This window comes from Pseudonocardia halophobica (assembly GCF_027922425.1).
GTDB classification, from domain to species: Bacteria; Actinomycetota; Actinomycetes; order Mycobacteriales; family Pseudonocardiaceae; genus Pseudonocardia; species Pseudonocardia halophobica.
The window spans coordinates 283004-339359 of record NZ_BSFQ01000001.1; the positions used below are offsets into that span (position 1 = coordinate 283004).

Here is a 56356-nt window from a genome sequence, read left to right on the forward strand (position 1 = left end):
CCTTTCTGCATGCCGACGTTGACGCGAACTTGTTCGCTAGCACGACAACCAATGCGGGTTTCGCAACACATTGGGACGACCACGACGTTTTCGTGTTGCAAGTACAAGGGTCGAAGTTGTGGCGGATTTACGAGCCGACGCGACGATCGCCCCTCGACCGAGATGTAGAAGTAAATCGTCCCCCGGCCGCCACGGCGAGGTTCAGCGAGCTACTCCTCCGCCAAGGCGACTTGTTGTACCTGCCACGGGGATATTGGCACAATGTGCAGTGCCCCGAAGGGGAGCAGAGCTTGCATCTAACCCTTAGTGCCCGTTTCGCGAATGGATTAGACTTCCTGCAGTGGCTAATCGACCGGTTGCGGGCCTTCGAAGAGCTCCGAGCCGACATCACTACCTCTTTCGGCGACACAGTTTACCTAGCTAGGGTCTGGGAGATTGTTTCGGACGCCCTCGCCGACAAGAAGCTGCTGCAGGATTTCCGGGAATTCAAAGACAACCAGAGTCCCCCATTCTCGCTTGCTCGACAGCCTGAAGACGGTCTAGATACTCCGATTCGAGCGCTGACTTCGAGACGTCAGTCCTTCACATGGCTTGCACCGCGGGCTCGGATTGTCCCGACCGTGACCTCAGTGAAGGTCATCACCAACATGCAAATGCTGACGTTCTCAGTGCGGGCCCTGCCTATCCTTTTAGGGTTGACAGGTAGACAGTGGTGGCGACTGGATAGCTTGCTCGATCTCGGAAAGAATGCGGGAGCCAGCGAAGAAGACGTTGTGCAGATGCTCCGTGCGTTGCTTGAAGTTGGGGTCGTAGGCATGCTAGCCTCCGACGAGGTGGGGTTCGCCCACTAATGATCCCATTCAAAAAGGAAGGGCGACGCGAGCATGAGAGCGGATCCCCAGCCTGCGGGCCAGAATGTTGACCAGGAACAGGCAGACGGGCTGGCAGCACCGCTGCTGATCGCGGTAAGTGCGATCCGATTGCCTGTTGTCGACGAACAGGGAGAAACCATCGGGAACGGTAAGAACCGCTCAGCGCATAGGTAGGCGGCTTTCCGTCCTCCTCGAATCGGGTTGTCAGCTCTGGCTACAGCGTCCGCGCTCGGAAGAAACGCGAATATGGAGAAGTCGGTCGGTATGGCCGGGCGATCAGTGCAGCTCCTCAGAGATTCTTCCCGGGTAGACTGCGTCCGGCAAGATCGGTCGTGAAGTCCTCGATCCGGTCGGCGAGGTCAATCCCATCTCGTGAGCGGCGGTACCGTGCATTCGCTAGCTGCCCGCGAACAATCTGCAGTCGGGGTCTTAGCCAGTCTACCCTCCTGCTGTTAGATAGAGATAGAATCGGTTCCAACGCGCTTGCGGCTCCGGATAGGTCGCCGAGCGCCAATCGTGCTGTCGACACGTCAACTCGCGCTACGGCTTCATTTCCATAAGCACGCTCCTCTATCGGCCCTTGTTCATATAGGGCTATTGCGCGCATTGCATGCGATTCTGCATTAAGCGGCTCTCGAATCAAGTTGAGCGCAGTCGCCGCATAGTACTCTTGTTTGGCCTCGGTACAGCTGAACATACCTCTGACACGCTCGGACAAGCCGTCTGAGCCGTCGGCACGCTCTCGCTCGGCCGCACCGAGCCGGAGCGCGTGAAGGGTGCCTTCGCGATCTCCATCGGCGGCTAAAGCGAGCCCGCGAAGGCTGTGCAACCGCAGCCGCGCACCAGGATTCGCTGCGATCGAGAGGCCTGACTCAGCCAGTCTGGCCGACTCACGTGGTCGGTCTGCAGTAAAGGCAGCGAAGGATTGGGCTCCCCTCACCCACGCTTGCAAGCTTGAGTCTCCGATAATCTGACCGTACGCCCACGCAGCGCGAAATTGCTCGCTCGCCGCTTCCTTGAATCCAAAGTTGTTGCTGGCGTCGCCCAGTAGGCAGCTCAACTTGCCGACCGCGAAATATAGATCATTCGTTTGGCGCGGGTACTGCCTTCTCTCCAGTAACCGATAGGCTCTGTCTCGGAGTCGTATCATTTCACCGAAGGCCGGGACCGGATCTGCGTGGAGGAAGACGCGAGCAATTCTGTCGACCTCGTCGTTCAATTCAGTGATAGTAAGATCTTCCACGTGACTTACCTCGGCCTTCTCCACGTGCCTGCTCGAGTCCTCTGCCGCTGCCATAACGAGGTTGCGCAGGGTTTTGTCGCCACTTCTATTCACCGGTCGAGCCTCGTCTAGTCCGGATTCAGTTCGGCGAGCTTGAGGAGCGCCTGCACCCGGCGCCTTCTCACCGAGTATGGTTCTCTCGATCCCCTGTATTAAGGATAGATCATCAGCTGAAAAGTGCTGTCGGTCCTGTGTATCGACCAAATCGCTGATCTCGGCCTTGAGGACGCTTGCGATTATGAGAAGGGTAGACACGGTTGGCTTGCTTCCACCCGAAGGCCAATTCTCGTAGTCACTGATCCGTTTGCCAGAGATTCTCGCGGCGGGATCCGCCAGCGCGTCGTTGCAGCGGTCAGCTAGTTCATCTTGCGAGAATCCGTTAGCGTGACGGAACGCTGCGCGAGGACGCAGGTACCATCGCCGGCTCATCTCGATCGAGATATCACGTACTGAGAATCCTTGGTTGAGCATCTGACGGCGGAGCTCTTCGCGTTCGCGCTTGGATCCAAGATTTCGAAGCTTCGGACTCATATCGAACTCCGTCCCAAGTCTAGTCGCCTTGCCGCCTAGTAGCTCACTGTAGAGACTCGACGAGGCATCCGAGGGACATGATCTCCCCTGATGCCGGAGAAACTATCCGGAACAGAGACATCGCTGCAGGTCAACGGCGTGCGAGCACTCGGAGAGTTGGGCACATAGAAGGACGGGCGTCAGCCGGGCCATTGCCGCAAGACTGTGGTGGTTTGGTGAACCCGGTCGCAGCGGGTGGCTTGAAGGAGCGTGCCAGGATGGACTCGTCACGTAAGGCTTCCCAGCGGTGCATGGATCTGGCAGGCCTCGGCATAGCCGCAGGCGCGGCGGTTGTGGGGGCATGGACTGGCCTCGACTTTGCAGCCCTCATGGGGCTTGGAGGAGCATTGGCGACGATCCTCGGTGGCTGGATTCGGGTTACGAGGAGAGGACGAGTCTGACGGCCGTCCAGAAGATCTCCGGTTCCGGTCCTCACGGGCCAAGGTGCCGGTCGAGGAACGCGCTGATCGTCGGCTTCAGCTCCTCCGCCCCGGTGAGCGGCGCCCACTGCCCGGCGCCCGGCAGCTCCACCCGTTCCCAGTCCGGCCGGGCCTCGCCGAGCACGTCGACCAGCGCGCGCACCGGCTCGAGCGGGTCCGGCGAGTGGATCAGCAGCGTGGGGGCCTCGGCCGTCGCGACCTCGGCCAGCGTGAGCCCGGGGTCGGTCACCGCGTCGAACTCGGCGAGCCGGTGCCGGAGCCCCTTCACCACGGAGGCCTGGCGCTCGGCCGGGAGCGCGTCCCAGTGGCCCGGCCCGAGCCAGTGGTCGGTGAGCTCGCGCGCCGCCTCGTCCGGCCGCCCGGCCGCGATGCCCTCCGCCAGCCGGTCCCGGGAGGCGCACACGGCGTCGAACAGGTCGTCGTGGCCCGCGCGGGCGAGCAGCGCGAACGGCGTCGGCTCGACGAGGACCAGGGCCCGGACCCGCTCGCCCAGCTCGACGGCGGCCCGCATCGCGACGGCCCCGCCGAAGGAGTGCCCGACCAGCCCCAGCCGTTCCGTGCTGCCCGCGGTCACCGCGTGCACGAGCCGGACCTGGTCGGTCAGCGTCTGCGGCCGGAAGCCCGGCCAGGGCGGGGTGGCGCCGTGCCCGTGCAGGTCCAGCGTGAGCACCCGGTAGCGGTCCAGCAGCGCGTCCGCGAGCGGGTCCCACACCCGGCGTCCGCCGGCGATCGAGCCGAGCAGCACCACGGGCGGGCCCGCCCCCACCCGGTCCACGTCCACGTCGACGACGCCGCGTCGCACCAGCACCATCCGATTCGTCCCCCCGGGCCGGAGAGTCGGCGCGGGGGGAGCCGGCGTTAGCCCCGGGAGGACGAGATCAACAACTCACGGAGCCGCGCGACGAGCGCGTCGACGCCGACGTCGCCGGTCAGCGGGGCGCCGGTGAGCGTGCGCAGGTACAGCCCGTCGCCGACGAGCTGGATGAGCCAGGACAGCACCGGGTCCGGGACCTCGGTGCGCAGCGCGGCGAGGCCGTGCGCGTCGACGTCCGCGAGGGCGCGGCGGGTCGCCTCGCCGGTGGCACTGCCGTCGGCGATGCGCAGGGCGGCGAGGTAGGTGCGGGTCAGCCCGACCGGCGAGGCCGCGCCGGGCACGGAGGTCTGCAGGTAGTAGGCCACGGCGCCGTCGGGGTCCGCGCGCATGTGCGCGACGTCGGCGGCGCTGCGTTCGCGCAGCCGCTCCAGCAGGCCCTCGGCGAGCGCCTCCTTGGACCCGAAGTGGTAGAGCAGGCCGCCCTTGGAGACCTCGGCCGCCGAGGCGACGGCATCGAGCGTGGCGCTCGCCGGACCCTGCTCGATGAGCAGCGTCTCGTAGGCGTCCAGGACGCGGTCGCGGGCGCTCGGCACATCCGGACCCTACCGACCTGCTCGCCCGGTGAGGCCGCTCACCAGCGGAATGTGCGGCTGGACCCGCCCGTTGGAGCTACTGTACCGTCCGGACGGTAAAGCTGTACCGTCCGGACGGTACAGCTGCGTCCCCGCCCCCGATACGCGCCCCCGGGCGCCGCCGGCCCATGCAAGGACCCCGTACGCCATGACCGCCACCCGGCTCTCCCCGCCGACCTCCACCCGTTCCCCGCTGCAGATCCCGGCCCGCGCCGGTGTGCGCGAGTGGCTCGCGCTCGCCGTGCTCTTCCTCCCGACGCTGCTGGTCGCCGTCGACAACACCGTGCTCGGCTTCGCCCTGCCGGCGATCAGTCGCACGCTCCGCCCGGACGCGACGACCCTGCTGTGGATCGTCGACGTCTACCCGCTCGTCCTGGCCGGGCTGCTGATCGCGATGGGCGGGCTCGGTGACCGCATCGGGCGTCGCCGGCTGCTGCTCGTCGGGATCGCCGGCTTCGGCGCGGTGTCCCTGCTGGCCGCCTTCGCGACGGACGGGGCGCACCTCGTGGCCGCGCGCGCCGCTTTGGGCTTCTTCGGCGCGATGCTGATGCCCTCGGTGCTGGCGATCCTGCGCACGATCTTCGCCGACCGCACCCAGCGGCGGCTCGCGCTCGCGATCTGGGCGACCGGCTTCGCCGCCGGCGCGGCGCTCGGCCCGATCGTCGGCGGGCTGCTGCTCGAACACTTCTGGTGGGGCGCGGTCTTCCTGGTCAACGTGCCGGTCGCGGTGCTGGTGCTGGTCGCCGCCCCGCTGGTGCTGCCCGAGTCCCGGATGGCGAACCCCGGCCGTCCGGACCTCGGCGGGGTCGTGCTGTCGATGCTGGCCGCGGCGCCCGCCGTGCTCGCGATCCACACGATCGGCGAGCACGGCTTCAGCGTCGCGTCGGTGATCGAGCTGGCCGTCGCGGGCGCGGCCGGCGCGCTGTTCGTCAGGCGCTGCCGGGACCTGCCCGGTCGCGGCCGCCGGCCGCTGATCGACCTGGACCTGTTCGCGTCGCCGGTCGTGCGGGTGTCGGTGCTGGCCAACGCGACCACGATGTTCGCCCTCACCGGGCTGCTGTTCTTCGCCGCGCAGTACCTGCAGCTGGTGCTGGGCCGCTCGCCGCTGGAGGCCGGCCTCGTGCTGGTCCCGGGGATGGTCGCGACGATCCTCGCCGGGCTCGGGGCCGCGGCCCTGGCCCGGCGCTTCCCGCTGCGGGCGCTGGTGCCGGCGGGCCTCGGGCTCGCGGCCGCGGGCTACGTGCTCTGCACGCGCCTCGGCGTCGGCTCCGCCGGGACACTGCTGCTGGTCGCCGCGGTGCTCATCGGCGCGGGCATCGGTCTGTCCGAGACGATCACGAACGACGCGATCCTCGCCGCCGCCCCCGCCGACCGGGCCGGGTCGGCCTCGGCGGTCAGCGAGACCGCGTACGAGCTCGGTGCGGTGCTGGGCACCGCGGTCCTGGGCAGCGTGCTGAGCGCGGTCTACCGGGCGGCGGTCGAGGTGCCGGCCGACGCGGCGCCGGGTGTGGCGCTCGGCGCCGCGGCGTCCGACACCGCGCGGCAGACGCTGGGTGGTGCCGTCGACGTCGCCGCCGGCCTGCCCGCTCCGGCCGCGGACGCGCTGCTCGGCTCGGCGCGGGAGGCCTTCGCCCTCGGCGTCGACGTCACCGCCGGGGTCGGCACGGCCGCGCTGCTGCTCGTCGCGCTCACCGTGGTGCTGGGCCTCCGCCGTCGCTGACCGCGTCCTCGGCGAGGCGGGCGGCGAGCCGCGCCACCGCCTCCCGGACCTCGTCGGGACGCAGCACGGTGAACCGCCGGGCGAGGCCGGCGAGGGCGCGCGCCATCCCGTCCGCGTCCTCGGCCCGGGTCCGGAGGAGCGTGCCGTCGGGGTGGGCCTCGACGGAGCCGAGCCAGGCCGGCCACCGTCGGGCAACCTCCGCGGGCGGACCGTGCACCAGGACCTCCACCTCGAGCCGGTAGGGCACCTCCGCCAGCCCGGCGACGACGTGGGCCACCGGGTCGAACCCCTCCGGCGCGGCGAACCCGGCCCCGGTCGGTGCCACCCGCGCGACCCGGTCCAGCCGGAAGGTCCGCACTGCCCCGCGACGATGGTCGTGACCCGTCACGTACCACCGTCCGGAGTGGAAGACGAGGCCGTAGGGGTCCAGCTCGCGGGTGCTCTCCTCGCCGCGCCAGGAGCGGTAGTCCAGCCGCACCCGGCGCCGGTCCCGCACCGCCTCGCCGAGGCCGAGCAGGACATCGGCCGCGGGGGCGGCCCCGTCGCGGGCGGCAATGGTGAAGCCGAGCGCCCCGGCGACGGCGGCGACCCGGTCGCGCAGCTCGGCGGGCAGCACCCGCTCCACCTTCGCCCGCGCGCTCGCCACCGCCGGGGCCGCGGCGTGCATCCCGGTGCGTTCGGCCGCGAGCAGCCCGAGCACCACGGCGACGGCCTCGTCGCCGGACAGCATGAGCGGCGGCAGCTTGTAGCCGGGCAGGAGGCGGTAGCCGCCGTACCGCCCGCGCTCCGCCACCACCGGCACGCCGAGCCCCTCCAGGGCGGCGACGTACCGGCGGACCGTGCGGACGTCGACCTCCAGGCGGTCCGCCAGCTCCGGGCCGGTCAGCCCCGGCCGGGCCTGGAGGAGCTCCAGCAGGGCGAGCACGCGACCGGCCGACATCCCGTCAGTAAACAGGACCGGATCAGCCCTGATTCGCCCTTACCGTTCTTCCCATGACGACATACGTACTGGTTCCGGGGTTCTGGTTGGGGGCGTGGGCGTGGGACGCGGTGGCCGCGGAGCTGCGCGTCGCGGGCCACGAGGTGCATCCGGTGGATCTCGGGCACGAGCCGGACGCGACCGCGGAGAGCCACGTCGACGACGTGCTGCAGGTCCTGGAGAAGGTCGGCCCGGCGGTGCTCGTGGGGCACAGCGGCGGCGGCCCGGTCTGCGCGGCCGCGGCCGAGCGGGCCCGGGACCGGGTCACGCGGCTCGTGTTCGTCGACACCGGCCCGCTCCCGGACGACGTGCCGCAGGTCGACTTCAACCCGCCGGAGGCGCAGGAGTGGATCCGTGCCCGCATCGCCGATCACGGCGGGGTGCAGCCGATGCCCACCTGCGCCGAGTTCGCGCAGCTGGGCACGAGCACCGCGGGGCTCGACGACGAGACCTTCGCCGAGCTGCACGCCCGCGCGCTCGCCGAGCCCGCCGGGGTGGTCCTCACCGGCGCCCGGCGCGGCACACCGGACCCGACGCTGCCGAAGACGGTCGTGGCGTGCAGCTTCACGCAGGCCCAGGCCCGTGAGCTGATCGCGGCCGGGGTGCCGGCCTTCGCGGAGATGGCCGGGCCGGAGTGGTCCTTCGCCGAGCTCCCGACGGGGCACTGGCCGATGCTCAGCGAGCCGGCGGCGCTGGCCCGGCTGCTGGCCGGGCTCGGCGACCCGGCCTGACCGGGCTCGGTCGGTACGCGGCCCGAGCGGGCCCCGCCGGTACCCCGCTCGTCCCGCGGGCAAACGCCGTTCGGCGCATTCCCTCGTCGTACCCGGAGGCCCGTCCGGCGCGTCGCGCCGCCGCGGGCGTACCCGGTCCGCACCATGTCCGTTGAGCCTCGGGTCGGGTGAAGTCAACGAGCTGTTCCGCGCCACCGACGCCGCGGCCGGCGAGTGCGAGGAGGTCGGACCGTGTCCCTGGACGCCGTGAGCGCGTACACCCTGGTCGTGGGCGACGAGGACGGGCCGGCCGACGTGCAGGTCTTCTCGACGGCCGAGGCCGCCTGGCGCGCGCTCGACGCGGAGATCCGCCTGCGGTGCGGCATGCGGCCGCGCCCGCGGCGGGTCACCGACCCCGAGGCGGCGGCCCGGCTGGCCGACGCCTGGCGCGCGGGCGAGCCCGAGACCCGCTTCTGGCAGGTGCAGGCGCACCGGCTCCCGATCCTGCTCCCGGCGATCGCCGGCACCCCGTCCCGGCCGTCGGGTCGCCCGTCGCGCGCGGGTGCGTTGCGCAGCGCCTGAAGAGGACGGGAATTGCTGTTCCGTCGGGCATGGTTGCGCATTTCGAATTCGTAAGCCCTGAGCCCGATTTCACACGTGCGTCATGACGGCGTCGCACCGCTGAACCACGGCGCCGGCGGCCGGCCGCCGCGCGCACGTCCCGGACGTGCCCGGATCCTCCGCGAATGCGGTGGTGAGCGCATTTGTCAGCACAAACTGTATCGATTCCATGATCGGTGTTGTGAGTCAATCGACAGTTCGCATCGATGTGTGGAACAGGGTCTGCCCGGTAACCTCTGTAGTCATCTTTCCCCGTTACGAGCCTCGTCCCGACCAGGCGAGGCTCTGCCAGCATTCCCCGGCCGGGGAACGGGGGCCGGCCAGGCTAGGAGACTCACATGACCGCAGCGACCGTCCCAGGGATCGACGATGCGCCCACGACCAATGCGCGCCTGCTGTCATGGGTGCGTGAGATCGCGGAGCTGACCGCGCCGGAGGCCGTCGTCTGGTGCGACGGGTCCGAGGCCGAGTGGGACCGCATGACGAGCCGCCTCGTCGAGGCCGGCACCTTCGTCAAGCTGAACGAGGAGAAGAAGCCCAACAGCTTCTACGCCGCCTCCGACCCGGACGACGTCGCGCGGGTCGAGGAGCGCACCTTCATCTGTTCGGCCACGGAGGAGGGCGCGGGTCCCACCAACAACTGGGCCGACCCCACGGAGATGCGCGAGACGCTGCGGGGGCTCTTCCGCGGTTGCATGCGCGGCCGCACGATGTACGTCATCCCGTTCTGCATGGGCCCGCTCGACGCCGAGGAGCCGATGCTGGGCGTCGAGATCACCGACTCCGAGTACGTCGTGGTCTCGATGAAGATCATGACCCGGATGGGCGCCTCGGTGCTGCCGCTGCTGGACGGCCCCGCAGGCGAGAAGTTCGTCCCGGCGGTGCACTCGGTCGGTGCGCCCCTCGAGCCGGGGCAGAAGGACGTGCCCTGGCCCTGCAACGACACGAAGTACATCACCCACTTCCCGGAGACCCGGGAGATCTGGTCCTTCGGCTCCGGCTACGGCGGCAACGCGCTGCTGGGCAAGAAGTGCTACGCGCTGCGGATCGCCTCCGCGATCGCGCACGACGAGGGCTGGCTCGCCGAGCACATGCTGATCCTCAAGCTGATCAGCCCGGAGGAGAAGTCCTACTACGTCGCGGCGGCCTTCCCGTCGGCCTGCGGCAAGACCAACCTGGCGATGCTGCAGCCGACCGTCCCGGGCTGGCGCGCCGAGACCGTCGGGGACGACATCGCCTGGATGCGCTTCGGCGAGAACGGCCGGCTGTACGCGGTCAACCCCGAGTTCGGCTTCTTCGGCGTCGCGCCGGGCACGAACTGGAAGACCAACCCGAACGCGATGCGCACCATCGAGGCCGGGAACGCGATCTTCACCAACGTCGCGCTCACGGACGACGGCGACGTCTGGTGGGAGGGCCTGGAGGGCGACCCCCAGCACCTCAAGGACTGGAAGGGCAACGACTGGACGCCCGGGTCCGAGTCGGACGCCGCGCACCCGAACTCCCGCTACACCGTGCCGATCTCGCAGTGCCCGGTCGTGGCGCCGGAGTGGCAGGACCCGCAGGGCGTGCCGATCTCGGCGATCCTGTTCGGCGGCCGGCGCAAGACCACGGTCCCGCTGGTGACCGAGGCCCGCGACTGGCAGCACGGCACCTTCATGGGCGCCACGATGTCGTCGGAGAAGACCGCGGCCGCGACGGGCGGGCTCGGTCAGGTGCGCCGTGACCCGATGGCCATGCTGCCGTTCCTCGGCTACAACGTCGGCGACTACTTCCAGCACTGGGTGAACGTCGGCAAGGACGCGGACGCGAGCAAGCTGCCGCGGATCTTCTACGTCAACTGGTTCCGCCGCGGCGAGGACGGCCGCTTCCTGTGGCCGGGCTTCGGCGAGAACAGCCGCGTGCTGAAGTGGGTCATCGAGCGGATCGAGGGCAAGGCCGCGGCGGCCGAGACCCCGATCGGCTACGTGCCCACGCCGGACCAGATGGACCTCGAGGGCGTCGACGCCACCGCCGAGGACGTCGCGGCCGCGCTCGCCGTCGACCCCGAGGAGTGGAAGCAGGAGATCCCGCTCATCGAGGAGTGGTTCGCCAAGGTCGGCCACAAGCTGCCGACGTCGATGCGCGACGAGCTCGAGAACCTCAAGCAGCGCCTCGGCCTCTGACCCGAGCCGTACGGACGGCCCGCCCCGGATCTCCGGGGCGGGCCGTTCCGCGTTCCGCGGCGGTCCCGTCCGGGTGCCGTGATCGCCGCCCCCGGCGCGTGATCCGGCGATCTCCGCAGGACCGACCTAGGATGCGCGCGTCCGAGGCCGGTTCCTGGCGCAAGGCCGAGGCGCAGGCTGATCGTCGTCGATCGAATCGGGGAGTCATGGCCGCACACGAAGGCCGGTCCGGGTTCCGCTGGAGCCCGTGGAACCTGCTGCTCCTGGTCCCGCTGCTGATGCTCGTCACGCCGTGGTTCAACAGCACGGACCCGGTGGTGTTCGGGATGCCGTTCTTCTACTGGTCGCAGTTCCTGTGGGTGCCGGTGGGCGTCGTCTGCGTGCTCGTCGTCTACCTGCGGACGAAGGGCGACGGTGAGTACGCACCCGACGTCGACGATCGGGTGGACGACCTCGACGAGGGGGCGCGGCGATGATCCAGTGGGTGGAGCTGTCCGTCTTCGTCGTCCTCTTCCTCGTGGTGACGGTGATGGGCTTCATCGCCTCGCGCTGGCAGCGGGGCGGCGGGCTCGACCATCTCGACGAGTGGGGCCTGGGCGGCCGCAAGTTCGGCTCGTGGATCACCTGGTTCCTCGTCGGCGGTGACCTCTACACGGCCTACACCTTCGTCGCGGTGCCCGCGCTGATGTTCGGGGCCGGGGCGATGGGCTTCTTCGCGCTGCCCTACACCGTGATCCTGTACCCGATCGTCTTCCTGCCGGTGCTGCGGCTGTGGTCGGTCTCCCGGGTGCACGGCTACGTCACCCCGGCGGACTTCGTGCGCGGCCGTTACGGCAGCTCGCTACTGGCCTTCCTCGTGGCGGTCACCGGCATCGTCGCCACGATGCCCTACATCGCGCTGCAGCTCGTGGGCCTCGAGGCGGTGCTGCGGACGATGGGGCTCAACGGCACCGGCATCGCCGGGCACCTGCCGCTGCTGGTCGCGTTCGTGATCCTGGCGGTCTACACGTACCAGTCCGGGCTGCGGGCGCCGGCGCTGATCGCGTTCGTCAAGGACATCCTGATCTACCTGGTCATCCTCGTGGCCGTGATCTACCTGCCCGCCAAGTTCGGCGGCTGGTCGGACATCTTCGGCGCGGCCTCGGACAAGCTGGCCCAGCCGAGCCCGGCGACCGGCAAGCCGGCGGGCTCGATCCTGCTGACCGGCAACAACCAGCTGCAGTACATCACCCTGGCGCTGGGGTCGGCGCTCGCGCTGTTCCTCTACCCGCACTCGCTCACCGGCGTGCTCGCCTCGCGCGGGCGGGACGTGCTCAAGCGGAACATGGTGGCGCTGCCGGCGTACTCGCTGCTGCTCGGGCTGCTGGCGCTGCTCGGCTACGTCGCGATCGCCGCGGGCTCCAAGCCGATCACGAACAACGCGACCGGGCGCCCGGACACCAACACGATCATCCCCGTGCTGTTCGACGGCCAGTTCCCGGACTGGTTCGCGGGCGTCGCCTTCGCGGCCATCGGAATCGGGGCGCTGGTGCCGGCGGCGATCATGTCGATCGCGGCCGCCAACCTGTGGACGCGCAACATCTACAAGGAGTACATCCACCGCTCCGCGACGCCCTCCCAGGAGGCGCGGCAGGCCAAGCTGGCCTCGCTCGTCGTCAAGTTCGGGGCCGTGGCGTTCGTGCTGTTCGTCGACCCGCAGTTCTCGATCGACCTGCAGCTGATCGGCGGGGTGATCATCCTGCAGACGCTGCCGGCCGTGGCGATCGCGCTCTACACCCGCTGGCTGCACCGCTGGGCGCTGGTGGCGGGCTGGCTCGTCGGCATGGCGTACGGGATGTACCTGCTCTACCTCATCCCGAACCCGGCGACGGGCAGGGCGCACTTCGGCGGCTCCGCGCTGACCCTGGACAAGCTGACCGTCTTCGGCTGGCACCCGTTCGCCGGCTCCCAGGTGCAGATCTACGTGGGCTTCGTGGCGCTGATCCTCAACCTGGTGGTGGCCGTCGTCGTGTCCGCGGTGCTGCACGCGATGAAGGTCGGCAACGGCGCCGACGCCACACAGGGCCCGGACTACCACGCCGACGAGCACTCGAAGCGGCTCAAGCCGGTCGCGGACGTGCTGACGCACTGACGCCGACCGTGAGGTGAACGCCCGACGCCCGGTCGGGCGAGCGCGGTGTGCTCGTGCGGCCGAACGAGCGCACCGCGTGACCGGGTCGTCCCGTACGTGTTGCAGCACCACGCCACCGGGGTGGAACATCGGGGCCGCCTGAGCGATACCCCCGGTGACCGCCGGGAACGGCGGTGGCGGGAGGTGAGTGATGGCGGAGATCCGACGTGTGGTCCGCCACCTGCACACGGCGGGTACCGGGCGGGACGGTGAGCCGGAGGAGGAGCCCGTGGCGGAGGGTGCCGACGACGCCGATCCGCGCGCGGGCGCGCCGCGGGAGGGCGGCGGGCTGGGCGACCTCGTCGAGCGGTTGGCCGAACGCGCCGCCGACGAGGCGGAGTCCGTCGCTCCCGCAGGTGGCCCGGCCGGGCCGCCCCCGGCCGACGCGGCCACGCTCGCCGCGGCCGAGCAGGTCCGGGCCCGGATGCAGGCGGGCGCCGCCCCGGCCGGGCTGCGCCGGCTCGCCGAGGCCCTCGCCGGGGCCGAGGCCGCGACGGTGACGGACGCCGTCGCGCCGGTCGTGCCGCGGCAGCGCACCGCGTCCGAGAGCCCGGCACCGCTCACGGACGTCGTCGCGGCCGTCCGCACCGAGTCCTTCCTGGTCCTCGAGGGTCACCGCCCGACCGAGATCGCGGCGGCCGTCGACGGTCTCGCGCGGGCCGGTCTGCGGGTCGCCGTGACCGCGGCCGACCTGGCCAGGCTCGACGCGGTCGCCCCGACCGTCGACCGGCTGCCGGCCCTCACCGGACCCGAGCAGCGCGAGCTGCGGCTGCTCCTCGCCACGGCCACCCCGGCCCGGCGGGACCACGCCGCACGCGAGATCCCGCCGCCGCCCGCGTTCCCACCGGTCGACGAGATCCGGGCCCTCTGCGCCAACGCCGCCGGGGCTGCGCGGGCGCGCACCGGCGCACCGGACCTGCTGCGGGACGTCCTCACCACGCTCGACGAGCCGCGGCTCGCGGCCGTCGCCGGCGTCGCCCGTGCGGTGCGTGCCGCCCTCGACGCCCTCGGCCCGCGCGAGGACTCCTGGGTGTGGCCGCTGCTCCCCGACCTCGTGCACTCGCGCCACCGGCCGGTGTTCGACGCGTTGCGGTCGGCCTCCGCCGCAGCCCTCACCCTCGCCGACCGCTCGCGGGACCTCCCGCTCGTCACGCTCGCGGGCGCGCTGCCCCCGCACGCCCACGAGCTGCTCGTCGACTACCGCGAGTACCTCGACTCGGGCGGCCGCGCGCGGCGGCGCTTCCGCAACGGCGTGCAGCGGGAGGTGCAGCCGGTCCTCGACCTGATCCGGGTGGGCGGGCAGGTCCCCGCCGACGCCCGGTCGGTGCACGCCGCCGTGCTGCACGTCGAGCTCGCGGGCCGGCTCACCGCCGTCGACGAGGGGTGCCGCGCGCTGGGCCTCCCGACCCCCGACGACGTCGGCGACCTGCGCGCGCTCGTCACCGGGCTGGACCTGGTCGACGAGGCGGCGCGGGCGGTCGGCCAGCTGCGTCACGACGTCCTGTTCCTGCACCCCACCTCGCCCGTCGCCGTGCCGGACCTCGCCGCCGCCGAGCGCGTGGCCGCCGGCATCCTCGACGTCGCCGAGCACGGGTCCGCCCCCGAGGCGGCCGCCCGGCTCGACGCGATCGCGGACGGGCTCGCCGGCGACGCCCCGCTCGCGGAGCTGGTCGAAGGGCACCGCGCGGCCGTGGAGGCCCTGCGCGCGCGCGACGATCAGGCCTACGAGGTCGCCCTCGCCGCCCTCGCACCGGCCCGGCGGGCGGCCGCCGACCAGGCCCGCTGCGACGAGCTGCTGGCCCGGCTCCGCGCCGAGGACCCGGAGGCGGCGCGGGCCTACGCCGACGGGCGCGGGTTCGTGTGGAGCGTGCCGTTGGAGTCGCTGCTGTCCCGGCTGCCGGCCGACGACGTGCTCGACGCCGTCGTGGTGCTCGACGCCGCCGAGCTCTCCGTCGAGCGGTTGCTGGTGGCCGCGGCGGCCCCGCGGCTGCTCGCGGTCGCCGACGCGCACCCCGCCGACGCCGGGCCGACCGTCCTCGGGGCGCTGCAGCGGGCCGAGGCCCCGGTCGTCGCCCCGCCGCGCCCGCCGGACCCCGGGGGTCGGGTGGTGCGCCTCCCCACGGCCCGCCGCCCCGAGGCGCCGCGGCGGGAGCAGGCGGGGGCCTGAGGGCCGCCGGCTCTTCCTCGGACGCGCGCGTGCCGGCTTTCGGCGCACGGGGGCGGACGTCGCGGTGGCCGGCTCGGAGAGTGCTCGGCCGCAGATCGGCGTGGCCCGTGCGCGACGGGATCCGAGCGGTCCTCAGCCCGCGGCGCGGACGGCCGAGCGGATGCGGTCGAGCAGCACGAACGGGTCGTCGGCCGAGGGTTCCTGGCGCTCCCAGCGCTCGCCCGAGACCGTCGGGATGTAGAGCACCCACCGGCCGCTGTCGCGCTCGTTGCGCAGCTGCGCGAGCGGGGTCGACGACCACACCGCACCCAGCTCGGGGAACGCCGGCGGGCGGCGGTCGAGGATCGTGACGTGGTCGCCCACGGTCGTGTACGCGATCCGGCGGTGCTCGCGCTCCTCGGCGGACAGGCAGTCCGCACACCAGTCGGACAACCGGGTACGGATCTCCTCGGGCACCCCCATGCCCGCAGATGATGACGTTTGCCGGCCCGCCGGGGAAGGACCACGCCCCGGATGTTCTCCGCCGGTTACCAGCCCGGCCCGCAGGCGGCCCCGCCGGAGGCACTGCGGCACGCCCGCTCGGCCGTCCCAGACCCGCCAGTGCACCGCGCACACCCGGTCGGCCGCCGCACACCCGTCACAGCACCGCGGCACACCCGCCGGTTGCCCCCGCCACGCACTCCCCGCCACGCACTCCCCGCCACGCACTCCCCGCCACGCACTCCCCGCCGGGTACGCCGGGTCGGAGAGGGTGGGGCCTCCGGGGCGTGTCCGGGAGGCACCTGCGGAGGTACGGTCGCGGCCATGGGAGATCACGCGGTGAGCCGCTTCGGGCACGTGGAGCTGGAGGACATGCCCGAGGACCTGCGGGAACGGATCGGTGCGATCGCCGAGAAGTCCGGGTTCGTGCCCAACGTCTTCCGCGCCCTGGCGAAGCGCCCCCGCGAGCTGCGCGCCTTCCTCGACTACCACGACGCCCTCATGGACTCGGACGACGGCCTGAGCAAGGCGGAGCGCGAGCTGATCGTGGTGGCGACGTCGGGCGCCAACCACTGCACCTACTGCGTGGTGGCGCACGGCGCGATCCTGCGCATCCGCGCGAAGGACCCCGAGATCGCGGACCGGGTCGCGACCAACCCCTACGCGGTGGAGCTGAGCCGGCGCGAGCGGGCCATCGTGGACCTCGCGCTGCTGATCGCCACCGACTCCGCCGCGCTCACCGACGCCGAGCTCGACGACGCCCGCGCCGCCGGCCTCACGGACGACGAGATCTGGGACGTCGGCGCCATCACCGCCCTCTTCGCCCTCTCGAACCGTATGGCCCACCTGACGGCGCTGCGGCCCAACCCGGAGTTCTTCCTGATGGGCCGCCTGCCCCGCTGATCGACCGCCGGCCGTCACTCGCACCCGGTGCCGTCCTTGTCGGCGTCGAGGCCGTAGATGTCGCTGCCGGTGACCCGCACCGGCCCGCGGACGTACGAGGGGCCGTTGCCGCTGCCGCCCTCGCAGTCCACGTCGGAGTCGACGGGCACGCAGCCGGAGTAGTTCGGGTCGCAGTTCGACGCGGCCCGGGCGGCCGCCGTGGTGGTCCGGACCGGCGGGCGGGTCGTCGGGGCGGCCGCGCGCACCACGGTGGTCCGCGGGGCCGGCGGACGGGTGGCGGTGGCGTGCGTCGTGTGCGGGACCGTCGCGGGGGCGACCACGACCGCGGCGGTGGTCGTCGGCGGCGGAGTGGTCGTCGTGGTCGTGGTGGTGGCCGCCGGGCGGGTCGTGGTCGGCGCGGCGGCGAGCGACACCGGGGTGGCGGACGACGAGCCGCAGCCTGCGAGCAGGGCGGCGAGGAGTGCGGGGAGACCGACGGCGACGGCGGTGCGGGAGCGGATCACGAACCGTTGGTCGGTGGGGACGGTCCGCGTGCAACCGCATCCGGACGATCTTCGTCAGGACTGACGAGGACGGGCACCGACCGCGGCCGGGGTGGCCACGGGATCAGGACGAACGGGTCACGAATGGCTCACGAGCGCACGGCGGCGGCGTCGATCGCGAGGTCGCGGAGCAGCCAGCGGTCGAGGACGGCGGCGTAGGTGCCGTCGGCGATCAGCGAGGCCAGCGCGGCGCGGACGGCCGGGACCGCACGGTTGTCCACGATCATGCCGGCCGTGCCCTCGCCGTACGGGGTGCCGGGCAGCGCCAGCTTCCCCTTCCCGAGGACGACGGCGTGACCGGCGGCCGGGGCGTCGGCGACGAAGGCCTCGAGCTGGTCCGCCAGCAGGCGCCGGGTGGCGTCCTCGGCCCCGCCGACCGGCACGATCTCGATCTCCGGCCGCCGGTTGTCCGTGCAGTGCAGGTTCTCCTCGGTGACCGCCGCGTGCTGCGCCGACCCGGCGACGACGCCGATGCGGTGCCCGCAGAGCGTGGTCGGCTCGACGCGGTCCGGGTTGCCGGGCGGCGTGACGATCGCGGTGCGGGCCTCGAGCCACGGCAGCACGCTGCCGCCCAGCGGGGCCTCGGGCACCGGGACCGGCAGGATCCCGACGTCGTGCCGGGCGCCGACGAGCGCCCGCGGCAGCGCCGTCGCGGAGACCCCGTCGGACAACGACCGCAGGCCGAGCCGGGCGGCCAGCGCGGCGCCGAGCTCCTCCTCGGCCCCGCTCGCCGGCCGGGCCACGCCGGGCACGGCGACGCGCAGCGTCCCGCCCTGCAGCGCCGGCGGGAGCATCGCGGCGAGCGCCGGATCGGCGGCCACCTCGGGCAGCGGCTGCTGGACGACGCCGACGGGCGGCGCGGGGGTGGTCGCGCAACCGACGCCGCCCACGAGCACCGCCCCGGCCGCCAGTACGGCCGCGACGAGCCGGGTCAGTCCTCGGGTGCGCACCCCACGATCGTGTCATCCCGCCAGGTCTGCGCCCGATTCGGGTGCTTCGCCCGCTTCCGCGGCGCCCGTTCCGGCGCCGCGGCGCACCGGCCCCAGCGCACCTGACCCAGCGCACGGGGCCCAGCGCACCGGGCCCAGCGCACCGGACCCAGCGCACCGGCCCCAGCGCACCGGCCCCAGCGCACCGGCCCCAGCGCACCGGCCCCAGCAGCCGTCGCGGCTACAGCACCTTCGACAGGAACGCCTTCGTCCGCTCGTGCTGCGGGTTGCCGAGCACCTCCCGCGGTGCGCCCTGCTCGACGATCACGCCCTCGTCCATGAACACCAGGGCGTCGCCGACCTCGCGGGCGAAGCCCATCTCGTGCGTGACCACGACCATCGTCATGCCCTCGCGCGCGAGCCCGCGCATGACGTCGAGCACCTCGCCGACGAGCTCGGGGTCGAGTGCCGAGGTCGGCTCGTCGAACAGCATCAGCCGCGGCGACATGGCGAGCGCCCGCGCGATGGCGACGCGCTGCTGCTGCCCGCCGGAGAGCTGCGACGGGTAGTTGTCCCGCCGGTCCGCCAGTCCCACCCGGTCGAGCAGCTCGACGGCCCGCGCCTTCGCCGCGGCCTTGTCCTGGCGGCGCACGACGACCGGCGCCTCCATGACGTTCTCGATCGCCGTCTTGTGCGGGAAGAGGTTGAACCGCTGGAACACCATGCCGATGTCCCGCCGCTGGTGCGCGACCTCGGACTCGCGCATCTCGTAGAGCTTCCCGCCGCGTTCCCGGTAGCCGACGAGGTGCCCGTCGACCCGCAGCCGCCCGGAGTCGATCCGCTCCAGGTGGTTGATGCAGCGCAGCAGCGTGGACTTGCCGGAGCCCGACGGTCCGATCACGCAGCTCACCTCGCCGGGCTGCACGACGAGGTCCACCCCGCGCAGCACCTGCGTGGGGCCGAAGCTCTTGTGGATGCCGAGGGCCTCGACCATGGGCGTCACGCGGGGGCCTCCTCCGGCGTCCGGCGCAGGAACCCGAACAGCGACGGGCCGGGCGGCCCGGTCTGCAGCCCGCGCCCGTAGCGCCGCTCGATGAAGCCCTGCCCGACGGAGAGGATCGACGTCAGCGCCAGGTACCAGATCGCCGCGACGATGAGCAGCGGGATCGTCTGGAAATTGACCGAGTAGATCCGCTGCACGGACGTGAGCAGCTCGAAGTACCCGATCACGACGACGAGCGAGGACGTCTTCAGCATCGAGATCGTCTCGTTGCCCGTCGGCGGGATGATCACCCGCATCGCCTGCGGCAGCACGATGCGGCGCAGCGTCTGGGCGCGGGACATGCCCAGGGCGCCCGCCGCCTCGGTCTGGCCGTGCTCGACCGAGGCGATGCCGCCGCGCACGATCTCGGCCATGTACGCGGCCTCGTTGAGCCCGAGGCCGAGCAGGCAGGCCGCGAACTGGTTGATCAGCTGGTTGGTGTCGAAGGAGACGAATTCCGGCCCGAACGGGATCCCCAGCGACAGCCGCGGGTAGAGCGCCGACAGGAAGTTCCAGAACAGCAGCTGCGCGATCAGCGGCGTGCCGCGGAACACCCAGATGTAGAGCGCGGCGACCGAGCTGAGGATCCAGTTCGGCGACAGCCGCATCACGGCGAGCAGGACGCCGCCGACGATGCCGATCACCATGGACAGCACCGTCAGGACCAGCGTGTTCTTCAGCCCGTTGAGCACGGGCGGCGAGAACAGGTAGTCCCCGACGACGGGCCAGCCGAAGCCGTCGTTGGTCAGGATCGTGTGGACGAGCATGGCGGCAAGCACCGCCAGGACGGCCACGGCGACCCACCGCCCCGGGTGCCGGACCGGGACGGCGTTCATGGGCTCGGGACGGCCCGGCGGAGCTGACATCGGGCCGCTCAGGCGTTGATCTGCGACGTCGGGATGGCCCCGTTGCCGACGTTCCACTTGTCGAGGATGGCCTTGTAGGTGCCGTCGTCCATCAGCGCCTGGATCGCGCCCTGGACCGCCTGCGGGAACTCGGCCTGCCCCTTCTTGAGGACGACGCCGTAGGGCGCGGTGTCGTACGGCTCGCCGACGACCTCGACGGCCTTGTTCGTGGTGGTCACGGCGTAGGCGGCGACCGGGGAGTCGGCGAGCATGCCGACGATGCGCGACGAGGTCAGGGCGAGCGTGACGTCCGTCTGCTGCTGCAGCTCGGTCACCTGGATCGCCGGCTTGCCCTGGGAGGTGCACTCCTGGCTGCGGGTCACGACCTCCTCGGCCTGCGTGGTGCCGGCCTGGACGCCGATCGCCTTGCCGCAGAGGTCGTCGGGGTTCAGTCCGTCCGGGTTGCCCGCCTTCACGGCCAGGCTGGTGCCGGCGGTGAAGTAGCTGACCATGTCGACGGTCGCGGTGCGCTCGGGCGTGATCGAGAAGGACGACATGCCGGCCTCGTACCGGGCGCCGTCGATGCCGGGGATGATCCCGGAGAACTGGCTGTTCTGGAACTCGGCCTGCAGCCCCAGCTTCTGCGCGATCGCCGTGCCGAGGTCCACGTCCATCCCGATGATGGTGCGGCCGTCGGTGTCGGTGAACTCGTTGGGCGGGTAGGAGGCGTCCGTGCCGAAGACGAGCTTGCCGTCGGCGGAGACGGAGGCGGGGACCTTGGCGGCGAGGGCGTCGTCCTTCGCGGCCGCCGGGACGGCCGGGGCGGAGCTCGCGCCGGCGCCACCGCCGCCGGAGCCGTCGCCGCTGGAGCCGCACCCGGCCAGGACGACGGCGAGGGCCGCCGCGGCCAGCGCGGCGGGGATCGTTCGGTTTCGGGCGGACACGCCGGCACCTCCTCTTCGGTCCGCGCGGGCGGCGCGGTCGTCGGGATGCTGCCACCTGGCTGCCGGAAGGACATCCCGGAACGATCGTCCGTTACCCGACGGACACATGGTTGGCCGCCGCGGATCGCGGGAACCAGGACATATCACCGGGCGTTGACGGTGTGGAACGGACGGTGGACGACACCGGACACGACGGGAGGAAGCGCATGGCGGGCTTGTTCAAGAAGCTCGGCGCGCTGGCGGGTGCCGCGGAGGCGGCGCGCCGCTACGCGAAGAAGAACCCGGACAAGGCCGGGAAGTTCGTCGACCAGGCCGCCCAGTTCGTCGACAAGCAGACGAAGGGCAAGTACTCGGGGCAGATCCACGGCGCCGCGCAGAAGGCCAAGGGTGCCGCCGGCATCCACGGCCAGCAGGGCCGGGGCCCCCAGCAGGGCTACGGCCAGCAGGGCTACGGCCAGCAGGGGCAGCCGGGCTACGGCCAGCAGGGCTACGGGCAGCAGGGTCCGACCGACCCGCCCACCGCCCCCTACCGCGGCTGACACCCGCGACGCGCACGCGCGGCCCGGTCATCTCGTCGAGGTGACCGGGCCGTCGTCGTTCCCGGCGGTGATCGTTCCGAGGCCCGAGGATCGGACGCCGAACGGAGCCGTGGCCCCACGCACGGCCCGCCGCCCGATCCTGTGGGATCTCGCGGTCCCCCCGCCGGCGCGAGCCGTGCCACTATCACCTCAGAGGACGTCCGGCGCGGGGCGGCCCACACACCCGAGTGGTCCGCCGCCGGCCGTCCGTCGGCCCGCGGGCGGTGTGCCACAGCACGGACCCCGCGTGTCGTGAGCACGAGGAGGAACGCGTGTCCCGTCCACAGAGCTGGGTCCCGACCGATCCCCGATCCGCACCGACCCGCGAGCACGTCCTGTCCGGACTGCACGGCACCGACGAGGGCGGCGCCGAGCTCGTCCAGCTGCTGACCCCCGAGGGGCAGCGGGTGTCCGACGACCGGTTCGGTTCCTGGGCGGACGACGTCGGCGCCGAGGAGCTCAAGGGCTACTACCGCGACATGGTCCTGGTCCGCCGCGTCGACCGCGAGGGCAACGCCCTGCAGCGCCAGGGCCAGCTGGGCATCTGGGTGCCGCTGCTCGGCCAGGAGGCCGCCCAGGTGGGCGCCGGCCGCGCCGCCACCCCGCGCGACATGATCTTCCCCAGCTACCGCGAGCACGGCGTGGCCTGGTGTCGCGGGATCGACCCGACGGACCTGCTGGGCATCTTCCGCGGCACCGACCACGGCTCGTGGGACCCGATCGAGGCCCGGTTCCACCTGTACACGATCGTCATCGGCAACCAGTGCCTCAACGCCACCGGCTACGCCATGGGCCAGAAGTTCGAGGGCAAGGTCGGCGACGGGCCGGACGCCGAGGCCACGATGTGCTTCTTCGGCGACGGCGCCACCAGCCAGGGGGACGTCCACGAGGGGTTCGTGTGGGCGGCCGCCTACGATGCCCCGGTCGTCTTCTACTGCCAGAACAACCAGTGGGCGATCTCGGTGCCGCTCGAACGCCAGACCCGGGTGCCGCTCTTCCAGCGGGCGCGCGGCTACGGCTTCCCGGGCGTGCGGGTCGACGGCAACGACGTCCTCGCCTGCCTCGCCGTCACCCGCTGGGCCCTGGAGGAGTGCCGCACCGGCAACGGGCCCGTCCTGATCGAGGCGTTCACCTACCGCATGGACGCGCACACGACGTCGGACGACCCCTCGCGCTACCGGCTCGCCGACGAGCTCGAGCTGTGGAAGCTCAAGGACCCGATCGAGCGGGTGCGGGTGAACCTGGTGCGCGAGCACGGCGTGGGGCAGGACTTCTTCGACGAGGTGCAGGCAAAGTCGGACGAGCTCGCCGCCCGCTTCCGCGCCTTCTGCGTCGCGATGCCGGACCCCGGTCCGGACCGGATGTTCTCCGAGGTCTACGCCGAGCTGTCGCCCCAGTTGGCGGCGGAGAAGTCGGCGTACCTGGAGTACCACGCGTCGTTCGAGGGGGCGTGAGACGGATGACCACGATGACGCTCGCCAAGGCGCTCAACTCCGGGCTGCGCGCGGCGATGGAACTCGACCCGAAGGTCCTGGTGATGGGCGAGGACGTCGGCAAGCTCGGCGGCGTCTTCCGGGTGACGGACGGGCTGGCCAAGGACTTCGGCGAGCAGCGCGTGCTCGACACCCCGCTGTCGGAGAGCGGGATCATCGGCACCGCGGTGGGCCTCGCGATCCGCGGCTTCCGCCCGGTCTGCGAGATCCAGTTCGACGGGTTCGTGTTCCCCGGCTTCGACCAGATCGTCTCCCAGCTGGCCAAGGTGCGGTTCCGGTCGCAGGGCAAGGTGCCGATGCCCGTCGTCGTCCGGATCCCGTTCGGCGGCGGGATCGGCGCCGTGGAGCACCACAGCGAGTCGCCCGAGTCGCTGTTCGCGCACGTCGCGGGGCTCAAGGTGGTTGCCTGCTCGAACCCGGACGACGCCCACTGGATGATCCGCCAGGCCATCGCCAGCGACGACCCGGTGATCTTCTTCGAGCCCAAGCGGCGGTACTGGGAGAAGGGCGAGGTCTCGGAGACCGAGCCCGCCCCGCTGTTCTCCTCGCGGGTCGTCCGGTCGGGCGCCGACGTGACCGTGGCCTGCTACGGCCCGCTGGTGAAGACCTGCCTGGAGGCCGCGGCGGCCGCGGAGGCGGAGGGCACCGACATCGAGGTGATCGACCTGCGCTCGCTGTCCCCGCTGGACCTCGGTCCGGTGTTCGGGTCGGTGCGCCGCACCGGCCGGCTCGTGGTGGTGTCCGAGGCGCCGTCGGAGGCGTCGGTGACCTCGGAGGTCGCGGCCCGGGTGCAGGAGGAGTGCTTCCACTCGCTGGAGGCGCCGGTGCTGCGGGTGACCGGCTTCGACACCCCCTACCCGCCCTCCAAGTGCGAGGACGACTACCTGCCCGATCTCGACCGCGTGCTCGACGGCGTCGACCGCGCGCTGGGGTGGTGAGCGTGCCCGAGATCTTCCGGATGCCCGATGTCGGCGAGGGGCTGACCGAGGCCGAGATCGTGGCCTGGCAGGTCGCCCCGGGCGACCCGGTGGCGGTCAACCAGATCCTGGTCGAGATCGAGACGGCCAAGGCCGTGGTCGAGCTGCCGTCGCCCTTCGCCGGGACGGTCCACGAGCTGCTGGCCGAGCCCGGTGCGACCGTGCAGGTCGGCGAGCCGATCATCGCGATCCGGACGGCCGAGGGGGGCACACCCGAGCCGACGCCCGTGAGCGAGAGCCCGGCGGAGAGCAAGGGTGCGCTGATCGGCGAGGCCGGCGCCGACGGCCGGATCGCCACGCTCGTCGGCTACGGCCCCCGGCAGGGCGCCGCGCGGCGGCGCCCTCGGAAGGGCGTGCCCGGCGCGGCGGCCGCGGTGGCGGAGCCCGAGGTCGCCCCGGTCGTCGCCGGGGAGGAGGCGGCCGCCCAGGTCGGTCCGGCCGCCGCGGCGGCGAGCGCACCGGACCTCGACGACGGCGCCGCGGCGGGCCCGGAGTCCCTGGTCCCGCTGGCCAAGCCGCCGGTGCGCAAGCTGGCGAAGGACCTCGGCGTCGACCTGCGGGCGCTCGCCGGGTCCGGCCCGGGCGGGGTCATCACCCGGGACGACGTCCGCGCGGCGGCGTCGGCGCAGGCCGCCGGTGCCGCCGGTGCCGCCGGTGCCGCCGGTGCCGCCGGTGCCACCGGTGCCGCCGGTGCCACCGCGGCCCCGGCGGCCGAACCCGTGGCCGTACCGGCCGCAGCCGCACCCGAGTCCGTCGGCGGGGTGCGGCGCGAGCCGATCCGCGGGGTGCGCAGGGCCACGGCGGCGGCCATGGTGCAGTCCGCGTTCACGGCCCCGCACGTCACCGAGTTCCTGTCGGTCGACGTCACGGAGACCATGGCGCTGCGGGACCGGCTGCGCGCGTCGCGGCGGTTCGCCGACGTCAAGCTCACGCCGCTCGCGTTCGTCGCCAAGGCGGTGTGCCTGGCCGCGCGCCGGACCCCGGCGGTCAACGCGAGCTGGGACGAGCCGGCCGGCGAGATCGTGTACTACGACCACGTCCAGCTCGGGATCGCCGCCGCGACCCCGCGCGGCCTGCTCGTGCCGAAGATCCGGGACGCCGACCGGCTCGACCTGCACGGCCTGGCCGCCGCGCTCGGCGCGCTCACGGAGACCGCGCGGGCGGGGAAGACGGCCCCGTCGGACCTGGTCGGCGGCACGATCACGATCACGAACGTCGGGGTGTTCGGCGTCGACACCGGCACGCCGATCCTCAACCCGGGCGAGGCGGCGATCCTGGCCGTCGGCTCGATCAAGCCCGCGCCGTGGGTCGTCGACGGGGAGCTCACGGTGCGGACGGTGTGCCAGCTGGCGCTGTCCTTCGACCACCGGCTGGTCGACGGCGAGCAGGGCTCCCGCTTCCTCGCCGACGTCGGCGCCCTGCTCGAGGACCCCGCGACGGCGATGCTCTGGTGACGACCCCGTGGACGGCGCTCTCGCTCGGGAGGTGTGAGCGAGAGCGCCGTTCGCTCGGGTGATCGGGAGAAAAACGGCGGTCCCGTGCGTTGGACGGGTATGCCGTTCGTGCTGCTGTACCTGGTGGTCGAGATCGTCGCCGTGGTCGCGCTGGGCTCCTGGATCGGCGCCCTGCCGACCCTGCTGGTGCTGCTCGCGGGCTCCGTGCTGGGCCTGTGGCTCGCCCGCCGGGAGGGGCTGCGGGCCGCGCAGGCCCTCGCCGAGGCGGCCCGGAACCGGCGCGTCGCCACCTCGGAGACCACGGACGGGATGCTCGTCGCCGTCGGCGGCCTGCTGCTGTTCGTGCCCGGCCTGGTCACGGACGTGCTGGGGCTGCTGCTGGTGCTGCCGCCCACCCGGGCGCTGGTGCGCCGCCGGCTCGTCGCGTCGACCGAGCGCCGGCACCCCGGCCTGCGCACCGCGCGGATCCGCAGCGAGGGTCAGGTGATCGACGCCGAGGTCGTCGACGTCCGGCCCGGGGCGGGCACAGAGCCGCCGCGCCGCCCCGGCGGCCCCATGGTGATCGAGGGGACCGTGGTCGACGAGCGCTGAGCTGAGCGCTCGCCGGCGCGCCACCGGTGTTCTTCGGGGCTACTCGGCCTCGGAGGTCAGGAAGGCGACCGTCACGGGGCCGCCGTGGTTGTGCAGCACGGCCGCGCTGCTGCCGGTGAGCAGCAGGCCGACGGCCGCGGTGAGCATGGCCCGGGCGGTCGCCCGCAGCCCGATCCGGCGCTGTCGTCCGGGGCGCATCCGCAATTCCTGCCGGGTGCGTCGCGTCAGGCGGTGCCGTCCCCCTCGAGAACCCACGCTGTCCTCCCGTCACGAACCGAGTGACTAGTCCGAACGAGTGTCGGACCGATGGCGGGAATTGCGCTACCCGGACGCTCCGATTCACCCAATGGGACAGCAATTCGGCGGGAAAAGCGCCGATATCACGAGCCGATCAACGTCCATGTCGTCGTGCATCGCGCGGTGACGCGCACCGGCTCCGGTTCGAGCCCCAGATCGGCGACGTCCGGTCCGCCCTCGGCCCGGGCCGCCCGCATCGCCATCATCGGCGCGGCCCCGTGCTCCGGCCCCTCGCTCAGCCGCACCAGCCGGCCCAGGCTGCCGCCCAGCGCCGCCGCGTAGCCCTCGGCCCGGCGGCGGGCGTCGGCCACCGCGCGACGCTGCGCCTCCGCCAGCACCGCGTCCGGGTCGGCGAGCGACCACGCCGGTCCGGACAGCGCCGCGGGTTCCGCCCCGAGCAGCAGCGACAGCACCTCCTCGAGCACGTCCGGGTCGTCGACGCGCACCTGGATGGCCTCGCTCGCCCGGCAGTCCGACGGCTTCGACCCCTTGTACTCGGTGTGCACCGACACCCGCCGGCCGCGGACCGTGAGCCCGGGCAGCCCGAGCGCCTTCTCGGCGCCGCCGACGCGACGACCCAGCTCCTCGACGGCGGCGGTGCGGCTGCGCCCGCGCGCGTCGAACACCACGGAGAGCTCGGCGCGGTCGGCCGTGTGCTCGACCCATCCGTTGCCCTCGGTCACGATCTCCGGTGCGTTCTCGGTCACGCCCCGAGCCTCCCAGATCCCGGCCGATCACGGCGTATCCCCGAGTATCGGTCGGGCGCTAGACGGGCGCAGACGCGGCGATGGTTACCGTGATGAGGTGCTCGCCCCCCTCCGGCGTCTGCGCCGGTCGGTCCGCCGCGGTCGCTCCGACGCGCCCGGCCGTGTCGTCGACCTCCTCGGCCGCGGCGGCCTCGTCGCCTACGGCGTCGTCCATCTCGTGGTGGCCTGGCTCGCCGTGCGGATCGCGATCGGCCTGCCGAAGGGCTCGGCCGACGCCCAGGGGGCGGTCGCGGAGATCGCGACCGGTGCCGGGGCGGTCGGCCTGGTGGTGGCGGTCGTCGGGCTCGTCGCGTTCGCGGTCTGGCAGCTCACGGCCGCCGCGCTCGGCTTCCGCTGGGTCTCGGGCGGCGAGCGGGTGCGCAAGCGCGTCGGCGCGGTCGCCAAGGCGGTGACGATGCTCGGGCTGGCCGTGATCGCCGTCGCGTTCCTGCGGTCGGGCCCCCGGTCCGGCGACGCGGGCGCGCGCGACGTCGTCGCGGACCTCCTGCTGCTGCCCGGTGGCCGGCTGCTGGTGGCGGCGGTGGCCGTGGCGATCGGGATCATGGGTGTGACCATGACCTACACCGGGGTCAAGCGGACGTTCATGGGCGATCTCGACGTCCGGCGGCTCTCCCCCGCGATCCGGCGCACGATCGAGGCGGTCGGCGCGGTCGGGCACCTCGCCCGGGCGCTCGCGCTCGGCGTGGTCGGGGTGCTGGTCCTCACCGCGGCCGTGGCCTCGGACGCGCGTCGGGCCGGCGGGCTCGACGCCGCGCTGCGGGCCCTCGGCGAGACACCGCTCGGGATGTCCCTGCTCGTCGTCGTCGCGCTGGGGTTCGGGGCCTTCGGGCTGTACTGCCTGGCCGACGCGGCCTTCCGTCGAGCCTGACCTACCGGTGTCTAGCGTCTGCGCCAGACGGGCGCAGACGGACCGATCGACGACACGCCATCGCGCCGGATAGCGAAATCTAGGGTCGGCGCGAGACGCGCGGATACCGTGCGATCCATGGATCCGGTGCGCAACCCGTTCGCTCCCGGCGCAGGTCAGCGGCCCCCGGAGCTGGCGGGCCGGGACCGCGAGGTCGACGCGTTCGAGATCGTGCTGGAACGGGTCGCGCGCGGCCGCCCGGAACGCAGTCTCGTGCTCACCGGACTGCGCGGCGTCGGGAAGACGGTGCTGCTCGGCGAGCTGCGGTCGATGGCCGTCCGCGCCGGCTGGGGGTCCGGCAAGATCGAGGCCCGGCCCGACGCCGACCTCCGCCGCCCCCTCTCGGCCGCGCTGCACCGGGCGATCCGGGACCTGGCGGTGCAGCACCCGCGGCAGGAGCGCGTCGACGAGGTGCTGGGCGTGCTCAAGGCCTTCGCCCTGCGTGCCTCGCCCGACGGCGCACGGATGCGGGAGCGCTGGCAGCCCGGCATCGACGTGCCGGTGCGCAACGGCCGCGCGGACTCCGGCGACATCGAGATCGACCTGGTCGAGCTGTTCACCGAGGTCGCGGAGCTGGCCAGCGAGGTCGCCACCGGGATCGCGATCCTCATCGACGAGATGCAGGACCTGCGGCCCGACGACGTCTCCGCCCTCTGCGCGGCCTGTCACGAGCTCTCGCAGTCCCGGATGCCCCTGGTGGTGGTCGGCGCCGGCCTGCCCCACCTGCCGGCCGTGCTGTCGGCGTCGAAGTCCTACTCGGAGCGGCTGTTCAAGTACGCCCGGATCGACAAGCTGGACCGCAAGGACGCCGACTTCGCGCTCCTGGCGCCGGCCGAGCGCGAGGAGGCGGCCTTCGACGCCGAGGCCCTCGACCAGCTCTACGAGCGCTCCGGCGGTTACCCCTACTTCGTGCAGGCCTACGGCAAGGCCTCCTGGGACGCCGCGCCGACCAGCCCGATCCGGGCCGACGACGTCGCCCTGGCCGCGCCGGAGGCGGAGGCCGAGCTGGCGGTCGGGTTCTTCGGGTCGCGGTACGAACGGGCCACGCCGGCGGAGCGCGAGTACCTGCGCGCGATGGCCGAGCTGGCGGAGGGGACGGACGAGCCCGTCGTCACCTCGACGATCGCGCAGCACCTCGAGCGCAAGCCCTCGTCGCTGTCACCGGCGCGGGACAGCCTGCTGAAGAAGGGCCTGGTCTTCTCGGCCCAACGCGGCCAGATCGCCTTCACCGTGCCGCACTTCGGCCGGTACCTGCTCGCCTCCACCTGACCCAACCACTGCCCCGAACGAGTGAAGAACGTATTTCGGGGACGCAGGCGTAACGACCCGGCCGGACCGGACGAATCCTGGGGTAGCCCCGTGGCGCTGTCGGACCCCCGACCTGGCAGCTCCGCGGGGCCTCTTCGTTCCCGCCGGGCCCGTCCGGTCCGTCCGCGCCGTCCGTCACCTGCCCGAGGCGACACCGCCGGGTGACGGTGTCCGCGCTGCCCGTAGCATCACCCCGGTGCCGGACCCGAAGTTCGAGATCCAGATGCTGCACGACCGCGTCATGATCAAGATCGTGGAGTCGGCGGGCGAGCGTCGGAGCTCCTCGGGGATCGTCATCCCGGCCACGGCCCAGGTCGCCAAGCGGCTGATCTGGGGCGAGGTCTTCGGCATCGGCCAGCACGTGCGCAGTGTCAAGGTGGGCGACCGGGTCCTCTTCGCTCCCGAGGACCAGTACGAGGTGGAGGTCCAGGGCTCCAGCTACATCGTGATGCGCGAGCGCGACCTGCACGCCGTCGCGACGGAGCGCACCGAGCACGGGACCGGCCTGTACCTGTAGGGCGCGCGGCGCAGCACGGAACCGTCCCGGGGCACGCGGGACGGGTGGACATCGGTGGGGAAGGAACACGGCCTGATGCCCGAGCGGCAGCCCTCGCCCGGCGAGGTGGACGAGCAGCGCACCGGCGGCGGGGGGAACGGCGCCGGCCCGACCACGGACGGCCCACGGCCGGCACCGGGCCCGCGCACGGACAGCCCGCGCGGGGACGCGCTGTTCTCCCCGTCCCCGCGGCCCACGCCGCAGCCCCGTGAGCAGGGCGCGAACGGGAGCGGCACGAACGGGACCAACGGCGCCAACGGCACCGCCGCCGGGAACGGCACCGCCGCCGGGAACGGCACATCCGCCGGGAACGGCGTCGCCGCAACGAATGGCGAGCCCGCCACCCGGCCCTCCCCGACCACCCGGCCCTCGCCCGGCCCGCGGCCGGCAGCGGCCGCCGCTCCCGGGGCCGGTGCGAACGGCGTCGCTCACGGGGCCGGTGCGAACGGCGTCGCTCACGGGTCCGACGGTGCCGCCGCCGAGGCCGCGACCGGGCAGGGTGCCGTCGAGAGCGGTGCCGCCCCGGGACCCGGGAAGGACGCGGCCGCACCGACCGCGGATGCCACGGGCGGAGGATCGGACGGATCCGCCGCGCCCGAGGCCGCGACCACCTCGGGCGAGACCGCGCCCGCCTCCGCCGGGCCGCAGGCCCCCGGCGCGACCGCTCCCGCCGCCCCGATCACCACGGCCGACGGGTCTACCGCGAACGCTCCCGCCGAGGCGCCGGGTGCGGACGGTCCCGTCGCTGCGGGCGCGAACGGTCCTACCGATGCGGCGGGCGCGAACGCCGCCGCGGCGGCCCGGCCGGCGGGCGAGCAGCAGCCCTCCGCCCCCGACACCGCCGTGGCCGACACCGCCGTGGCCGACACTCCCGCGGCCGGCACCCCGGTCGCCGGCACGGCCGCGCCCGGCACCCCGACCAGCGGCACGCCAGCAGGCACCCCGGCTGCCGGAACCGCCGCCGTCGGCACCCCCGCGGCCGCGCCCGCTCCGTCCGTTCCGTCCGACGACACCGACGACCGCCCCACCGCGGTGCATTCCGCCGCGCCGGTCTGGGGCTCGGAGGACACCCAGGTCCTCCCGCGAACCGGTGCGGCGGCGGTGAGCGTCGACCAGCCGACCCAGCGCCTCGGCGCCCCGGCCCGCCCGGTCGACCCGCCGACCGAGCAGTTCCGCATGCCCACGGGTGGCGCGGTCCCGCCGACGCAGAGCTCCGGCACGCCGCCGACCGGGGACCACCCCGGCGGCTCCGGCTCCGGCGGCGGCCGCCGCAGGAAGCCGCTGCTGATCGTCGCCGGTGTCGTGGCGGTGCTCGGCCTGCTCTACGTCGCCGACCTCGTCGTGTCCGCGGGCAACGTGCCCCGCGGCGTCACCGTCGCCGGGCTGGAGCTCGGCGGGCTCTCCAAGGCCGACGCCCGGCAGCGCCTGCAGGAGGCGATCGAGCCCCGGTCGTCGCTCCCGGTCCAGATCACCGCGGGCCCGGTGCAGAGCCAGATCGACCCGAAGGCCGCCGGCCTCGAGGTGGACTACCAGGCCACCATCGACCAGGCGGGCGCGCAGCCGCTGAACCCGGTCACCCGGATCACGTCGTTCTTCTCCGAGCGCGAGGTCGGCGTGATCAACAAGGCCGACGAGCGTTCGGTCACCACCGCGCTGGAGCAGCTCAAGCCGGTCGTCGACCAGGCCCCCGTCGAGGGCAACGTCCGGTTCGAGGGCACCACCCCGGTCGCCGTCCCGCCGGTCCCGGGCCAGACGCTCGACCTGTCCGCCGCCGTCGGCGTGCTGGAGCGGGAGTGGGCGTCGGGCGCCCCGGTCGCGCTGCCGCTGATCCCGCAGCCGACCGCCACCACGAACGACGACGTCCAGGAGGCCATCGAGAAGGTCGCGACGCCGGCCGTCTCCGCGCCCCTGACGATCAAGGGCGAGGGCGCCGACGCCGTCCTGCAGCCCGCGGACATCGCGAGCGCCCTGACCTTCCGCGCCGACGCCGCGGCGAGCCCCAAGCTCGTCCCGGAGATCAACAACGAGGCGTTGAAGGAGGTCGCGTCGCCGCAGCTGGCCGCGACCGAGAAGCCCGCCCGGGACGCGAGCCTGGACTTCTCCTCCGGCACCCCGACCGTCGTCCCCTCGCAGGACGGCCGCGGGATCGACTACGACAAGACGTTCGAGAACGTCGTCGCGGTGCTGACCGGGACCGGCGAGCGCAGCGTGGTGGCGGTGTACGCCGACCAGAAGGCCGAGCTGACCACCGAGAAGCTGTCGTCGCTCGGCATCACCGGCGAGATCAGCTCCTTCACCACCGGCGGGTTCGCGGCCGACTCGGGCCAGAACATCAAGCGGGCGGCCCAGCAGGTCAACGGCACGATCGTGCAGCCCGGCGAGACCTTCAGCCTCAACGCCCTGACCAACCCGCGCAACGCGGCGAACGGCTACGTCGAGGCCGGCATCATCGAGAACGGCCACTCGGCGCGCGGCGTCGGCGGCGGCGTCTCGCAGGTCGCGACCACGCTCTACAACGCGGCGTACTTCGCCGGCATGGTCGACGTGGCGCACAAGGAGCACAGCTTCTACATCAGCCGCTACCCGGTGGCCCGCGAGGCCACGGTGTTCGACGACATCATCGACCTCAAGTTCCGCAACGACGGGCCCACGGGCGTGCTCATCCAGACGTTCTGGACGCCCTCGAACCTCACGGTCAAGATGTTCGGCACCAAGCGCTACGAGGTCACCTCGGAGACCGGGCCGCGGACCAACCCGACCGAGCCGCAGACGATCACCATCCCGCCGGGCCAGGCGTGCACCCCGTCGAAGGGGTCGCAGGGGTTCACGGCCACGGACACGCGGGTGATGCGCAACCTGGAGACCGGCGAGGTCACCCGGAAGACCCGCACGGTGAAGTACAACCCGTCACCCAACGTCATCTGCGGCTGACCCGCCGTCGGACGATCGGGGCGAGCCGCCGTTCAGCCCTCGCGTGACACCTGTCACGGTTCGTACCCTCCTCCTCGGACAACGACGTCGAGGATCGGGGGCACGGATGCGCATCGCGGACATCCTGCGGAGCAAGGGGCACGCCGTCGCGACGATCGAGCCCGAGGCCACGGTGTCGGCCCTGCTCGCCCGTCTGGCCGAGGGGAACTACGGCGCGCTGCCGGTCGTGCAGGACGGCCGGCTCGTGGGGATGGTGTCCGAGCGCGACGTCGTCCGGAAGCTGCACGAGCGGGGCGCGGACCTGCTCGGGATCGCCGTCTCGGAGATCATGACCACGGTGGTGGCCACCTGCACGCCCGACGACGGCGTGAGCCACCTCGCCCAGGTCATGACCAACCGCCGGGTCCGGCACCTGCCGGTGGTGGTCGACGAGGAGCTGCTCGGCATCGTCTCGATCGGCGACCTCGTCAAGGCCCGCATCGACTCCCTGGAGCGCGAGCGCCAGCAGCTGGAGTCCTACATCGCCCAGTGAGCCACTGCGCCGCCTGTAAGTGGCAACAGCCGCTACCGCCGTTGCCACTCACAGGTGCCTAGAACGAGGCCTCGTCCAGCTCCATCAGCGAGTTGTCCGCCGCCTCGACGATCGCCCGCTCGGCGGTGAGCTTCGGCAGGGCGGTCCGGGCGAAGAACCGGGCGACGCCGATCTTGCCCTCGTAGAACGCCTGGTCCTTGGCGCTGACGTCACCGGCCAGCGCGTTCTGCGCGACGTCCGCCTGGCGCAGCAGCAGCCACCCGACGAGCAGGTCCCCGACGGCCATCAGGAACCGCACGCTGTGCTGGCCGACCTTGTACAGCTCGGCGACATCCTTCTGCGAGGCGAACAGGTAGCCGGTCAGCGAGCCGAGCATGCCCTGGACGTCGGCCAGTGCGGTCGCCAGCAGCGCCCGCTCCTCCTTGAGCCGGCCGTTGCCGGTCTCGTTCTCGAGGAACGCCTGGATCTCGCCGGCGACGTGCATCAGCGCGGCGCCGTTGTTCTTGACGATCTTGCGGAAGAGGAGGTCGAGCGACTGGATCGCCGTCGTGCCCTCGTACAGCGAGTCGATCTTCGCGTCGCGGATGTACTGCTCGAGCGGGTAGTCCTGCAGGAAGCCCGAGCCACCCAGCGTCTGCAGGGACTGCAGCAGCTGCTCCGACGCCCGCTCCGAGCCGACGCCCTTGACGATCGGCAGCAGCAGGTCGTTGACCTTCTCGGCGAGGTCGACATCGCCGCCCTGGCGGATCGTGTCCTGGAAGGTGCCGGTGTAGAGGTAGAGCGCCCGCAGGCCCTCGGCGTACGCCTTCTGCGTCATCAGCGAGCGGCGGACGTCCGGGTGGTGCGTGATCGTGACGCGCGGGGCGGTCTTGTCGGTCTGCCGGGTGAGGTCCGGGCCCTGCACGCGCTCCTTGGCGTACTCCAGCGCGTTGAGGTAGCCGGTCGACAGGGTCGCGATGGCCTTGGTGCCGACCATCATGCGGGCGTACTCGATGACCTGGAACATCTGCGCAATGCCGTCGTGCACCTCGCCGAGCAGCCAGCCCTTGGCGGGGACGCCGTGCTGGCCGAACGTGAGCTCGCAGGTCGTGGAGACCTTGAGGCCCATCTTGTGCTCGACGTTCGTGACGAAGGCGCCGTTGCGCTCGCCCAGCTCGCCGGTCTGCGAGTCGAAATGGAACTTCGGCACGAGGAACAGCGACAGGCCCTTGGTGCCGGGCTTCGGGTCGAGGCCGGGCGCCTCGGGGCGGGCCAGCACCAGGTGCATGATGTTCTCGGTCATGTCCTGGTCGCCGGACGTGATGAACCGCTTCACGCCGTCGAGGTGCCAGGAGCCGTCCTCCTGCAGCACGGCCCTGGTGCGGCCGGCGCCCACGTCGGACCCGGCGTCGGGCTCGGTGAGCACCATGGTGGCGCCCCAGCCCTTCTCGATCATGATCTCGGCCCAGTGCTGCTGCTCCTCGGTGCCGTTGGCGTGCATCACGGAGGCGAAGTTCGGGCCGGCCATGTACATGTACAGCGCCGGGTTGGCGCCGAGGATCAGCTCCGAGGCCGCCCACTGCACCGACGGGGGCACGCCGAAGCCGCCCAGCTCGACGGGCAGGGACAGCCGGTACCACTCGCCGTCCCACAGCGCCTTGTAGGAGTCCTTGAAGGACTGCGGCAGTGTCGCCGTGTGGGTCTTCGGGTCGAAGACCGGCGGATTGCGGTCCGCGTCGGCGAAGGACGCGGCGAGCGGGCCGGTGGCCAGCGTGTTCAGCTCGCTCAGGATGCCCTTGGCGGTGTCGGTGTCGACGCCCTCGAACGCGCCCGTGCCGAGCTGCTCCTGTACCCGGAACACCTCGAACAGGTTGAACTCGAGATCGCGCACGTTGCTCTTGTAGTGGCCCATCGCGGTGCTCCTTCCTACCGACGGGTAACTCGCGCCGCCCAGCTTATTACCGACGAGTAACCAGAGCAACCGTCGTTCGTGCCGGGCGTGGTCGTCACACCTTCGGGTCGTCCGGTTGTGCACGGAGCGTGCGTGATCCAAGGTTCTCGCGGGGCGGATGTGACTCGTGTGACCACGCGGGTCATCCGGACGGGCAGGGGGCCACGATGGGTCGTCAGCGTGGGGTGACGGGAACGGGGCGCGGGGATCTGACCCGCCGCGGTTTCGTCCTGGGTGGACTCACGGCCGGGGCGCTGGTCGCCGCGCCGGGGCTGGCCCAGGCCGGCGAGCGGCCGCCCGGCAGCGCCCTCACCGACGGCGTGGCCTCACCGGACATCGTGGACTGTGCGGGCTGGGGGGCCCGGCCGAACAGCGCGATCGTGCCGATCTGGAACCAGCGCCCGGTGAAGATCCTCGTGCACCACACGGCGTCGGCCAACGTCGCCGACCTGAGCCGCGGGGCCGCGGACCGGGTCGCGCGCGCGATCCAGAACTTCCACATGGACAGCCGCGGCTGGCTCGACACCGGCCAGCACTTCACGATCAGCCGCGGCGGCTTCGTGCTCGAGGGCCGGCACCGCTCGCTCGAGGTGCTGCGGATCGGCCAGCGCCAGGTCGAGGGCGCGCACTGCACGGGGCAGAACGTCGTGGCGGTCGGGATCGAGAACGAGGGCACCTACATCGACCAGGACCCGCCCGGCGCCCTCTGGGACTCGCTGCGCACCACCTGCGCGTACATCTGCAGCCAGTACGGCATCGCGCCGACCGAGCTGTACGGGCACCGCGACTTCAAGAACACGATCTGTCCCGGCGACCGGCTGTACGGCATGCTCCCGCGGCTGCGCAGCGAGGTGGCCGAGGTGCTGGGCCGGCGCGTCGAGGAGGCGGACACGCAGAAGGCGAGCTGGCCGCTGTTGCGCGCGGGCGACGCCGGCGACACCGTCCTGGCCGCCCAGTACCTCCTGCGCGACGCCGGCATCCACACCAACGTCGACGGTCGCTTCACCCCGGCCACCGTCGCCGCCGTCACGGAGTTCCAGCAGGCCACGGGCGCTGAAGAGCCCAACGGGATCCTCGGGGGCGAGTCCTGGCCGGTGCTCGCCCGCATCGTGGACCGCGCGACGGAGTCGGGCTCGGACGCCGCCCGCGCCGTCGAGATCCTCGCCGGCAACCGCTCCTCCGAGGCCGTCCCGGACACGGTCGACCGGCCGGCCTGGCAGGATCTCCTCGGCACCTCCGGCGCCCCCACAGACACCTCTGTGGACCCGGCCGGGCCGCCGCAGTAGCGCTCCCGCGAGCCTGAGAACCACCCTCACCCGATCGGGGGTTCGTGGCTGCGCCGATGCGGCGGCGGAGCGCTGCACCGCCCCGGATCGATACGCTCGGTCGTCGCACGGTCGGGGGGCCGTTAGGGGGTGGAACGGTGTCCGAACCGGACCCGGGAGAAGCGCTGGCCGGGGCGCCCGCGGCGCGCCGGCTCGTCCGCGCGGTCGCCGCGGATCCCGGCGCGGCCCTGGTGTGCGACGTCGTCGGGCCGGCCGGGGCCGGCAAGACCACGACCCTGCGCGCCGTCGCGGCAGCGTGGTCCACCTCGGTCACCGACACGGTCGAGGGCGCCGGGGACGGCCCCCTCGTCGTCGACGACGCCCACGACCTGTCCGCGCAGGCACTCGACCTGCTGTGCGAGCGCGCGGCCCTGCCCGGAGCGCGGCTCGTCGTCGCCCGCCGGCCGTGGCCCCGCACCCCTCAGCTGGCCGCCCTCGGCGCCGCGCTCAGCACCCACCGGCCCCCGCTGGTCCTCGGCACCCTCGACCGCACCGGCGTCGCTGCCCGGGCCGCGCGCCTGCTCGGCGGCCCGGCCGCGGACCCGCTGGTGGAGCACGTCCACACGAAGACCGCGGGCCTGCCGGCGCTGGTGGACCGCATGCTCGCCGAGATCGTCGAGCGGATCGGGCCGCAGAACCGCTCCCGGCTGCTGCGCGACGCCCCGCCCGGCTCGCTGCGGGTGCCCGTGCCGACCGGCCTGCTCGACCAGCTCGGGCACCGGCTCTGGGCGCTCGACGCCCGGGTCCGGGAGCTGGCCGTCGCCGTCGCCCTGGGCGCCCCGCTCGACGCCGAGGTGCTGGTCCCCCTGCTCGGCCTGCTCGACTCCGCGGGCGGCGGGATCGACGAGGTCGACGAGCTCGTCGAGGAGGCGCGCACCGCGGCCGTCTTCACGCCCTCCGGCGGACCCGCTCCCCTCGTGGCCGGCGCGATCCTGCGCGCCGTCCCCGAGGCGCGGCGGCTGGAGATCCGCCGCACGCTCGCCGAGATCGAGCTGGACCGCGGCGGCAGCGTGCTCACCGCGGCCCGCGGGATGCTCGGCACCGGCGCCACCGGCACCCGGTCGGCGGAGGTCTTCACCGCCGCGGGGGACGAGCTCACCCGCACCGACGCCGACGAGGACGCCGGACCCTTCTACGCCGCCGCCGTCACCGCCGGGGCGCCCGCCCTGCCGCTGGCCGCGCGCCGCGCCGAGGCCGCGATCCGCGCCGGGCGGCTCGACGACGCCCTCGCCGAGGCCGACCAGGTCCTGTCCTCACTGGACCGGGTCGACGTCGACGACGCCCTGCGCGCCGGGACCGTCGCCGCCGCGGTCCTCGCCCACCGCGGGATGCTCGCCCGCAGCGCCGAGCTCTACCGCTGGATGGCCGGGGCCGGGGCGCCGACGGCGCTGGCGATCCCCGCGCTCGTCGGCACGGGGGCCCTCGACGAGGCCCGGGCCGCCCTCCACGTCCCGGCACCGCCACCGGTCCCCAGCGGCCCCGCGACGTCGGCCGGTGCCGTGCTCGGTGCCCCGCCCGGCTTCGGCGGCGGCCCGGCCACCGGCGGCCCGGCGCGGCCGCCGACGCTGCTCGCCGGGGCCGAGGAGCTCACCGCCCAGGGCGTACTCGACTCGGTCACCGGCTCGCCCACGCGCGCGCTCTCCCAGCTCGCCCGGGCCGCCGCGCTGCTCGAGTCCTCCACCCGCGCCGCCCTGTTGCCCGACACCCCGGCCGCCCTCGCCGCGCTCGTCGCGGTCCAGACCGGGGAGCTCGACGTCGCGAAGTCGCTGCTGGAGCGGGCGGTCACCGTCCGGCTCGGCGGGCCCGCCGCCGCGGCCCGGCACCGGCTCCTGCTCGGCTGGATCGCGTTGAACCGCGGCGCCTTCGGGTCCGCCCGGGCGCACCTCGACGCCATCGGCCGGGACGCCCTCGAACCCCGCGACGAGCTGCTCGCCTCCGCACTGGAGGTCGCGCTCGCCCGCCGCGCGGGCGACCTCGCCTCGCTGATGCCGCTCTGGGGTCGCGCCCGCGAGGCGATCGTGCGCCACCCCGTCGACCTGTTCGTGCTGCAGCCGCTGGGCGAGCTGGCCATCGCGGCGACCCGGCTGCGCGAGCCGAGCTGGGTCCGCCCGCACCTCGACGAGGCCGAGGCCCTGCTCGACCGCCTCGGCAGTCCGCCGCTCTGGGCCGCGCCGCTGCACTGGGCGCGGCTGCACGCGGCGATCCTGGCCGAGGACCGCGAGGAGGCCGCCGGGCACGCCGCGGCCCTGCAGGACGCGGCCTGCGGCAGCCGGTTCGCCGAGGCCATGGCGGTCGCGGCACCGCACTGGGTGGCGCTGCTCGACTCGCACGTGGACGCCGGCGCGGTCGAGGCGGCCGCCCGCGGCCTGCACGCCGTCGGCCTGTCCTGGGACGGCGGCAAGCTCGCCGGGCAGGCGGCGATCCGCACGGACGACCGCCGGGCGATGAGCGCGCTGCTGACCTGCGCCCGCGCGCTGCAGGGCCAGCAGACGCCGCCGGCCCCGGCCCGCCCGCAGGACCCCGGTCCGGAAGCGGCCGGCGTGCCGGCCGAGGAGGAGCCCGCCGACGGCCAGCTCTCCGACCGCGAGCGCGAGGTCGCCGCGCTGGTGCTGGAGGGCCTGACCTACAAGCAGATCGGCGAGAAGCTGTTCATCTCGGCCAAGACCGTGGAGCACCACGTGGCCCGGATGCGCCAGCGGCTCGGGTCGACGAGCCGCGGCGAGCTGTTCGCGCAGCTCAAGCGGATCGTCGGCTGAGCACCACCGCTCAGCGGAGTCGGGCGAGCATCCCCTCGCAGCTGCGCACGACCACCCGCGCGGCGTCGGCGGTCGCCCGGCTCGCCAGCGGGCTCTCGGCCCGCCGCTGCCACCGGACGACGGCGTCGAGCGCGGCGGCGCGCAGGTCGTCCGGCCCCGAGGCGGGGTCGAGACCCAGCCGGGCGGCCACGCCGCTGCCGTCGCCGCCGAGGAGGCGTTCGGCGTCGTCGAGCGCGTCGGCCGGGAAGGTGACGGCCCCGGCCCGCAGCGCGGACAGCATCCGCAGCTCGACGAACTCGTGGGCGCCGGCGAGGATCCGCTCCATCTCCGCGGCGATCGGCTGCGCGGTGGGCCGCGGCTCGCGCTGCAGGACGAGCTCGACGGCGAGCAGCGCCGACCGTGCCTTGAGCAGCTCGCGGCGCTCGGCGAACTGCGTGGCGAGCACCGTGCGCAGCTCCTCCAGCCCGCTGCGCCGCACCAGCTCGGAGGCCAGCGCGGACGGGTCGGTCACGCCCTGGCGGATCAGGGTGGTGCCGAGCCGGACGCCGAAGAGCCCGAACCGCTCCACCAGGCGCCCGCGCACCTCCGGCGCGGGCGCGCCCTCGACCTCGCGGGTGGCGAACCGGTCCGCGGAGAGGAGCAGGGCGTCGAGCTCGGCGCGCGGCATCCCGGCGAGGGTCGCGAGCGCCCCGTACTCGTCCTGCCGCATGGTGCGCCCGGTCTGGGCGAGCAGCCCGGCCACCGCGACGACGGTCTGGCAGAGCCCCCGGATCTTCGCGTCCGCCCGGTACCGGCGGGCGATGCGGCGGGCCGAGGTGAGCGCGTCGAGCCGCCCGACGCCGATCTCGTCCGCCCGGGACAGCACCGCGATCGTGTTCACCGGGGTGGCCCGGGCGACCCCGCGGTCCAGGAAGGACTCGAGGAACCGCACGTCCGTGCTGTGCAGGTGCCGCATCAGGTAGACGACGGCGTCGGCCTGCGAGGGCGAGTCGTCCGGCGCGAGGAAGGCCCCGGCGCGCGCGGCGGCGTCGGCCGACAGCGAGGCGATGCCCGGGGTGTCGACCAGCGTGGTGGACCGCAGGTACTGCGACGGCCAGTCGACGACCAGCCGGTCCACCTGCTCGGCCGGGAGCCCGCCGAGGTCGAGCTGCAGGGCGCCCTGCGACCGGGCGATCGTGAGCTGCCGCGGCGCCCCGGCGCGCGGGAACATCTGCACCCGCGGCGCCGGCGCGTCCTGGTACCAGGTGACGACCCGGGTGCACTCCCCGGCGTCCGTCGGCGCGATCTCCTCGCCGACCAGGGCGTTGAGCAGCGTCGACTTGCCCGCCTTGACCTTGCCCGCGATCGCCACGCGCAGCGGCTCCTCGAACCGGGCGAGGTGGTGGCGCAGCCAGCCGACGGCCTGCGGGCTGTCGGCGTAGACGTCGATCGTGCGGCGGAGCAGGGTGCGGACCTCGGCGCCCAGGCCGACCGGCTGCGCCGAGGTCCGGAGGGTGGAGTGTTCGGTCACTTCTCGTCCACCAGCGCCCGGGCCCGCTTCGCCAGGGACTCGACCCGGGCGATCTCGGCCTTCAGGTCCTCGATCCGCTTCTGCCGCTGCGAGACGTCCGTGTTCACCGCGCTCTGCGCCGCGGACACCGAGGTCGCCAGCGACACCGACAGCTCCTCGGCCAGCACGGTGAAGTGGTCGCGGAGCTGGCGCTGGGCGCGGCGCAGGGTGTCCCGGGAGTCCTTGCCGACCTGGAAGGTCACCTCGTCGATGTGCCGGCGGACGGCCGTCTTCGCCTCGGCCCGGCGCCGCTCGCGCAGCCGTTTGCGCTCGTCCCGCACGGTCTTGCCGCCGAACAGCAGGCCGGCCGCGATGGAGAAGGGGTTGAGCAGGGCGAGGCCGGCGAAGCTCGTGGCGAGCCCGATCATCAACAGGCCGCCGTAGCCGCCGCGCATGCCGACGAACAGCTTCTGGCCGATCCCGAACTTCTCGCCCTCCGGCTGCTCGAGGGCCTGGACCACGCCGCCCAGCCTGCTCCCGTCGATGTGGATCTCGGGGAGGGCGGCGTCCGCCCCCTCGGCGAAGTGCTCGGAGACCTGCTCGGCGAGCCAGCGGGCGCGCTGCGCGGTCCACACGTAGTTGGCCGAGGTCGCCTGGCTCACCTGCTGGTGGAACCACTGGGCGAACTGGTCCCAGATGTCGGCCGGGTCGGCGTCGTCGAGCAGCTGCTCGGCCTCGCGGGTCACCGAGCGGAGCCGGTCCCGCAGGTCGTACTCGATGTCCGAGATCAGGTCGGCGACGCCGTCGTTCAGGGTGATCTGCCAGCGCGCCGACCGCTGCCGCAGGTCGTCCGCCCGCGCCTTGGCCCGGGTCAGCTCCTCGACCAGCGCCTCGGCCTTGCCCGGGTCCTCCAGGGCGGCGAGCTCGGCGGTGAACTGCGCGGACAGCTGCTCGGCGACGGCCCGGACGTCCTGGCTGGTCGAGCGGCGGTCCAGGTCGTCCGCCCGGGCGACGACCTTGCGCAGCAGGAAGCCGACCAGCGGCGCGAACCCGGACTCGCTCATCAGCTCGGCGTCGCCGGTCTCGGCGCCCGCGAGCCGCAGCGCCGACGAGACGGGGTAGATCTCCGCCTCGACGCCGGCCTTCCGCAGGTGCCCCTTGTCGAGCTCGACGATCTTGCGCCAGTGCGGGTACAGGTCGGTCTTGGTGACCACGCACCCGACGTTGGGGCACAGGCCCATCGCCGAGCGCAGGAAGTCGATCTCCGGCGCGGTGTACTCCTGCGCGGCGTCCGAGACCAGGACGACGGCGTCGGCGGTCGGCAGGGCGGCCATGGTCGCGGCGCCGTGCGCGGAACCCAGCCCGCCGACGCCGGGGGTGTCGACGAGCACCAGGCCGCTCTGCAGCAGCTTGCGCGGCAGGGTGACCTCGGCGTGGTGCAGGCCGGCACGGTTCTCCGGGTTGCCGGCCTCGGAGACGAAGTCGGCCAGCCGGGAGGTCTCGACGACCGTCCGCTCCTCGACCGGCTCGGCGTCCTCCGTCGCACCCGGCGGCACCTTCACCAGGGTCACCGTGGTGGTCTCGGCGAACCGGACCTCGGTGGGCACGGCGGTGGAGATGTCATCGTCGACGGGGCAGACCGGGGCGTTGACCAGCGCGTTCACCAGCTGGCTCTTGCCCTGCTTGAACTCCCCGACGATCAGCACCCGGACGTTCGGGTCGGCCAGCCGGGCCCGGGTCGCCTGCAGCCGGACGGCGAGGTCCGGACGCTCGTAGGCCGACGTGGCCTTGAGCGCCAGGTCGACCAGCTGGACCGCTGCCGGTACCGCCACCGAATCGTCGTCCTCCCCGGTCCCGACCGCCGGGACACCTGTCCGTCACATTCTGCCTACACGAGGACCGCGTCCACGACGAAGGCCCCGACACCCTCGGGTGAGGGTGCCGGGGCGTTCGTCACGCGGGAGGCGTGTCAGGCGTCGACGGTCACGTCGTTACCGCTGCCGATGTTCGTCTCGGTGTCGACGTCGGTGTTGCTGATCGTGGTGTCCTCGTCCGAGACGCTCGACTCGAAGTCGTTGTCCTGGTTGTACGAGTCGTCGATCGAGGTCGAGTTGTTGGTCTCGGTCGAGTACTCGTTGCCCGAGTTGTCGACGTCGTAGTTGCCGGAGGCCGTGCCGCCGACGGACAGCGCGCCGCCGTCGTCCACCGAGACGTCCTCGAAGGACGCGCTGTTGGCGTCGCCGGAGCCGAAGGCGGTGGTGTTGTCGTCGCCGTCGACCACGTTGTTGCCGTCGCCCACGACGTTGCCGTTGCCGGTCGTGATCGTGGAGTCCTCGATGTCGCCGCCGGCGGCCACGGCACCGTCACCGGACGCCGTGACGGCGTCGATGTCGATCTCCTGGTCGAAGTCGCCGCCGCCGGTGTCGATGTCCTGGTTGATCGAGTTGTCGACGATGGTGTCGCGGTCGTCGATCCAGTTGTTGGTCACGTACGTGTTGAGGTACTTGACCGCGTGCTCGTGGTCCGACTCGTGCGGCTCCTTGTGCGGGGGCGGCGGCGGGGTGTGGTGGTGGTTGCCGCCGGTGTCGTACTTCCGGTCGAAGTCCGAGTCGTCGTTGTCCTGGATGAGGAGCGCGGCGTCGTGCACGTCCTCGGCGGTGAACTCGGTGAGGCCGCAGCCCTCGATGTAGGCGGCCGGGTCGGCCTTGAAGGCCTCGGCGGCCTCCGGGTCGTTGAGCAGGCTGAGCAGCAGCTCGATCAGGGTCTGGGGGGAAGCCATGTCGTTCGTCTCCGTGAAGGTCGTGAAGTCGTGAGGGAGGGAGGAGCGGAGGTCAGCTGACCTCGACGTCGACCTCGTTGCCGCTCAGCACGTTGGTCTCGCTGTCGACGGTGGTGTTGGTCTCCGAGTAGGAGTCCGACTCCTGCGAGAAGGAGACGTCGTTGTCCTGGTTGTAGGAGTCCTCGATCTCGACGCTGGTGTTGGTCTCGTTGCTGACCGAGTTGTACGAGTCGGAGACGTCGTAGTCGCCGGTCGCGGAGCCGCCGACGGAGAGCGCGCCGCCCTCGTCCACCGACACGTCCTCGAAGGAGGCGCTGTTGGCGTTGCCCGTGCCGAAGGCCGTGGTGTTGCCGTCGCCCTCGACCACGTTGTTGTCGTCGCCCACGACGTTGTCGTCGCCGGTGGTGACGACCGAGTCCTCGATGTCGCCGCCGGCCGCAACCGCGCCGTCGCCCGACGCGGTGACCGCGTCGATGTCGATCTCCTGGTCGAAGTCGCCGCCGTCGGTGTCGATCTTCTGGTTCACGGAGTTGTCGACAATGGTGTCGCGGTCGTCGACGTGGTTGTTGGTGACGTACTTGTTGATGTACTCGATCGCGCCCTTGTGGCCGTCGTGGTCACCCTCGTGGTGCCCGCCGCCGTGGTGCGGGGCCGCCGCGGCCGCGACCAGGTGGTTGCTGCCCGTGTCGTAGTTGCGGTCGAAGGACGCGGTGTCGTTGTCCTGGATGAGGACCAGGGCGTCGTGCACGTCCTCGGCGGTCAGGTCCTCGAGGCCGGCCTCGCGGAGCGTCTCGGAGGGGTTGTCGCGGAAGTCCTGCTGGAGCTCAAGGGACTCCTCGTCGTTGCCGATGAGCTTGAGGAGGAACTCGAGAAGCGTCATGGGGATCGTCTCCAGGTGTGGATCGTGTGTGTCGGTGTCGCGCCGGGCGACCCCGGCTGGCGTTGATCCGAAAGGTAGGAGCGCGGGGCGGCCCCGCCATCGGGGATCGGGCACGGTTACCCACCGGGTGGCATAGGGGATCGGGCGGGGGGCCGTTAGGGGCTTCCGGGGCCCGGCACCCCCGGGCGTCACCCGATCGTGTCAGGAGGGGGTCGGGGACGATAACGGCGCAGCTCCGCCACGCGATGGCGACACAGGCGCGCGGGGGCGCGCCGGGGGCAGAGCTGCCGGTTCGGCGGGGGGAACGACGATGGGCTACCAGCTCGGCATCGACCTGGGGGCGACCTACAGCGCGGCGGCCGTGTGCCGGCCCGCGGGCGAGCACTGGGTCGCGCCGGAGATGGTCGCGCTCTCGGGCCGCCGCACGGACGTCCCCTCGGTGCTGTTCGTGGGGCCGGACGGCGAGGTGCTGGTCGGCGACGCCGCCGAGCGCCGCGCGGTCACCGACCCGGACCGCGTGGTCCGCGAGTTCAAGCGGCGCGTGGGGGACTCGACGCCGATCGTCGTCGCCGGGCGGGCCTGGGCGCCGGAGGAGCTGTGCGCCCGGCTGGTCCGCTGGATCGTCGACCAGGTCGCCGATCGCGAGGGCGGCCCCGCCGAGCAGATCGCCGTCACCCACCCCGCCTCGTGGGGCGGGCACAAGCTGGAGCTGATGGCCGAGGCGCTCGACGGGCAGGGCCTCACCGTGACCTTCCTGGCCGAGCCGCAGGCCGCCGCCCTGCACTACGCCGCCGGCGAGCGGGTGGCCGCGGGCTCGACCATCGCGGTCTACGACCTGGGCGGCGGCACCTTCGACGCCGCCGTCGTGCGCAAGACCGACCGCTCCCACTTCGCGCTGCAGGGCCGGCCCGAGGGGATCGAGCGGCTGGGCGGGGTCGACTTCGACCAGGTGGTGTTCGACCACGTCGTCACCGGGCTGCCCGAGGCCTTCGAGGGGCTCGACGAGGCCGACCCGGCCGTGCTCGCGGCCGTCGCCCGGCTGCGGCGCGAGTGCACCGAGGCCAAGGAGGCGCTGTCGGCCGACACCGAGGCGGCGATCCCCGTCCTGCTGCCCGGCCACCGCGGCTCCGTCCGGCTGCACCGCAGTGAGTTCGAGGACGCCATCCGGGACCGGATCGAGGAGACCGTCGAGGCGCTACGCCGGGCCGTCGCCTCCGCCGGGCTGCAGCCCGCGGCGCTCGACGCCGTGCTGCTCGTCGGCGGGTCCTCGCGGGTGCCGCTGGTCGGGCAGTTGGTGTCGCAGGAGCTCGGGCGGCCCGTCGCCGTCGACACCGACCCGAAGAACGCGATCGCGAAGGGCGCCGCACTCGCCGTCTCCCCGCGGCCCACGGCGTCCTGGCCCGCGGTGGCGCTGGCCCCCATCCCCGGGGGGCCCGCGACCCCCACCGGTGGGACGGCCTTCGTGCCCCCTCCGCCGCACCCGCTCACGGACTCCGGCTCGGGCTCGCTGCCCGCGCTCATCGGAGCGACGGTGGCGATCGGCACGCCGCCCTCCGGCGCGACCGGCCCGATCGACGTCGTCGGATCCACCGGTGGCTGGGCGCCCGCCGGCCCGCCGCCCCGTCCCGGGCTGCCCGCCGCACCCGCGGGCCCGGACTGGGAGTACGACCCCGAGCCCGACGGCCGTCGACGCATGCCGGTCGGCCTGCTGGTCGGCCTCGGCGGGGCGCTGGCGGCCGCAGGCATCGTGGCCGCGGCCGTGTTCTGGCCGTCGGCTGCGCCGGCCGTGAGCACCGGCGTCGGCGGGATGAGCGTGCCCACCTCGGGCGCGCCGGCCGCGGACCCCACGACCGCTCCCGTCGACCCGACGGCGGTGAACCAGGCCCCCGCCGGGCAGGCCGGCTCCTCGGCATCGGGCGGGAGTGCGAACACCGGCCGGGCGACCGCGCCTGCCGCGGGCGGGGCGCGCACCCCGGCCGCGGGCGGTGCCGCCCCGGCCGCTCCTGCCGCCCCCGCTCCCGGTCCTGTCGCTCCCGGTCCTGTCGCTCCGGGTCCCGCGGCGCCCGCCCCCGGATCGTCCGCGCCGCCGCCGGCGGGAACGTCGAACCCCCCACCGTCCTCGGGTGCCGACCCGGGCACCGGGACCGGAACCGGGACGGGCAACGACACGGGCAGCGGGTCCGGATCGGGCACCGGGACCGGGACCGGCACCGGGACGGACTCGGGCAGCGGGACGGGTACCGGCACGGGAACGGGTACCGGGACCGGCACCGGGGCGGACCCCTCCACGCCCCCCGCGACCGACGGCGCGCAGACCAGCAGCGCCGCCCCCGCCCCGCCGAGCAGCGCCGCCCCGGTCGCCCCCGCAGCCTGACCCGGCAAAGGCAGCCCCACACCAGCGTTATGGCTCCATAACGCACCGAGGGCAGCCCCACACCAGCGTTATGGCTCCATAACGCACGGAAGGCAGCCCCTCAGCAGCGTTATGGCTCCCTGACGCGCTCGCACCTCGTGCCCCTCCTCCTGCCGGTCCGCTTCGGTGTCCCCCAAGTGGCCGGAAGGAGGCCTCCGGGTGTCCCGTCACCCGTTCCGGGTCTCGGTTGCGTCTCGGCTCCCGTACTCGGCGTGACGTCCCCGGCTCCCCGGCCGATAGTCGGGTGCGGCGCCCCACGAGGGCGCCGCGTCAAGATCGAGTTGTGGGGAGGGACCCGCGGTGGGTCGGCTGGCAGGAGTGGTGATCGGTCTCGAGGCCGCGGCGGTCGTCGTCGCGTATCTCGCCTTCGGGTGGCCGGTGCTGCTGATCGGGATCCCCGCGCTGATCGGTACGGCGTTCGTGCTGCTGTTCGTGCACCTGTCCGAGAAGCCCCGGGCCCGGCTGCAGGAGGCCCGCGCCGCCCGCTACGAGGACGCGCCGGTCCCCGGTGGTCTCATGAGCGGGTTCTTCGAGGTCCCGGCCCCGCGAGCGGTCGTCGAGGTGGATCGCACCCGGGCGTGAGCTGCCGGTGGCCCGCCGTCGTGCCACGGTGGTGAGGTGGCCCGAGGCGTGCACCCGTGCTGACCGGCCTGCTGTTCGCCCTCTGCGCGACCGTCCTCAACAGCGGGGCGGGGCTGCTGCAGTCGGCGGCGGCGCAGCAGACCTCGTCGCGCACGCACCTGGCCCTGCGGCCGATGTACCTGGCCGGCCTGCTGGTCGACGGCCTCGGCTGGATCTGCACCGTGGTCGCGCTGCGGCACCTGCCGGTGTTCGCGGTGCAGGCGGCGCTCGGCCTGTCGATCGCCCTGACGGCCGTCGCGACGTGGGGGCTCTACGGCGTCCGGCTGCGGGCGGTGGACCGGGTGGGCGTCGGGGCCTGTGTCCTCGGGCTCGGGGTGGTCGCGGGGAGTGCGGGCGGTGAGGCCCCGGCGGACTTCTCCGGCACCGCGATCGTCGTGCTGGCCTCGGGGGTGGCGGCGCTGGCCGTCGCCGCGATCGCGGTCTGGCGGCTCTCCGCCGCGTGGCCGCTGTCGTTCATCGCGGGCCTGGGCTTCGGCGGGACGTCGCTGGCGGTCCGCGCCGTGCACGTCGCGCCCGACGCCGGGTTCGACGTCGGCCAGCTCGCCGGCCAGCCGGCGACGTACCTGATCGGGCTGTACTGGGTCATCGGGATCACCTGCTACTCGCGGGCGCTGGCGATCGGCAGCCTCGCCGGCGTCACGGCGGTGTTCTCGGTGACCGAGGTGATCGCGCCCGGCCTCGTGGGCATCGTGCTGCTCGGCGACCCGATCCGGAGCGGGTGGATCGTCCCGTTCGCGGCGGGCCTCGTCGTGGCGGTCGCGGGTGTGGTGGCCCTCGCGAATGCGCCGACGCCCCCGACCGTGCATCGTCGGCGCCGGCACGTCCGCTGAGAGCCGAGGGAGCACGGAGGAGCATCGATGCCGACCTTCACCCGCGACGGGGTGACCCTGCACTACCAGGAGCACGGCTCCGGGTTCCCGGTGCTCCTGCTGGCCCCCGGCGGGCTGCGGTCCACGATCGACGCCTGGCAGCGCGCCCCGTGGAACCCGATCGACGAGCTCGCCCCGCTCTACCGCGTGATCGCGATGGACCAGCGCAACGCCGGCGGCGGCTCCGCCGGCCCGGTCACCGCCGCGGACGGCTGGGACACCTACACCGCCGACCAGCTCGCCGTGCTCGACCACGCGGGCGCCGAGCGGGCGCACGTGCTGGGTATGTGCATCGGCGGCGCGTTCATCGCCAACCTGCTGCGGACGGCGCCGGACCGATTCACGGCGGCCGTGGCGCTGCAGCCCATCGGCCTGTCCGACAACCGCGGGCGGTTCCACGAGATGGTGCAGGGCTGGGGCGAGGAGCGCGGGATCCCCGCCGAGGACCTCACCGGCTTCGGGGACAACCTCTACGGGGGCGACGACGTGCTGTGGAGCGTCTCCGACGCCGAGGTCGAGCGCTTCGACACCCCGATCCTCGTGCTCATGGGCAACGACGAGTTCCACCCGCCGGCCGCCTCGCGCACCCTGGCGCGGCTGGCACCGAACGCGTCGCTCCTGGAGACCTGGAAGGACCCGGACAGCATCCCGATGGCACAGAAGGCCGTCGCGGAGTTCCTGGCCGCGAACACCCCGGCCTGAGATCCGTTCTCTCCACGACGGCGGGTGCCCGGTCCGCCAGGATCGCCCTGTGGCGGCGGAAGGCGCCCGCCCGGCGGTGCGCGACCGGGACGGTCAGGCGCGGTAGGTCTGGGCCACGACGTCGCCGAAGCGGGTGACGTCGGCCAGGCGCAGCGACACCTTGGACCGGTCCCCGGGCCAGAACCGCAGCCCGCCGCCGATCGCGACCGGGAAGACCTGCAGCCGCAGCTCGTCGACCAGCCCGGCGGCGAGAAGGGTCCGGACCAGCGTGGCGCTGCCGTTGACCAGCAGCGGCCCGCCGTCGCCCTTCCTCAGCTCGGTCACCGCGTCGACGACGTCGCCCACCAGCGGGCGCGCGTTCCACGTCAGCTCCTCCGGGCGCGAGGTGGCCACGTACTTGGGCAGCGCCGTCATCCGCTCGGCGAACGCCCCCTCGCGCTGCGGCCACGAGCCCACGAAGCTCTCGTAGGTGGTGCGGCCGAGCAGCAACCCACCCGCCTCGACGACCTCCCGGTACTTGAACTCGAAGAGCTCGGGCCTGGCGTACTCCGGGACCCAGTTGGTGTGCGGGTGCGTCGGCTCGCCGCCGGGCGCCTCCATCACGCCGTCGAGCGTCACGAACTCGCTCACCACGATCTCGCGCATGGGTGCCGTCCTCTCCTGCCTCCGATGGCCCCCGGTCGACCGCCGGACGCCCGGGAACTCATCGGCCTATCGTGGCGGCATGACGAGCTGGGTCCCCGACGCGTGCACGCTCCCCACCGAGGAGCGTCCGCTGCGGGTCGCGGAGTTCGACACGCTCCTGTCCACCGGGGTCACCGAGATGGTCCGCGTCGACGCCGGGCACGTTCGGCTCACGCTGCGCCCGGAGCGGGTGGCCGAGGCCGCGGACCTGGTCGCGCGGGAGAGCGCCTGTTGCTCGTTCTTCGCCTTCACCCTCGCCGGGACGGTGCTCGACGTCCGGGTGCCCGAGGCGCACGTCGGCGTACTCGACGGGCTGGTCGCGCGGGTGAGCTGATCACGGCTCCAGGAACGCGTGGAGCAGGGCGGCGCCGCGGAGCATGGCGCGGGCCCGGGTGTCGTGGGCGGCGCGCCGCTCCGCCACGGCCGCCCGCAGCGCGTCGGGGCTCCCGGTGCGGTGCAGCCCGTCGAGCACCGGCCGGATCCGCGCGAACGGGTAGTGGCCCTGCCGGAGCAGCCGCACGATCTGCGCGTCCCGGATGTCGGCGGCCCCGTACCGGCGGGCGCGGCCGATCCGCTCGCGCTGCGGCGCGAGCAGCCCCGCGGCCTCCCACACCCGCAGCGCCGACGGCCGCACGCCGAGCCGACGGGCGAGCTCGCCGACGGACAGGGGCGGCCCGGGTGGCGCCTGCGGCTCGGCCCCGGCGAGCACCTCCAGCGCGGCGGCGGCCTCGTCGGTGGCCAGGCGTTGGGCGTGCAGGCCGGCGTGGCTCTCGTCGAGCAGCCGGAAGGCCCGGGTGGTGTCGCCCGCGTGCACGGCGTGCATCACCGCCGTCGCGGTGGGATGGCCGTGGCCGACGGCCAGTGCGCGGTACGCCAGCAGCGCGCGCAGGTGCGTCCCGTCGTAGGCCCGGTAGCCCGACGGCGTCCGCGGGACCGGCGGCAGCACGCCGGCGTCCTCGTGGTTGCGGACCTGCTGCGTCGAGATGCCCGCGGCGCGCGCCAGGTCCACGGGACGCAGGCGGGTGCGGGTCGGCTGCCTCACAGGGTGCGGAAGTACCGCACGGAGGGCAGCGCCGTGTAGCCGCAGTGCTCGTACAGCCCCCGGGCCGCCGCGTGCCCCGGGTCCCCGCCGGTCTCGACCATCGCGACCGTGCTGCCGCGCTCGCGCAGCCGGGCCGTCGCGTGCTCGGTGAGGGCCCGCCCGACCCCGTGCCGGTGGTGGGCCGGGTCCACGGCGACCATGTGGATCTCCCCGGTCGTGTCGTCGAGCGAGTGCAGGGCGACGAACCCGGCCACCCGCCCGTCGACCTCGGCGACCCAGGCCTCCATGTCGGCACAGGCCTGCGCGACGGCCCCGGCCTGCGCGGTCCGCCAGTCCGGGTAGTAGGCCTCGTACACCCCCGACCCGGCCAGCACCCGCTCCATCGAGGCGAACACGGGTTCCCACGCCCGCAACGACAGCGCGACCACGGCCTCGCGGTCCCCGGCGGTGAACGGACGCAGCTGCACCATCCGGGCATCGTGCCCGGGTGCGTGCCGGCCGCAAAGCGACTTCAGGCGGCGCGGTCCAGCGCGACCGGCAGGGTGAGCCAGGCGCGGCGCTCGAGCAACCGGTCCAGGTCGGCCTGCCACGTCGCGACGGCGGCGGGGGCCCGGCCGGCGTCGCGGGCGATGCGGCCGCGCAGCCGGGCGAGGTGCCGGTCGAGGCTGACGAGGTCGGGGCAGTGGTAGCGATCCCTCGAGCCCTGCACGCTGAGCAGCGGGTCGAGGTGCCGGGCGGGGGCGAACGGAGCGGTGGTGAGCACGGTGTCCTCCGGGTGTCGGTGCTGACCGTGCGAGGGTCGCGAACCGGGCGGACCGCCGGCGTCGGCGAGCGCTGCCCACACCGGACCGCGAGGTGCCCAACCGACGGCGGCGATGATGCCCACGCGGGGCGTGCGGAGCGCGGGAACCCCGAGAACGACGAAAGCCCAGGCCTGTGACCTGGGCTTTCGGAGTGAGAGCGGATGACGGGAATCGAACCCGCGTATTCAGCTTGGGAAGCTGATGTTCTACCATTGAACTACATCCGCAGTGCGTGAGAGCGACTCTAGCATCCCCGCTGCGGCCCTCGATCCACCTCCCCGGATAGGCTGCGGGCGTGTTGCTCTCGGACCGCGACCTGCGCAAGGAGCTCGAGTCCGGGCGCCTCGGGCTCGACCCGTGGGACGAGGCGATGCTGCAGCCGTCGAGCATCGACGTGCGGCTGGACCGCTTCTTCCGGGTCTTCCAGAACTCCCGCTACACCCACATCGACCCGTCGATCCAGCAGGACGAGCTCACCACGCCGGTCGAGACCGCCGACGGGGACACCTTCGTGCTGCACCCCGGGGAGTTCGTCCTCGGGTCGACGTTCGAGCAGGTCAGCCTGCCGGACGACCTGGCGGGGCGGCTCGAGGGCAAGTCCAGCCTCGGCCGGCTGGGCCTGCTCACCCACTCGACAGCAGGGTTCATCGACCCGGGCTTCACCGGCCACATCACGCTCGAGCTGTCCAACGTCGCGAACCTGCCGATCACGCTCTGGCCGGGCATGAAGATCGGGCAGCTGTGCCTGTTCCGGCTGTCCAGCCCCGCGGAGCGGCCCTACGGCAGCGAGGGCGTCGGCTCCCGCTACCAGGGGCAGCGGGGCCCGACGCCCTCGCGCGCGTGGAAGAACTTCCACAAGGTCGACACCCGGCGCTGAGTCGACCCGAGGGGTCAGACCGCGGCCACCCGCGCGTCCCATCGGAAGTTGCGGGTGGCCAGCCAGCCGAACAGCACCGGCCACGCGACCAGCGAGACCAGGGCGTACGGCGTCCACGGCGCACCGTAGGCCACCCGGCTCAGCGCGCCGATCGCCCCGCCCGGCAGCAGCGCGAGGATGTCGGGCCAGCCGCCCGCCGGGATCACGGCGATGATCACCGCGGACCCGACCACCACGAAGAACAGCGGCAGCGTGGTGATCTGCGCCCGCTCGGCCGAGGGCGTCACGATCGCGGTGGCGAGTGCCGCCGTCGTCACCAGCGCGAGGCCGCCCAGGACGGCGAGCAGCAGCGCGAGCGGCGCGCTCGGTGCCGGCAGGCCGGCCACGACATCGAACACCCCGAACAGGATCAGCTGCGCCAGGGCCAGCACGGCCGCGGGCCCGACGGTCCCGACCAGCAGCCCGCCGTCGGAGATCCCGCTGGTCCGGAAACGCTTGAGCACGCGGGACTGCCGGCGCGCGACCAGCGTCTGCGTCCCACCGACGTACACCCCCATCCCGAGCGCGAACACGATCTGCATGGCGACGACGTAGGTCGGCGCGTCGATCTGGCTGAAGGTCAGGAAGACGCCGAGGGCGAGCGGCACGACCAGCACGGACGTCAGCATCGTGCGGTTGCGCAGGATCAGCTTCAGCTCGGACCAGACCAGTGCGGTGACGCGGTCCATCACGCCTCCTCGGGTGCCGACGCGGTGTCCGAGTCGGTGCGGATCGAGTGGTAGATGTCGGCGAGCGACGCCGGCGCGGCCCGCAGGTCGGACAGCCGGATCCCGTGGTCGGCCGCCCAGGCCAGGAACGCGGTGAGGTCGCGTTGCAGATCCGTGGTGCCGACCCGGACCGTCCGGCCCTCCAGCACCGCGCCGTCGGGCGGCGTGACGCCCTCGGGGAGCGTCGCCGAGAACCCGGCCGGTCGGCTCGCGAGGATCTGCTCGAGTGTTCCGGACACGGCCAGCCGCCCCTCGTGCATGATCGCGACCCGGTCGGCCAGCGCCTCCGCCTCCTCCAGGTAGTGCGTGGTGAGGACGACCGTGCGGCCGGCCTCCTGCAGCTCCTGGATCGCGTCCCAGGTGCGGCGCCGGGACCCCGGGTCGAGGCCGGTCGTCGGCTCGTCGAGGACGACCAGCTCGGGCGAGCCCCACACCGCCGTCGCCAGGTCGAGGCGCCGCTTCTCGCCGCCGGACAGGGCACCGACGCGCACGTCGCGGCGGTGCCCCAGGTCGAAGCGCTCCAGCAGCCGGTCGGGCCGGTCCGGACGGACCGCCAGCTTCCCCCACAGCTCGAGCGTCTCCCCGACCGTCAGCTCCTCGACGAACCCGCCCTCCTGCAGCTGGATCCCCATCCGCGCCCGCAGCTCGTCGCGCTGGGTGCCCGGGTCGAAGCCGAGCACCGAGACCTCGCCCCCGCTGCGCCGCTGGAACCCCTCGAGCACCTCGAGCGTGGTCGTCTTGCCCGCGCCGTTGGTGCCCAGCAGCGCGAACACCTCGCCGCGCAGGACCTCGAGGTCGACCCCCCGGACGGCCTCGAACGTCCCGTACCGCACCTGCAGCCCCCGTACCCGGATGGCCGTGTCGCGTCCCCCCGCACCGGCCACCGCCGGCTCGCTCACCGTCTCCGTCATGACCACCACGGTGCCCGGCCGCCGGGGTGCCGCGGTAGGCGCGCGCATCACACGTCCTGCTGACGCTGTGCACGGCTGGCGATGACAGCTGTCATCGGTCCCGTCGCAGGTCGGGACCGGGCCGGACGTCTCGGATACCGTCGGCGGTGTGACGACCGACCGCCCGCCGACCGCCGAGCCGAAGGGGCGGCTCGCCGCCGAGGAGCGGCAGGTCCGCGCGGCGCGCCGGTTCAGCCGGATCGGGCTGCTCATGACCGTCGGCTGGCTGCTGCTCGTGCCCGCGTTCGTGCTGTGGACGGGGCTGCCGGAGCCCGCCTGGCTGGCCGCGCTCGTCCCGCTCTACCTGGCGGCGATGGTGCTGCACCTGATCCGGATCCGGCGGTACGTGCGGTCGCTCGGCACCCCAGCCTCGCCCGTGTTCGTGACCGCCGCGTGCGCGGTGGGCCTGGCGATCACGCTCGTCGGCGTCGCCTCGTCCTGGGCCGGGTGGACCTGGGCGCTGGTGGCCGGGATCCTCCTGGGCGACGTCGTCGCGGGCCGGCGGGCGCGGGTGATCGCCCTGTGGGTGGTCGCGTCGGCCGCGGTGGTGGTCGCGCTGACCTACGCCCTCGGCGCGCTCGTGCGGCCCAGCATCGAGGGGGTTCCGATCTCGCCGTGGTTCGCGGCCGGGATCGCCGGGTTCTACGTGGCGAGCATGTGGTGCCTCGACGTCGAGCGGCTGTGGTGGTTCAAGGCCGTCACCGACCTCGACGACTCGCGCCGCACCGCCGCCGAGCTCGCCACCGCCCGCGAACGGCTCCGGCTCGCCGACGACCTGCACGACATCCTCGGGCACGCGCTCGAGGTCGTCGCCTTCAAGAGCGAGCTCGCCGCCCGGCTGCTGGAGGCCGACCCCGACCGGGCGCGGTCCGAGATGGACGAGGTGCAACGGGTGGCGCGCGAGTCGTTGACCGAGGTCAGGGCCCTGGTCCGGAGCACCCGGGACACCGACCTCGCCATCGAGCTCGCGGGGGCGCGGGCGGTCCTCGGCTCCGCCGGGGTGGCGCTGGAGGTGCGCGGCGACCCCGACGCCGTCGCGCCGGCCGCCCGCAACGTCCTCGGCCGCGTGCTGCGCGAGGCCATGACCAACGTCCTGCGGCACGCCGAGCCGAGCCGCTGCACCATCGAGATCGGCGCGGACCGGCTGGTCGTGTGCAACGACGGCGTGTCCGGCCCCGGCGACGGCGCCGGTACGGGGCTCGCCGGGCTGGAGCGCTACCTGGAGGAACACGCCGGGCGGCTCGCCGCCGGCTGCGACGGGCGGGGCGGCTACCGGCTCGAGGCGGTTCTGGGGAGCGGCCGGTGATCCGGCTGGTCCTCGCCGACGACGAGTCGCTCACCCGGGGAGCCGTCGGTGCCCTGCTCAACCTCGAAGCCGACCTGACCGTGGTCGCCGAGGCGTCCTCGGGCGACGAGGCGGTGGCGGCGATCGCCGCGCAGGAGCCGGACGTCGCGGTCCTCGACGTCGAGATGCCCGGCCTCGACGGTGCCGAGGTCGCCCAGTGGGTGCAGGCGAACGCGCCGGGCGTCCGGTGCATCGTGCTGACCCGGCACGCCCGGCCCGGGGTGCTGCGGCGCGCGCTGGCCGCCGGGGCGGCGGGCTTCGTGACGAAGAGTGCGCCCGCCTCGCTGCTCGCCGACGTGATCCGGCGGGTGCACGGCGGCGGCCGCTACGTCGACCCCGACCTGGCCATGACCGCCCTGACCACGGAGGACTGCCCGCTCACCGAGCGGGAGCTGCAGGTCCTGCGCAGCGTCGGGCAGGTGGGGCCGGCGGGCACGGCGGGCGACATCGCCGCGCGCGTGCACCTCTCCGCCGGCACCGTCCGCAACTACCTGTCCTCGGCGATGCAGAAGCTCGGCGTCGCGACGCGGGTGGAGGCGCTGGAGCGGGCCCGCGACCACGGCTGGTTGTGAGGCCGCTACCGGACGCAGCGGGTCGCTAGGCTGGGCGCCGATGGAGCGCCGCGACCCTGCAGCCCGCCCCGACCCCCCCACCGGGACGGGGGCGTGGCGCAGTGGGCGGCACGCCCCGGCGCGGCGCCCGGTCGAGGACCCGAGCGACGTCGCCGCGTCGGGGTCCTTGGACGAGCGTCCCGATCCCGAGGCCCAGGTCGCGCGGCGGGACGAGGGCGACTCCGTTGCGCAGCGGGACCAGGCCGGACGGAACCGGGGCGAGCTGGTCCCGATCGAGCTGGTCCCGGGTGACCGGGACCAGGCCGGACGAGAC

The 56356-nt window shown here is 73.3% G+C and carries 53 protein-coding genes and 1 tRNA gene (2 of these 54 cut by a window edge); 30 read left to right on the plus strand and 24 right to left on the minus strand.

Annotated elements, in window-relative coordinates; genetic code table 11:
* Window positions 1-851 carry the 3' portion of a JmjC domain-containing protein gene (locus PKE99_RS01390; RefSeq protein WP_306470721.1) on the plus strand. 172 nt of this gene lie to the left of the window's left edge, so the window shows 851 of its 1023 coding nt (coding positions 173-1023); the start codon falls outside the window, past its left edge; the stop codon is at window positions 849-851.
* A 310-nt stretch (window positions 852-1161) separates the two neighbouring features.
* Here the strand turns inward: PKE99_RS01390 and PKE99_RS01395 are convergent, their stop codons facing one another.
* From PKE99_RS01395 to PKE99_RS01405, 3 genes are all read right to left on the minus strand, one after another.
* A complete protein-coding gene (locus PKE99_RS01395; protein ID WP_156067293.1) occupies window positions 1162-2685 on the minus strand; it encodes a helix-turn-helix domain-containing protein in 1524 nt (507 codons plus the stop codon).
* 471 nt (window positions 2686-3156) lie between these two features.
* Window positions 3157-3975 carry an alpha/beta fold hydrolase gene (locus PKE99_RS01400; RefSeq protein WP_037042032.1) on the minus strand — a complete coding sequence of 273 codons (819 nt, stop codon included), beginning with the start codon at window positions 3973-3975 and terminating at the stop codon, window positions 3157-3159.
* Window positions 3976-4022: 47 nt separating this feature from the next.
* A complete protein-coding gene (locus PKE99_RS01405; RefSeq protein ID WP_037042030.1) occupies window positions 4023-4571 on the minus strand; it encodes a TetR/AcrR family transcriptional regulator in 549 nt (182 codons plus the stop codon).
* A 187-nt stretch (window positions 4572-4758) separates the two neighbouring features.
* On the opposite strand from PKE99_RS01405, the gene PKE99_RS01410 reads away from it, so the two are divergent.
* On the plus strand, window positions 4759-6330 hold the full coding sequence (locus PKE99_RS01410; RefSeq protein ID WP_037042029.1) for an MFS transporter: 1572 nt from the start codon (window positions 4759-4761) through the stop codon (window positions 6328-6330).
* Here the strand turns inward: PKE99_RS01410 and PKE99_RS01415 are convergent.
* The gene (locus tag PKE99_RS01415; protein WP_037042028.1) at window positions 6299-7270 is read right to left on the minus strand and encodes a helix-turn-helix transcriptional regulator; all 972 of its coding nucleotides are present in this window, start codon (window positions 7268-7270) and stop codon (window positions 6299-6301) included. The two genes, PKE99_RS01410 and PKE99_RS01415, sit on opposite strands and share 32 nt — an antisense overlap.
* A gap of 53 nt (window positions 7271-7323) precedes the next feature.
* Between PKE99_RS01415 and PKE99_RS01420 the strand changes: the two genes are divergently transcribed.
* The 6 genes from PKE99_RS01420 to PKE99_RS01445 all read left to right on the plus strand — a co-directional run bounded on the left by PKE99_RS01420 (window position 7324) and on the right by PKE99_RS01445 (window position 15142).
* A complete protein-coding gene (locus tag PKE99_RS01420; RefSeq protein ID WP_037042027.1) occupies window positions 7324-8040 on the plus strand; it encodes an alpha/beta fold hydrolase in 717 nt (238 codons plus the stop codon).
* 231 nt (window positions 8041-8271) lie between these two features.
* Window positions 8272-8601: a hypothetical protein gene (locus tag PKE99_RS01425; protein ID WP_037042026.1), complete on the plus strand. Its 330-nt coding sequence runs from the start codon at window positions 8272-8274 to the stop codon at window positions 8599-8601.
* A 377-nt stretch (window positions 8602-8978) separates the two neighbouring features.
* Window positions 8979-10805, plus strand: coding sequence for a phosphoenolpyruvate carboxykinase (GTP) (locus tag PKE99_RS01430; protein WP_037042023.1), 1827 nt, complete (start codon window positions 8979-8981; stop codon window positions 10803-10805).
* Between the two features lie 206 nt (window positions 10806-11011).
* Window positions 11012-11281 carry a DUF3311 domain-containing protein gene (locus tag PKE99_RS01435; protein WP_037042022.1) on the plus strand — a complete coding sequence of 90 codons (270 nt, stop codon included), beginning with the start codon at window positions 11012-11014 and terminating at the stop codon, window positions 11279-11281.
* A complete protein-coding gene (gene mctP / locus PKE99_RS01440) occupies window positions 11278-12936 on the plus strand; it encodes a monocarboxylate uptake permease MctP (protein ID WP_037042021.1) in 1659 nt (552 codons plus the stop codon). Before PKE99_RS01435 ends, mctP begins: the two co-directional genes overlap by 4 nt.
* 190 nt (window positions 12937-13126) lie before the next feature.
* The gene (locus tag PKE99_RS01445) at window positions 13127-15142 is read left to right on the plus strand and encodes a hypothetical protein (protein ID WP_037042019.1); all 2016 of its coding nucleotides are present in this window, start codon (window positions 13127-13129) and stop codon (window positions 15140-15142) included.
* Between the two features lie 132 nt (window positions 15143-15274).
* Here PKE99_RS01445 and PKE99_RS01450 read toward each other — a convergent pair whose 3' ends face one another.
* Window positions 15275-15604, minus strand: a complete 330-nt coding sequence (locus tag PKE99_RS01450; protein ID WP_037042018.1) for a DUF3024 domain-containing protein — start codon at window positions 15602-15604, stop codon at window positions 15275-15277.
* A gap of 342 nt (window positions 15605-15946) precedes the next feature.
* On the opposite strand from PKE99_RS01450, the gene PKE99_RS01455 reads away from it, so the two are divergent.
* On the plus strand, window positions 15947-16525 hold the full coding sequence (locus tag PKE99_RS01455) for a peroxidase-related enzyme (protein WP_037042016.1): 579 nt from the start codon (window positions 15947-15949) through the stop codon (window positions 16523-16525).
* 14 nt (window positions 16526-16539) lie between these two features.
* Here PKE99_RS01455 and PKE99_RS01460 read toward each other — a convergent pair whose 3' ends face one another.
* The 5 genes from PKE99_RS01460 to PKE99_RS01480 form a co-directional block, all read right to left on the minus strand.
* Window positions 16540-17028, minus strand: a complete 489-nt coding sequence (locus tag PKE99_RS01460; protein WP_037042015.1) for a hypothetical protein — start codon at window positions 17026-17028, stop codon at window positions 16540-16542.
* Between the two features lie 128 nt (window positions 17029-17156).
* The gene (locus tag PKE99_RS01465) at window positions 17157-18017 is read right to left on the minus strand and encodes a type 2 periplasmic-binding domain-containing protein (RefSeq protein ID WP_037042013.1); all 861 of its coding nucleotides are present in this window, start codon (window positions 18015-18017) and stop codon (window positions 17157-17159) included.
* Window positions 18018-18237: 220 nt separating this feature from the next.
* The gene (locus PKE99_RS01470) at window positions 18238-18999 is read right to left on the minus strand and encodes an amino acid ABC transporter ATP-binding protein (RefSeq protein ID WP_269322935.1); all 762 of its coding nucleotides are present in this window, start codon (window positions 18997-18999) and stop codon (window positions 18238-18240) included.
* On the minus strand, window positions 18996-19904 hold the full coding sequence (locus tag PKE99_RS01475; protein ID WP_051736955.1) for an amino acid ABC transporter permease: 909 nt from the start codon (window positions 19902-19904) through the stop codon (window positions 18996-18998). The genes PKE99_RS01470 and PKE99_RS01475 overlap by 4 nt, the downstream gene beginning before the upstream one ends.
* Window positions 19905-19912: 8 nt before the next feature.
* A complete protein-coding gene (locus tag PKE99_RS01480; RefSeq protein WP_231498080.1) occupies window positions 19913-20827 on the minus strand; it encodes an ABC transporter substrate-binding protein in 915 nt (304 codons plus the stop codon).
* A gap of 206 nt (window positions 20828-21033) precedes the next feature.
* Here PKE99_RS01480 and PKE99_RS38805 point away from each other — a divergent pair, with 206 nt between their 5' ends.
* From PKE99_RS38805 to PKE99_RS01505, 5 genes are all read left to right on the plus strand, one after another.
* On the plus strand, window positions 21034-21366 hold the full coding sequence (locus PKE99_RS38805) for an antitoxin (protein ID WP_081923893.1): 333 nt from the start codon (window positions 21034-21036) through the stop codon (window positions 21364-21366).
* Between the two features lie 311 nt (window positions 21367-21677).
* The gene (locus PKE99_RS01490) at window positions 21678-22859 is read left to right on the plus strand and encodes a thiamine pyrophosphate-dependent dehydrogenase E1 component subunit alpha (protein ID WP_037042009.1); all 1182 of its coding nucleotides are present in this window, start codon (window positions 21678-21680) and stop codon (window positions 22857-22859) included.
* A gap of 5 nt (window positions 22860-22864) precedes the next feature.
* Window positions 22865-23836 (plus strand): alpha-ketoacid dehydrogenase subunit beta, encoded by a 972-nt coding sequence (locus tag PKE99_RS01495; protein ID WP_037042007.1) that lies wholly within the window; start codon window positions 22865-22867, stop codon window positions 23834-23836.
* A gap of 2 nt (window positions 23837-23838) precedes the next feature.
* A complete protein-coding gene (locus PKE99_RS01500; protein ID WP_438865905.1) occupies window positions 23839-25329 on the plus strand; it encodes a dihydrolipoamide acetyltransferase family protein in 1491 nt (496 codons plus the stop codon).
* An 84-nt stretch (window positions 25330-25413) separates the two neighbouring features.
* Window positions 25414-25920, plus strand: coding sequence for an FxsA family protein (locus PKE99_RS01505; protein WP_306470722.1), 507 nt, complete (start codon window positions 25414-25416; stop codon window positions 25918-25920).
* A 39-nt stretch (window positions 25921-25959) separates the two neighbouring features.
* Here PKE99_RS01505 and PKE99_RS01510 read toward each other — a convergent pair whose 3' ends face one another.
* Window positions 25960-26118, minus strand: coding sequence for a hypothetical protein (locus PKE99_RS01510; protein ID WP_156067290.1), 159 nt, complete (start codon window positions 26116-26118; stop codon window positions 25960-25962).
* 182 nt (window positions 26119-26300) lie between these two features.
* A complete protein-coding gene (locus PKE99_RS01515) occupies window positions 26301-26924 on the minus strand; it encodes an SIMPL domain-containing protein (RefSeq protein WP_037042005.1) in 624 nt (207 codons plus the stop codon).
* 97 nt (window positions 26925-27021) lie between these two features.
* On the opposite strand from PKE99_RS01515, the gene PKE99_RS01520 reads away from it, so the two are divergent.
* The 5 genes from PKE99_RS01520 (at window position 27022) to PKE99_RS01540 (ending at window position 33218) form a co-directional block, all read left to right on the plus strand.
* On the plus strand, window positions 27022-27852 hold the full coding sequence (locus tag PKE99_RS01520; protein ID WP_051736954.1) for a DUF1206 domain-containing protein: 831 nt from the start codon (window positions 27022-27024) through the stop codon (window positions 27850-27852).
* A gap of 117 nt (window positions 27853-27969) precedes the next feature.
* A complete protein-coding gene (locus PKE99_RS01525) occupies window positions 27970-29160 on the plus strand; it encodes an ATP-binding protein (RefSeq protein WP_037042003.1) in 1191 nt (396 codons plus the stop codon).
* Window positions 29161-29395: 235 nt separating this feature from the next.
* Window positions 29396-29716: a GroES family chaperonin gene (locus tag PKE99_RS01530; RefSeq protein ID WP_037042002.1), complete on the plus strand. Its 321-nt coding sequence runs from the start codon at window positions 29396-29398 to the stop codon at window positions 29714-29716.
* 75 nt (window positions 29717-29791) lie between these two features.
* Window positions 29792-32686, plus strand: coding sequence for a VanW family protein (locus PKE99_RS01535; protein ID WP_081923892.1), 2895 nt, complete (start codon window positions 29792-29794; stop codon window positions 32684-32686).
* A 106-nt stretch (window positions 32687-32792) separates the two neighbouring features.
* Window positions 32793-33218 carry a CBS domain-containing protein gene (locus tag PKE99_RS01540; RefSeq protein WP_037041995.1) on the plus strand — a complete coding sequence of 142 codons (426 nt, stop codon included), beginning with the start codon at window positions 32793-32795 and terminating at the stop codon, window positions 33216-33218.
* A 58-nt stretch (window positions 33219-33276) separates the two neighbouring features.
* Here the strand turns inward: PKE99_RS01540 and PKE99_RS01545 are convergent, their stop codons facing one another.
* A complete protein-coding gene (locus PKE99_RS01545; RefSeq protein WP_037041986.1) occupies window positions 33277-35109 on the minus strand; it encodes an acyl-CoA dehydrogenase in 1833 nt (610 codons plus the stop codon).
* A gap of 206 nt (window positions 35110-35315) precedes the next feature.
* Between PKE99_RS01545 and PKE99_RS01550 the strand changes: the two genes are divergently transcribed.
* Window positions 35316-36434 carry a peptidoglycan recognition protein family protein gene (locus PKE99_RS01550; RefSeq protein ID WP_081923853.1) on the plus strand — a complete coding sequence of 373 codons (1119 nt, stop codon included), beginning with the start codon at window positions 35316-35318 and terminating at the stop codon, window positions 36432-36434.
* A 137-nt stretch (window positions 36435-36571) separates the two neighbouring features.
* Window positions 36572-39229, plus strand: a complete 2658-nt coding sequence (locus tag PKE99_RS01555) for a helix-turn-helix transcriptional regulator (RefSeq protein WP_051736951.1) — start codon at window positions 36572-36574, stop codon at window positions 39227-39229.
* Window positions 39230-39239: 10 nt separating this feature from the next.
* Here the strand turns inward: PKE99_RS01555 and PKE99_RS01560 are convergent, their stop codons facing one another.
* The 4 genes from PKE99_RS01560 to PKE99_RS01575 form a co-directional block, all read right to left on the minus strand.
* Window positions 39240-40739: a dynamin family protein gene (locus PKE99_RS01560; protein ID WP_081923852.1), complete on the minus strand. Its 1500-nt coding sequence runs from the start codon at window positions 40737-40739 to the stop codon at window positions 39240-39242.
* Window positions 40736-42550, minus strand: coding sequence for a dynamin family protein (locus tag PKE99_RS01565; RefSeq protein ID WP_037041983.1), 1815 nt, complete (start codon window positions 42548-42550; stop codon window positions 40736-40738). Before PKE99_RS01565 ends, PKE99_RS01560 begins: the two co-directional genes overlap by 4 nt.
* A gap of 137 nt (window positions 42551-42687) precedes the next feature.
* Window positions 42688-43497: an IniB N-terminal domain-containing protein gene (locus tag PKE99_RS01570; RefSeq protein ID WP_271214830.1), complete on the minus strand. Its 810-nt coding sequence runs from the start codon at window positions 43495-43497 to the stop codon at window positions 42688-42690.
* Window positions 43498-43549: 52 nt separating this feature from the next.
* A complete protein-coding gene (locus PKE99_RS01575) occupies window positions 43550-44377 on the minus strand; it encodes an IniB N-terminal domain-containing protein (protein ID WP_037041979.1) in 828 nt (275 codons plus the stop codon).
* A gap of 310 nt (window positions 44378-44687) precedes the next feature.
* Between PKE99_RS01575 and PKE99_RS01580 the strand changes: the two genes are divergently transcribed.
* The 4 genes from PKE99_RS01580 (at window position 44688) to PKE99_RS01595 (ending at window position 49003) form a co-directional block, all read left to right on the plus strand.
* Complete coding sequence (locus PKE99_RS01580; RefSeq protein WP_051736950.1) at window positions 44688-46751, plus strand: Hsp70 family protein; 2064 nt, start codon at window positions 44688-44690, stop codon at window positions 46749-46751.
* Window positions 46752-47090: 339 nt separating this feature from the next.
* Window positions 47091-47372: a hypothetical protein gene (locus PKE99_RS01585; RefSeq protein WP_156067285.1), complete on the plus strand. Its 282-nt coding sequence runs from the start codon at window positions 47091-47093 to the stop codon at window positions 47370-47372.
* Between the two features lie 56 nt (window positions 47373-47428).
* A complete protein-coding gene (locus PKE99_RS01590) occupies window positions 47429-48262 on the plus strand; it encodes a DMT family transporter (protein WP_037041976.1) in 834 nt (277 codons plus the stop codon).
* A 27-nt stretch (window positions 48263-48289) separates the two neighbouring features.
* Window positions 48290-49003, plus strand: a complete 714-nt coding sequence (locus PKE99_RS01595; RefSeq protein WP_037041975.1) for an alpha/beta fold hydrolase — start codon at window positions 48290-48292, stop codon at window positions 49001-49003.
* Window positions 49004-49096: 93 nt separating this feature from the next.
* On the opposite strand, the gene PKE99_RS01600 is transcribed toward PKE99_RS01595, so the two are convergent.
* Window positions 49097-49648 carry a dihydrofolate reductase family protein gene (locus tag PKE99_RS01600; RefSeq protein ID WP_037041973.1) on the minus strand — a complete coding sequence of 184 codons (552 nt, stop codon included), beginning with the start codon at window positions 49646-49648 and terminating at the stop codon, window positions 49097-49099.
* 79 nt (window positions 49649-49727) lie between these two features.
* On the opposite strand from PKE99_RS01600, the gene PKE99_RS01605 reads away from it, so the two are divergent.
* A complete protein-coding gene (locus PKE99_RS01605; RefSeq protein WP_037041971.1) occupies window positions 49728-50021 on the plus strand; it encodes a hypothetical protein in 294 nt (97 codons plus the stop codon).
* Here PKE99_RS01605 and PKE99_RS01610 read toward each other — a convergent pair whose 3' ends face one another.
* From PKE99_RS01610 to PKE99_RS01625, 4 genes are all read right to left on the minus strand, one after another.
* Entirely contained in the window at window positions 50022-50696 is a 675-nt protein-coding gene (locus PKE99_RS01610; RefSeq protein ID WP_197040501.1) for a MerR family transcriptional regulator, read from the minus strand.
* A gap of 29 nt (window positions 50697-50725) precedes the next feature.
* The gene (locus tag PKE99_RS01615) at window positions 50726-51199 is read right to left on the minus strand and encodes a GNAT family N-acetyltransferase (RefSeq protein WP_051736949.1); all 474 of its coding nucleotides are present in this window, start codon (window positions 51197-51199) and stop codon (window positions 50726-50728) included.
* A gap of 41 nt (window positions 51200-51240) precedes the next feature.
* Window positions 51241-51492: a hypothetical protein gene (locus PKE99_RS01620; RefSeq protein WP_156067282.1), complete on the minus strand. Its 252-nt coding sequence runs from the start codon at window positions 51490-51492 to the stop codon at window positions 51241-51243.
* 196 nt (window positions 51493-51688) lie between these two features.
* A tRNA-Gly gene (locus PKE99_RS01625) sits at window positions 51689-51759 on the minus strand.
* A gap of 68 nt (window positions 51760-51827) precedes the next feature.
* Here PKE99_RS01625 and dcd point away from each other — a divergent pair.
* Window positions 51828-52409: a dCTP deaminase gene (gene dcd, locus PKE99_RS01630; protein WP_037041966.1), complete on the plus strand. Its 582-nt coding sequence runs from the start codon at window positions 51828-51830 to the stop codon at window positions 52407-52409.
* A gap of 14 nt (window positions 52410-52423) precedes the next feature.
* On the opposite strand, the gene PKE99_RS01635 is transcribed toward dcd, so the two are convergent.
* Both PKE99_RS01635 and PKE99_RS01640 read right to left on the minus strand, forming a co-directional pair.
* The gene (locus PKE99_RS01635; RefSeq protein WP_037041965.1) at window positions 52424-53137 is read right to left on the minus strand and encodes an ABC transporter permease; all 714 of its coding nucleotides are present in this window, start codon (window positions 53135-53137) and stop codon (window positions 52424-52426) included.
* The gene (locus PKE99_RS01640; RefSeq protein WP_051737009.1) at window positions 53137-54087 is read right to left on the minus strand and encodes an ABC transporter ATP-binding protein; all 951 of its coding nucleotides are present in this window, start codon (window positions 54085-54087) and stop codon (window positions 53137-53139) included. Before PKE99_RS01640 ends, PKE99_RS01635 begins: the two co-directional genes overlap by 1 nt.
* Before the next feature lie 148 nt (window positions 54088-54235).
* Between PKE99_RS01640 and PKE99_RS01645 the strand changes: the two genes are divergently transcribed.
* The 3 genes in view from PKE99_RS01645 to PKE99_RS01655 are tightly spaced (at most 40 nt apart) and all read left to right on the plus strand, a layout consistent with a single transcriptional unit that may run on beyond the window.
* The gene (locus tag PKE99_RS01645) at window positions 54236-55432 is read left to right on the plus strand and encodes a sensor histidine kinase (protein WP_051736948.1); all 1197 of its coding nucleotides are present in this window, start codon (window positions 54236-54238) and stop codon (window positions 55430-55432) included.
* A complete protein-coding gene (locus PKE99_RS01650) occupies window positions 55429-56043 on the plus strand; it encodes a response regulator transcription factor (protein ID WP_037041964.1) in 615 nt (204 codons plus the stop codon). Before PKE99_RS01645 ends, PKE99_RS01650 begins: the two co-directional genes overlap by 4 nt.
* A gap of 40 nt (window positions 56044-56083) precedes the next feature.
* Window positions 56084-56356, plus strand: the beginning of a protein-coding gene (locus tag PKE99_RS01655) for a hypothetical protein (protein WP_156067277.1). The gene runs 948 nt beyond the window's last position; only the first 273 of its 1221 coding nucleotides appear in the window; its start codon is at window positions 56084-56086; the stop codon falls past the right edge of the window.

Coding starts and splice junctions, on each gene's coding strand:
- PKE99_RS01495 (WP_037042007.1), top strand. CDS start 22,865: ATGACCACGATGACGCTCGCCAAGGCGCTCAACTCCGGGCTGCGCGCG.
- PKE99_RS01550 (WP_081923853.1), top strand. CDS start 35,316: ATGGGTCGTCAGCGTGGGGTGACGGGAACGGGGCGCGGGGATCTGACC.
- PKE99_RS01635 (WP_037041965.1), bottom strand. CDS start 53,137: ATGGACCGCGTCACCGCACTGGTCTGGTCCGAGCTGAAGCTGATCCTG.
- PKE99_RS01430 (WP_037042023.1), top strand. CDS start 8,979: ATGACCGCAGCGACCGTCCCAGGGATCGACGATGCGCCCACGACCAAT.
- PKE99_RS38805 (WP_081923893.1), top strand. CDS start 21,034: ATGGCGGGCTTGTTCAAGAAGCTCGGCGCGCTGGCGGGTGCCGCGGAG.
- PKE99_RS01475 (WP_051736955.1), bottom strand. CDS start 19,904: ATGTCAGCTCCGCCGGGCCGTCCCGAGCCCATGAACGCCGTCCCGGTC.
- PKE99_RS01615 (WP_051736949.1), bottom strand. CDS start 51,199: ATGGTGCAGCTGCGTCCGTTCACCGCCGGGGACCGCGAGGCCGTGGTC.
- PKE99_RS01415 (WP_037042028.1), bottom strand. CDS start 7,270: ATGTCGGCCGGTCGCGTGCTCGCCCTGCTGGAGCTCCTCCAGGCCCGG.
- PKE99_RS01445 (WP_037042019.1), top strand. CDS start 13,127: ATGGCGGAGATCCGACGTGTGGTCCGCCACCTGCACACGGCGGGTACC.
- PKE99_RS01535 (WP_081923892.1), top strand. CDS start 29,792: ATGCCCGAGCGGCAGCCCTCGCCCGGCGAGGTGGACGAGCAGCGCACC.
- PKE99_RS01640 (WP_051737009.1), bottom strand. CDS start 54,087: ATGACGGAGACGGTGAGCGAGCCGGCGGTGGCCGGTGCGGGGGGACGC.
- PKE99_RS01525 (WP_037042003.1), top strand. CDS start 27,970: ATGGATCCGGTGCGCAACCCGTTCGCTCCCGGCGCAGGTCAGCGGCCC.
- PKE99_RS01450 (WP_037042018.1), bottom strand. CDS start 15,604: ATGGGGGTGCCCGAGGAGATCCGTACCCGGTTGTCCGACTGGTGTGCG.
- PKE99_RS01605 (WP_037041971.1), top strand. CDS start 49,728: ATGACGAGCTGGGTCCCCGACGCGTGCACGCTCCCCACCGAGGAGCGT.
- PKE99_RS01435 (WP_037042022.1), top strand. CDS start 11,012: ATGGCCGCACACGAAGGCCGGTCCGGGTTCCGCTGGAGCCCGTGGAAC.
- PKE99_RS01545 (WP_037041986.1), bottom strand. CDS start 35,109: ATGGGCCACTACAAGAGCAACGTGCGCGATCTCGAGTTCAACCTGTTC.
- PKE99_RS01595 (WP_037041975.1), top strand. CDS start 48,290: ATGCCGACCTTCACCCGCGACGGGGTGACCCTGCACTACCAGGAGCAC.
- PKE99_RS01510 (WP_156067290.1), bottom strand. CDS start 26,118: ATGCGCCCCGGACGACAGCGCCGGATCGGGCTGCGGGCGACCGCCCGG.
- PKE99_RS01575 (WP_037041979.1), bottom strand. CDS start 44,377: ATGACGCTTCTCGAGTTCCTCCTCAAGCTCATCGGCAACGACGAGGAG.
- PKE99_RS01455 (WP_037042016.1), top strand. CDS start 15,947: ATGGGAGATCACGCGGTGAGCCGCTTCGGGCACGTGGAGCTGGAGGAC.
- PKE99_RS01420 (WP_037042027.1), top strand. CDS start 7,324: ATGACGACATACGTACTGGTTCCGGGGTTCTGGTTGGGGGCGTGGGCG.
- PKE99_RS01410 (WP_037042029.1), top strand. CDS start 4,759: ATGACCGCCACCCGGCTCTCCCCGCCGACCTCCACCCGTTCCCCGCTG.
- PKE99_RS01540 (WP_037041995.1), top strand. CDS start 32,793: ATGCGCATCGCGGACATCCTGCGGAGCAAGGGGCACGCCGTCGCGACG.
- PKE99_RS01570 (WP_271214830.1), bottom strand. CDS start 43,497: ATGGCTTCCCCCCAGACCCTGATCGAGCTGCTGCTCAGCCTGCTCAAC.
- PKE99_RS01600 (WP_037041973.1), bottom strand. CDS start 49,648: ATGCGCGAGATCGTGGTGAGCGAGTTCGTGACGCTCGACGGCGTGATG.
- mctP (WP_037042021.1), top strand. CDS start 11,278: ATGATCCAGTGGGTGGAGCTGTCCGTCTTCGTCGTCCTCTTCCTCGTG.
- PKE99_RS01395 (WP_156067293.1), bottom strand. CDS start 2,685: ATGAGTCCGAAGCTTCGAAATCTTGGATCCAAGCGCGAACGCGAAGAG.
- PKE99_RS01400 (WP_037042032.1), bottom strand. CDS start 3,975: ATGGTGCTGGTGCGACGCGGCGTCGTCGACGTGGACGTGGACCGGGTG.
- PKE99_RS01580 (WP_051736950.1), top strand. CDS start 44,688: ATGGGCTACCAGCTCGGCATCGACCTGGGGGCGACCTACAGCGCGGCG.